We start from the raw sequence: 56,479 nt of genomic DNA, 5'->3' as shown, positions 1-56,479 counted from the left end.
TTCGGCCCCCGTTCAGCATTGAAATTATTGCAGGACGAAGACCGGGAATATGGTTATGTGATTGAACGTGGTAATAAGTTTGTCGGCATTGTCTCTATCGATTCGCTGAAATCCGCCCTGAGCGAAGGTCAGGGAATTGACGCGGCGTTACTCGAATCCCCGCTGGCGGTGGATGCGCAAACGTCGCTCAGCGACCTGCTCTCCCACGTAGGCCAGGCGCCGTGCGCGGTCCCGGTCGTGGATGAAGGGCACCAGTATATCGGCATCATTTCCAAAGGCATGTTGCTGAAGGCTTTAGATCGCGAGGGGGCAAACAATGGCTGATCAATCTAACCCGTGGGATACCGCACCGGCGGCGGATAGCGCCGCACAATCCGCCGACGCCTGGGGAAGCCCGGCATCGGCGCCCACCGATGGCGGCGGCGCAGACTGGCTGAACAGCGCGCCCGCGCCGCAGGCGGAACACTTCAACATTATGGATCCGTTCCATAAAACGCTGATCCCGCTCGACAGCTGGGTCACGCACGGCATCGACTGGATCGTCGTCCACTTCCGCCCGCTGTTCCAGGGGATCCGCGTGCCGGTGGACTACATCCTCAGCGCCTTCCAGCAGCTGCTACTCGGTATGCCTGCTCCGGTGGCTATCGTGCTGTTCGCCCTTATCGCCTGGCAAATCTCCAGCGTGGGGATGGGCGTTGCCACGCTGATTTCCCTCGTCGCTATCGGCGCCATCGGCGCCTGGTCGCAGGCGATGGTCACCCTGGCGCTGGTCCTGACCGCGCTGCTGTTCTGCATGCTGATCGGCCTGCCGCTGGGGATCTGGCTGGCGCGCAGCCCGCGAGCGGCCAAAATTATCCGCCCGCTGCTGGATGCCATGCAGACGACGCCGGCGTTCGTCTACCTGGTGCCGATTGTCATGCTGTTCGGTATCGGCAACGTTCCTGGCGTGGTGGTGACGATTATCTTCGCCCTGCCGCCTATCGTCCGTTTGACCATTCTCGGGATTAACCAGGTGCCGGCAGACCTGATTGAGGCTTCGCGCTCCTTCGGCGCCAGCCCGCGTCAGCTGCTGTTTAAGGTTCAGCTGCCGCTGGCGATGCCAACCATCATGGCCGGGGTTAACCAGACGCTGATGCTGGCCCTGTCGATGGTGGTTATCGCCTCGATGATCGCCGTCGGCGGTCTGGGTCAGATGGTGCTGCGGGGGATCGGTCGTCTCGATATGGGGCTGGCGAGCGTCGGCGGCGTCGGGATTGTGATTCTGGCGATAATTCTCGACCGCCTGACCCAGGCCGTAGGCCGCGACTCGCGCAGCCGCGGTAACCGTCGCTGGTACGCGAGCGGCCCGCTGGGACTGATTACCCGCCCGTTCTGTAAATAATCTTCTTATCGCCCGGCAGCAGTGCGCCTGCCGGGTCAGCAGTTTTCCCTTTTTATGTATAAGGAATAACGATGCGACATAACACCATTATTGCCACAGCGTTTGCCACCCTTCTCTCCACCGGCGTCGCCTGTGCGGCCGATCTGCCAGGCAAAGGCATCACCGTCAAACCGATCCAGAGCACCATTACTGAAGAGACCTTCCAGACCCTGCTGGTGAGCCGCGCGCTGGAAAAACTGGGCTATACCGTCGATAAGCCAAGCGAAGTGGACTACAACGTCGGCTACACCTCCCTCGCCTCCGGCGATGCGACCTTTACCGCCGTCAACTGGCAGCCGCTGCACGACGATATGTACGCCGCCGCCGGGGGCGACAAAAGCTTCTACCGCGAAGGCGTTTATGTGAACGGCGCGGCGCAGGGCTACCTGATTGATAAGAAAACCGCCGAGCAGTATCACATCAAGTCCATCGACCAGCTGAAAGATCCGAAAATCGCCAAACTGTTTGATACCAACGGCGACGGTAAAGCCGATCTCACCGGCTGTACGCCGGGCTGGGGCTGTGAAGCGGTGATTAACCACCAGATTGATGCCTATGGTCTGAGCAAGACCGTGGTGCACAACCAGGGGAATTATGCGGCGATGATGGCCGATACCATTGCCCGCTATAAAGAAGGCAAGCCGGTGATTTACTACACCTGGACGCCGTACTGGGTCAGCGACGTGCTGAAGCCGGGTAAAGATGTGGTCTGGCTGCAGGTTCCGTTCTCCTCCCTGCCGGGTGTGCAGAAGAATATCGATACCAAACTGGCTAACGGCGCGAACTACGGCTTCCCGGTCAGCACCATGCACATTGTCGCCAACAAAGCCTGGGCCGAGAAAAACCCGGCGGCGGCGAAGCTGTTCAGCCTGATGAAACTGCCGATTGCCGACATTAACGCCGAAAACGCGATGATGCATGAGGGCCACGCTTCGGAAGCGGATATTCAGGGCCACGTCGACGGCTGGATCAAAGCCCACCAGCAGCAGTTCGATGGCTGGGTACAGGAAGCGCTGGCTGCGCAGAAGTAACCTTCCCTGTGACCCGGATGGCGGTGCTTAGCCCCCGATCCGGGCGTTGAAGGCCACCACGCTATCGCCCCGCTGCGTATCACGCGGTCGGGGCGATTTTGCGAGCAGCCCATCAACGCGGTGCCATAATAAATCATCGAGGTGTAAAAGCACCCCGCTCTCTGCTAAGGTAAACCTACCCGTTCAATCATGTGATATTCACTTGAATTATCAATAAATAACGCAAAATGGAAAAACCTGGCGCATTGACGCAAACCTCTCCTGTCTGCGAATCCACGCTGTCCGAGGGTATCAAAGACAGCCTGCCGATTGTGATTAGCTATATTCCCGTGGCCTTCGCCTTTGGCCTTAACGCTACCCGGCTGGGTTTCACTCCGCTGGAGAGCCTGTTTTTTTCCTGCATTATCTACGCGGGCGCCAGCCAGTTCGTGATAACGGCGATGATCGCGGCGGGCAGTTCGCTGTGGGTCGCGGCGCTCACCGTAATGGCGATGGATGTGCGTCACGTTCTGTACGGCCCGTCGCTGCGTAGCCGTATTCCCCGTGCGCTTGATAAGCAAAAAACGGCGTTCTGGGCCTTTGGCCTGACCGATGAGGTCTTCGCGGCCGCCACCGCGAAACTGGTACGCGACAACCGCCGCTGGAGCGAAAACTGGATGCTCGGCATCGCCTTTACCTCCTGGATTTCATGGGTGTCCGGTACCCTGCTTGGCGCTTACTCCGGTAACGGCCTGCTGGCGGGTTTCCCGGCGGTGGAAGCGGCCCTGAGCTTTATGCTGCCGGCCTTGTTTATGAGCTTCCTGCTGGCGTCATTTCAACGCAAGCAGTCGCTCAGCGTGACGGCGGCGCTGGCCGGCGCGCTGGGCGGGATGATTCTCTTTTCTATTCCGGCGGCGATTATGGCGGGGATTGTCTGCGGCTGCCTGGCCGCCCTGATACAGGCCAGCATTCAGGGGATGCCCGATGAACAGTAATGTTCTTATTATCGGTATCGTGGTCGGCTGCGTGAATTACCTGTTTCGCTACCTGCCGCTGCGCCTGCGCGCGGACCATTCTCGCCCGGCCCGCCGCGGCCCGATTAGCGTGCTGCTTGATACCATCGGCATCGCCTCCATCTGCGCTCTGCTGATCGTTTCCAGCGTCCCGGAAATCCTCAGCGATTCCCGACGACTGCTGCCCACGCTGCTCGGATTCGCGGTGCTGGGTGTGGCATTCTGGAAGACGCGCAGCATTATTATCCCGACGCTGCTGAGCGCGCTGGCCTACGGCGTGGCATGGAAAATCGGCACTTTTTTATAGGCTTAAAGTATCAATTTTAGTCAATAATTGATTTGATTTATTTGTCACAATAGTTATTATATCGGCTGTAATTAATGAGGTCATACCCAAATGGATAGTTCGTTTACTCCCATTGAGCAAATGCTCAAATTCCGCGCCAGCCGCCATGAAGATTTCCCTTTCCAGGAGATTCTCCTCACTCGCCTCTGCATGCACATGCAAGGTAAGCTACTGGAAAATCGCAATAAGATGCTGAAAGCGCAGGGGATTAACGAGACATTATTTATGGCGCTGATCACGCTGGAGTCTCAGGAAAATCACAGCATTCAGCCTTCCGAGCTGAGCTGCGCGCTGGGCTCTTCCCGTACCAACGCCACGCGTATTGCCGATGAGCTGGAAAAACGCGGCTGGATCGAGCGTCGCGAAAGCGATAACGATCGTCGCTGCCTGCACCTGCAACTGACCGACAAGGGTCATCAGTTTTTGCGTGAAGTCTTACCGCCGCAGCATAACTGCCTGCATCAACTCTGGTCTTCTTTAAGCACCAGCGAGAAAGATCAGCTCGAGCACATCACCCGCAAGCTGCTTGGTCGCCTCGACCAGATGGAAGAGGATGGCGTGCTTGCGGAGTCTCTGCGCTAAGCGCGGAACCGCTCAAAACCTTTTCTGGATTGACAAGGAAAAACAGACAGGCCAGCAGATCTTCTGCTGGCCTTTCTGATAAACAGGTCGGCTCAGCCGATGTGAAATAATAAGATCGTGGAGAATAACATGAGCGCAAATGCGGAGATGCAAACCCCGCAGCAACCGGACAGCAAGAAAAGCAAGCGCAAAGGCGCCCTCTTGTTGCTGACATTGCTCTTTATTATTGTTGCCGTGGCATACGGAATTTATTGGTTTTTGGTACTGCGTCATTATGAAGAAACCGATGACGCTTACGTGGCAGGGAACCAGGTGCAAATCATGGCGCAGGTCTCCGGCAGCGTGACGAAAGTCTGGGCCGACAACACCGATTTCGTCCAGCAGGGCGATCCGCTGGTCACCCTCGACCAGACCGATGCCCAGCAGGCGTTTGAAAAAGCGCAAACCCAGCTGGCCACCAGCGTACGCCAGATGCGCCAGCAGATGATCAACAGCAAACAGCTGCAGGCGAACATCGACGTCAAGAAAACCGCGCTCGCTCAGGCGCAGACCGATCTCAACCGGCGCATCCCGCTGGGGGCGGCGAACCTGATCGGCCGTGAAGAGCTGCAGCATGCGCGCGATACCGTCGCCAGCGCCCAGGCTGAACTGGATGTCGCCGTTCAGCAATTCAACGCCAATCAGGCTATCGTGATGGGCACCCGTCTGGAACAGCAGCCTGCGGTTCTGCAGGCGGCAACCGAGGTTCGTAACGCCTGGCTTGCGCTGCAGCGTACGAAAATCGTCAGCCCGATTAGCGGCTACGTCTCCCGACGTTCCGTGCAGCCCGGCGCCCAGATTAGCCCAACCACGCCGCTGATGGCCGTGGTGCCGGCAACGAATCTGTGGATCGACGCAAACTTTAAAGAGACCCAGCTGGCGCATATGCGTATCGGCCAACCGGCTACCGTGGTCAGCGATATTTACGGTGATGACGTCAAATATACCGGCAAGGTCGTCGGGCTGGACATGGGCACCGGTAGCGCGTTCTCCCTGCTGCCGGCGCAGAACGCCACCGGCAACTGGATCAAGGTCGTCCAGCGTCTGCCGGTGCGTATCGAGCTGGATGCCAAACAGCTGGCGGAACACCCGCTGCGCATTGGTCTCTCCACCCTGGTCGAGGTGAACACCACCGATCGCAGCGGCGAGATGCTGGCCAACCAGACGCGTCAATCTCCGGTTTATGAAAGTAACGCTCGTGAAATCGGTCTTGAGCCGGTGAATAAACTGATCGACGGTATCATCCAGGCCAACGCGGGATAATTCGGAGTGAGCGTAATGCAACAGCAAAAACCGCTGGAAGGCGCGCAGCTGGTCATCATGACCATCGCGCTGTCGCTTGCGACCTTCATGCAGGTGCTGGACTCCACTATCGCCAACGTGGCTATTCCAACCATCGCCGGTAACCTTGGCTCATCCTTGAGCCAGGGGACCTGGGTCATCACCTCGTTCGGGGTGGCGAACGCGATTTCCATTCCGATCACCGGCTGGCTGGCAAAACGCGTCGGGGAAGTGAAGCTGTTCCTGTGGTCTACGGTAGCATTCGCCATCGCCTCCTGGGCCTGTGGCATGTCCAACAGCCTGACGATGCTGATTTTCTTCCGCGTGATTCAGGGGATCGTCGCCGGTCCGCTGATCCCGCTGTCGCAAAGTCTGCTCCTCAGCAACTATCCGCCGGCCAAACGCTCTATCGCGCTGGCGCTGTGGTCGATGACGGTGATCGTCGCGCCGATCTGCGGGCCGATTCTCGGCGGCTATATCAGCGATAACTACCACTGGGGCTGGATATTCTTTATCAACGTCCCGATTGGCGTCGCGGTGGTGGTGATGACACTGCAGACCCTGCGCAGTCGCGAAACCAGAACCGAACAGCGGCGGATCGACGGCGTCGGCCTGGCGCTGCTGGTTATCGGTATCGGTAGCCTGCAGGTCATGCTCGACCGCGGCAAGGAGCTGGACTGGTTCGCCTCGCAGGAGATTGTCATTCTGACAATTGTGGCGGTGGTAGCGATAAGCTTCCTTATCGTCTGGGAGCTGACCGATGACAACCCCATCGTCGACCTCTCGCTCTTTAAGTCGCGCAACTTCACCATCGGCTGTTTGTGCATCAGCCTCGCCTATATGCTCTACTTCGGCGCCATCGTGTTGCTGCCGCAGCTGCTGCAGGAGGTCTACGGCTATACCGCCACCTGGGCGGGTCTGGCCTCGGCGCCGGTCGGGGTGATCCCGGTAATCCTGTCGCCGATTATCGGCCGCTTTGCCCATAAGCTCGATATGCGTCGGCTGGTGACCTTCAGCTTTATTATGTACGCGGTCTGTTTCTACTGGCGCGCCTGGACCTTCGAACCCGGCATGGACTTCGGCGCATCGGCCTGGCCGCAGTTTATTCAGGGCTTCGCGGTGGCCTGCTTCTTTATGCCGCTGACCACCATCACCCTCTCCGGCCTGCCGGCGGAGCGGCTGGCGGCGGCGTCCAGCCTGTCGAACTTCACCCGTACGCTCGCCGGTTCTATCGGGACCTCGATAACCACCACCATGTGGAGCAACCGCGAGGCGCTGCACCATGCGCAGCTCACCGAATCGGTGACGCCGTATAACCCGAATGCCCAGCAGATGTACGATCAGCTACAGGGCATGGGGTTGACCCAGCAGCAGGCCTCCGGCTGGATAGCGCAGCAGATAACCAATCAGGGGCTGATTATCTCCGCCAACGAAATTTTCTGGCTATCGGCGGCGATATTCATCCTCCTGCTCGGTCTGGTGTGGTTTGCCAAACCGCCCTTCAGCGCGGGCGGCGGCGGCGGCGGCGCCCACTAGGTTGCATCAAAAGGGATCTGCGGATCCCTTTTTTATTGCCGGATAAACCGGCCCGGTTGTCCAGTTTGCGCTAGTTTCTGTCCACTTTGCTAAAGCAGCCCTCTCCTGACTTCTGCAGGATAAAGATCCGATATGAGGAGAGAATCATGCTGAAAAACCCTGGCGAAAAATATCGCCCCTGGCCGCCGATTGCCCTGCCCGACCGCCGCTGGCCGGACAACCCGATAACCCATGCGCCGCGCTGGCTCTCCACCGACCTGCGCGATGGCAACCAGGCGCTGGCCGAGCCGATGGACGGCGCGCGTAAACTGCAGTTCTGGAACCTGCTGCTGGAGTGCGGATTTAAAGAGATCGAAGTCGCATTCCCGTCGGCATCCCAGACCGACTTCAACTTTGTCCGCCAGCTGATTGAAACGCAGCGTATTCCGCAGGATGTCACCATCCAGGTGCTGACCCAGGCGCGTGAGGATTTAATCCTGCGCACCTTCGAATCCCTGCGCGATGCCCACAGCGCCACCGTGCACCTGTATAACGCCACCGCGCCGCTGTTTCGCCGGCTGGTTTTTGGCATGGAAAAAGCGCAGGTGATTGAGCTGGCCACCCGCGCCACCCGTCTGATTCGCCAGCAGTGCGAGCAGCAGCCGCAAACCCGCTGGCAGTATGAATATTCCCCGGAAACCTTCTGTTTTACCGAGCCGGAGTTTGCCCTTGAGATCTGTGAAGCGGTGGCGGAAATCTGGCAGCCCTGTGCGGAACGCCCGATGATTATTAACCTGCCCGCCACCGTTGAGGTTAACACGCCCAACGTTTACGCCGACCAGATTGAGTTTTTCTGCCGCCATTTCTCCCGCCGCGCCGATGTCTGCATCAGCGTTCATCCGCACAACGACCGGGGGACCGGCGTCGCCAGCGCCGAACTGGCGGTGATGGCGGGCGCCGATCGCGTGGAAGGTTGCCTGTTTGGTAACGGCGAGCGTACCGGTAACGTCTGTCTGGTCACCCTGGCGATGAACCTCTACAGCCAGGGCATTGACCCACGCCTCAGCTTCCCGGACATGAAACGGGTGGTGGAAGTGGTGGAGAACTGTAATCAGCTGCCGGTTCACCCGCGCCATCCGTGGGCCGGAAGCCTCGCCTACACCGCCTTTTCCGGTTCGCACCAGGATGCGATTAAGAAAGGGTTTGATGCCCGGCGGCCCGGCGATCGCTGGGAGATGCCCTATTTACCTGTCGATCCGCAGGATATCGGCTGCAGCTACGAGGCGGTGATTCGCGTCAACAGCCAGTCCGGCAAGAGCGGCAGCGCGTGGTTAATTGAACAGAATCATGGACTGAAGCTGCCCCGCGCGCTGCAGCAGGATTTCAGCCTGCACGTGCAACGTGAAACAGACAGCCACGGCAAGGAGATGACGCAAAATGCGCTGTGGCAGCTGTTTCGTGGCCGCTACGGCCTGGTCGCCGAGCCGCCGCTGGCGCTGCTGGACTATAAAAGCGATAGCCAGCAGGACGGCCAGCTCTCTTTACAGGCGACGCTGAGGGCCTATGGCGAGATCCGCCGGCTGCAGGGCCACGGCAACGGTCTGCTTTCCGCCGCCGCCAGCGGCCTCAGCGCGCTGCTCAGGCAAACGTTCGTGATTAAGGATTACCACGAGCATACCCTGGGCGAACGCAGCGACAGCCGTTCGGTGGCCTATATTCGCTGCATCTTCCCTGATGGCGGCAGCCGCTGGGGCGTCGGCATCGATAATGACGTGGCGCGCGCCTCATTACAGGCGCTGTGCAATGCCCTCGGCGCAGGCGAGCGCTACGGCGAACGGAAGTAATCGCTGGGCGCCACGCCGATGACCCGGCGAAACATGGCGCTGAAGGCGCTGTGGCTGCCGTAGCCCAGATCCAGCGCCACCCGCAGCACCGACTGCCCCTGCGCCAGGCGAACCAACGCCTCCATTAACTTCGCCCGGCGCACCCATTCACTCCAGGTCAGCGTGGTCTGCTGCTGAAAGCGACGGTTTAACGTCCGTTCGCTCATATTGCTCTCTGTCGCCGCCTGCTGGCTGCTCCAGGTTTCACCCGGCATTTCCCTCACCTTCTGGCATAAACGGCGCAGCGCCTCGCTCTGCGGCTCCATCAGGCCAAACGGCAGCACCGTCATGCCGCGAATCTCATCGAGGATCAATTCATAGACACGCTCATCGCGGCTGCCGGGTTCGTAACGCTCGGCCAGCGCCAGCGAAGTGACGATCAGCTCACGTAGCAACGGCGTGAGCTGGACTATCTGGCAGGATGAAGGGAGATCGGCGCGGGCCAGCGGATCGATGAACAGCGTCCGCGCCGCGACCTTACCGGTAATACGCAGCGCGTGGGGAGTGCCCGCGGGCAGCCAGACGCCACGCCCTGGCGGTACAACCCAGTAGCCCGCCGGGGTTTCCACCCGCACCACGCCGCTGAGGATGTGTAACAGCTGGGCGCAGTCGTGCTGATGCCACGGTTCACTCTCACCGTGAGCGTAATCGTGGGCAAAGGGCACCAGCGAGCGGTGCTGAAAAGAGAAGGTTACGGTCGTCGACATGCGGCGCAGGAATTTCGGCCCGACGGAGATCGCCGGACCGAGGCAGAAGAACTAGATATGCAGTTCTTGCAGGGTTTCTTTCGGCAGCGCCAGCTCATCGTTGCTGTTGATACGTACGTCGCGCTCGATGATATGGCGGGCAATCTCCTGAGCTTCTTCCAGCGAGTGCATGGTATAGGTGCCGCACTGGTAAACGTTCAGTTCAGGGATCTGCTTCTGATCTTTCACTTTCAGTACGTCAGCCATTGCCGCTTTCCAGGCATCCGCTACGCGCTGCTCGTCCGGCGTGCCGATCAGGCTCATATAGAAGCCCGTGCGGCAGCCCATCGGAGAGATGTCGATAATTTCCACACCATTGCCGTTCAGGTGATCGCGCATGAAGCCCGCGAACAGGTGCTCAAGAGTATGGATACCTCTTTCCGGCATCACTTCCTGGTTTGGCACGCAGAAACGCAGATCGAACACGGTGATTTCATCGCCGTGCGGCGTGTGCATTTTCTTCGCGACGCGCACCGCCGGTGCTTCCATGCGAGTATGGTCGACTGTGAAACTATCTAACAACGGCATTCTTCACCTCCGATAGTGATTTTTTTTAAAATAAAATGAACTCTTCTTACACCCGCGAGTCTGAGTAGATGAAAGACGCGCATTTATTATCATCATCATCCCTGAATCAGAGATGAAAGTTTGGCCACATTGATGTGGCCTTTTTCTTTTGTACTGCTTTTTACTACGCGTGTCTTGCCAACAGCGCTTCAAACGGCTCGCTATCTTCCGCTTCTATCTGCTGTTGACGCAGCGCCGACGCTTCGCGCTCGGTGATAAAATCCTCTTCACGCAAAATTTCCAGCGGTTCTTCGCGCAGCATCGTACGATAATGATCGGCCAGCTCTCTACCGGTGCCGCCAATCCCTTCTTCAAGCATAGAACGCAGAATGCGGGCTGAGAAAGTTAATTGCGGATCGTCGAAGCTGGCAACCAGTTCATCGCATACCTGCTGATACTCTTTACCACCGTGAATGCTATCTAAGGTTTGCGCCACGCGGCGCAAATCGCGGAACAGATCTTTACCCACCGTGGACAGCGGGAACTGCGCGCTTTCACAGCCAATGCCCAGCGTCAGCCCCGGTTTACGCCCTTCAAGAATCACCCGATTCCAGTTGGCGCGCGTACACAGGAGCTCATCGCTGCTCATTTCCGGCGCGTCGGCCAGCACGCACCAGACCATAAACAGGTCGAGGAAACGAACCTGCTGCTCGTCAACGCCAATCGGCGAGAACGGGTTAATATCCAGCGAACGCACTTCGATATATTCAATACCGCCGCGCAGCAGCGCGTCAGAAGGCGTTTCGCCGCTGCGGGTCACGCGTTTCGGACGGATAGGCGCGTAGAGTTCGTTCTCAATCTGCAGAATATTGCTGTTGATTTGCAGGTACTTACCGTCTTTCTCCAGGCCAATCTGCGCATACTCTTCCGACGGGGTTTTAATCGCCCGCTTCAATCCTGCCACATACTCATGCAGATCGTTAAACGTAATTCCGAGATTGCTTTGCGACTTATTGGTATAGCCAAGATCGCTCAGGCGCAGAGAAGTGGCGTAAGGCAGGTAGTACATGCCATTTTCCGCTTTCTCAAACGGCAGCGTCGTCGGTTTCCCTTGCAGGAACGACGCGCAGATAGCCGGAGAGGCGCCGAACAGATACGGGATCACCCAACCAAAGCGGTAGTAATTGCGGATCGAGCGGAAATAGCCGGCGGAAATCGCCTCTTTACCGCTTTCCGCATCGGCAACGCCGCATTTCGCCTGCCAGAATGCCATCGGCAGGGAGAAGTTATAATGCACGCCGGAGATGGTTTGCATCAGCGCGCCATAGCGATTCTTCAACCCTTCACGATATAGCGTTTTCAGGCGACCGATATTCGAGGTGCCGTACTGCGCCAGCTCGATATCCTGGCCAGGGGCAATATAGCAGGGCATGCTCAGCGGCCACATCCGTTCATCGCCCAGGTGACGCGCGGTATAGCGATGAACGTCGCGCATAATGGTCAGCATATGCTGAATATCGCCATCAACTGGCGTAATGAACTCCAGCAAAGCCTCGGCAAAATCGGTAGTAATCCATTTATGGGTCAGCGCCGAGCCCAGGGCCTGAGGGTGACCGGTTGTCGCCAGTGAACCATCGGCATTGACGCGCAGCGTTTCACGCTCAAGACCACGTTGGATACCCTGCAGGGCCTGTGGATTTTTTTCCAGCCAGGCCAGCGCCTGTGATACGTCCGGGATCAATTTGACCTCCCGCCTGTCGAAATCGTTTGAATAAGCATAATTGTAATGGTGACCATACAGGCTATTCCAGAAGATGTTATTGTTGCAGCCCGTTGAGACCTGTCCCACGTACGGTGCAGATGCATAACGGCCTGCCGGGATAGTCTTAGTTCCACAATTAGTGCCACCACGTCATGCCCTGAAGCGTTAGCGCCGCAATAACGATATAGCGTAACGCTTTGCCAAGGCATAAGAAAAAAAGTACTGGTCCCCAGGAAATGCGCATCCATCCCGCCAGTAAACACAGCAAATCGCCGATAACCGGCGCCCAGCTGAGTAATAATGTGACCGCGCCATAGCGCCGTAGCCAGCCGGACGCTTTATCCTGCCAGCGCGATGTTTTGCGCAGCGGAAACAAACGCCCCAGAATAACGTTAGTTACCCCCCCAAGGCTATTGCCGATTGTTGCTATTAATACCAGTAGCCACGGTTGGCTGACTCCCGTAAGTAGCATAGCGACCAGCACAACTTCCGAATTGCCGGGAAGTAAGGTGGCGCTCAGAAAACTGCTGGCAAGCAGCGAGATCAGCGACAGAGCGTCGCTCACAGCAAGCGCACGTCCACGGCGTCCATCCCCGCACGCTTCGCCGCCTGTAGCCCAAAATCGGCATCTTCAAAAACGACGCATTTTTCCGGCGCAACGCCCATGCGTTCTGCGCACAGCAGGAAAGTATCAGGGGCCGGCTTATGGTTCTGGACATGATCGGCCGCCACCACCGCCGCGAAATAGTGCCGCAGATCGAGATGGGCGAGCAGCGCCTCGGCAACCGCGCTTTCGCTACCGGTGCCAACCGACATTGGCCGACGGCCGTGCCACTCCTTGACCACCTCAATCAGCGGTAAGGGACGCACGCTATCCAGCAGCATCGCTTTCACCGCCGCGGTTTTTTCCTGCGCCAGCCGGTGCGGATCCAAATCAGCATGGTTCAGTTCGATAATCGCCTGGGCAATACGCCAGGTCGGAGAACCATTGAGCGCGACCATCGCCTGCTCGTCGAAATGCATACCGTAACGCCCTAAAACCTCATGCCACGCCTTACGATGCGTCGGCTCGGTATCAAGGATGGTGCCATCCATATCGAAGATCAGTCCTGCGTAACGTTCGTACATCGTGTTCTCACAAACCGGATAAGAAAACGTTACTTTATCGCAAATGGCACATATTGTCGCGGCCGCTGGAGAAGCAACAAAGGCGCCATCAGGCGCCTTTGTCATCGTAATGCGGTGGTTTATTTGATTTTTAAATCATTCTCAACCACGCGAACGCCCTGAACTCTGCGGGTCACTTCTACCGCGCGGCTGGCATCCTTAGCCGACGAGACAAAGCCACTCAGCTGCACGCGCCCTTTAAAGGTCTGCACGCTGATTTCAGTGGACTTAATATCCTTTTCGTTAAACAGCGCGGTTTTGACTTTGGTGGTGACGACGGTATCGTCGATATAGCCACCGGTGCTTTCTTTGGTGGACGATCCGGCACAACCGGCCAAAGATACGGCCACCAGAAGCGTCGCGCAAAACGCAGGTATTGCTTTGAACCATTTCATGGATTTCTCTCCTTGCACTCATCTCACCCGAATCAGGCCGAAATATACGGGTAAATTATAGTGGAAAGAATCACTTGCCAATAAAAAAGTTCAAAAGAGAAGTGCCGAACAGAGATGACTGAAGAGTTTTTTGCAAGAAAACGCAGATAGAAGGAAGGAAATTATTTTCGCGAGATAAGGATAATTCACAGAAAAGATGGTGCACCCGGGAGGATGACTCACTTCCCTCGCCCTGTGGGCCGTTGCTGATGCAACGTTATCCTCCCTGGCGCTGGCGATTATCTCGCAGACCATGCAACAACAGTCTTCCTGTTATCGCGGAGAAGATGGTGCATCCGGGAGGATTCGAACCTCCGACCGCTCGGTTCGTAGCCGAGTACTCTATCCAGCTGAGCTACGGATGCATCGGGGAACTGCTTTACGACTGATTTCAGCGTTACCGCTGTTAACCCAAAGAAGATAGTGCATCCGGGCGGATGACTCACTTCCCTCGCCCTGTGGGCCGTTGCTGACGCAACGTTATCCTCCCTGGCGCTGACGATTATCTCGCAGACCATGCAACAACAGTCTTCCTGTTATCGCGGAGAAGATGGTGCATCCGGGAGGATTCGAACCTCCGACCGCTCGGTTCGTAGCCGAGTACTCTATCCAGCTGAGCTACGGATGCATCGGGGAACTGCTTTACGACTGATTTCAGCGTTACCGCTGTTATCGCGGAGAAGATGGTGCATCCGGGAGGACGACTCACTTCCCTCACCCTGTGGCGCCGTTGCTTACACAACGTCATCCTCCCAGGTACTGGCGATTATCTCGCAGACCATGCAACAACAGTCGTACTGTTATCTCAGGAAAGATGGTGCATCCGGGAGGATTCGAACCTCCGACCGCTCGGTTCGTAGCCGAGTACTCTATCCAGCTGAGCTACGGATGCATCAGGGAGAACTTGCTTTACTACGCGTCAGTGCCACAACTAACACTTGCCACACTGAGTAAGATGGTGCATCCGGGAGGATGACTCGGCTTTCGCCTCGCCCTGTGGGCCGTTGCTTACGCAACGTTATCCTTCCTGGTGCCTGCGGTTATTACCGCTACCCCCACCACCTCTTCATTGCTGAAGAAATGGAAAATATGGTGCATCCGGGAGGATTCGAACCTCCGACCGCTCGGTTCGTAGCCGAGTACTCTATCCAGCTGAGCTACGGATGCAAAATGGCGGTGAGGCGGGGATTCGAACCCCGGATGCAGCTTTTGACCGCATACTCCCTTAGCAGGGGAGCGCCTTCAGCCTCTCGGCCACCTCACCACACGCCTCTTACGAGTGCTTCGAAGAACTTGTTTCCGCTCTTCGTCGCTGCGATGGCGCACATATTACTTTCTGGTACTTATAAGTCAAACAATTTTTCGAGACCTTTTTCCGTTTGCACACTTACCGCGCAATTAGCCTGCAAAAACGGCAAAAAGAGTGTTTTATCAACAGGAATTCAGCGGGTTCCGCTCGCGAAAGCCAAAAGATAAATGTCGCGGAGGGTAGGCAATAAACAAAAAAATAGAGGCTGCAGGAGAAGAAAAGTGAGAAAAACCGCTGGCTGTTGGGATGCGCCTCACGGAATCGCGAGGCGCGAAAACCTTAGTAACTGGACTGCTGGGATTTTTCAGCCTGGATACGCTGGTAGATCTCTTCACGATGCACGGAGACTTCTTTAGGGGCATTAACGCCAATACGAACCTGGTTACCCTTAACCCCTAAAACTGTCACAGTGACCTCATCTCCAATCATGAGGGTCTCACCAACTCGACGAGTCAGAATCAGCATTCTTTGCTCCTTGAAAGATTAAAAGAGTCGGGTCTCTCGTATCCCGGCATTATCCATCATATAACGCCAAAAAGTAAGCGATGACAAACACCTTACGGTGTAAGCAGTCACGGCATCACATTCTGTTAAACCTAAGTTTAGCCGATATACACAACTTCAACCCGACTTTATCGTTATCAGTGCTTCTCTCGCACGATACCGTAATCCGGGGATCACGGCATCTATGCATTTATAGTTATTACAGTTTTGCGCTGACCCAGCCTTTCACACTGGCTAACGCTGAAGGGAGTGCAGACGCATCGGTACCACCGGCCTGAGCCATATCCGGACGACCGCCTCCTTTGCCACCCACCTGCTGGGCGACCATTCCAACCAGCTCCCCCGCCTTCACGCGATCTGTCACATCCTTAGACACACCGGCAATCAGAGAAACCTTACCATCCGCTACCGTGGCTAACACGACAACCGTTGAACCCAGCTGGTTCTTCAGGTCATCAACCATGGTACGCAGCATTTTCGGCTCAACGCCGGTCAGCTCGCTGACCAGCAGCTTAACGCCATTAATCTCTTCCGCTTTGCTGGAGAGATTTGCGCTCTCCTGCGCCGCAGCCTGCTCTTTCAGCTGCTGCAGTTCTTTTTCCAGCAGACGCGTACGCTCCAGCGCGGCACGCACTTTATCGCCGAGGTTGTGGCTGTCGCCCTTCAGCAAGTGGGCGATGTCACCCAGCACATCGCTTTGCGCATGCAGGTTAGCGATCGCAACTTCACCGGTCACGGCTTCAATACGACGCACGCCCGCAGCGGTCCCGGATTCAGACGTAATGCGGAACAGGCCGATATCGCCGGTACGCGAGGCATGCGTACCGCCACACAGCTCGGTGGAGAAATCACCCATGCTCAGCACGCGAACGCGATCGTCATACTTCTCGCCGAACAGCGCCATCGCGCCGGACTCCCGCGCCGCATCGATATCCATAATGTTGGTTTCAACCGGCAGGTTGCGACGGATCTGCGCATTGACCAGATCTTCCACCGCCCGAATCTCTTCCGGCTTCATGGCTTCGAAGTGAGAAAAATCAAAGCGCAACGCTTTGTCATTCACCAGTGAGCCTTTCTGCGCCACGTGCGTACCCAGAACCTGGCGCAGCGCGGCATGCATCAGGTGAGTCGCAGAGTGGTTCAGGCGAATACGCTGGCGACGAGCCCGATCGACATCAGCCTGTACCGCGTCGCCCACTTTCAGCGCGCCGCTGGTCAGTTTACCAATATGGCCGATGGCCTGACCGTATTTCTGCGCATCGTTGACCACGAAGGAGAAGCCGGCGCCTTTCAGTTCGCCTTTATCGCCCACCTGACCGCCGGATTCCGCATAGAACGGCGTCTGGTCCAGAATCACCACCGCGTCCTGGCCGGCTGCGACGGTATCAACCGCTTTACCATCGATGAACAGCGCGGTCACTTTCGCATTCAGTTCCAGGTGGTCATAGCCTTTAAACTCGGATGCGCCGTCAACGCGAATCATCGCGTTGTAGTCGGCGCCGAAACCGCTGGACTCGCGCGCGCGGCGACGCTGCTCTTCCATCGCCGCTTCAAAGCCCGCTTCGTCGACTTTAATGTTGCGTTCGCGGCAGACGTCAGCGGTCAGGTCAACCGGGAAGCCGTAGGTATCGTACAGACGGAAAGCGGTTTCGCCATCCAGGGTGTCGCCTTGCAGTTTTGCCAGCTCTTCATCCAGCAGCGCCAGACCACGCTCCAGGGTACGGGCAAACTGTTCTTCTTCCGTTTTCAGCACCTGCTCAACCTGGGCCTGCTGCTGCTTCAGCTCTTCACCCGCGGAGCCCATCACCTCAATCAGCGGGGCAACCAGTTTCCAGAAGAAGGTCTCTTTCGCGCCCAGCATGTTGCCATGACGCACGGCACGACGAATGATGCGGCGCAGCACGTAGCCACGGTTTTCATTCGACGGGATCACGCCATCGGCAATCAGGAACGCGCAGGAACGAATATGGTCAGCGATAACGCGCAGCGACTTGTTGGTCAGATCGGTGGCGCCGGTGACTTTCGCCACGTTCGCGATCAGGTTGCGGAACAGGTCGATGTCATAGTTGGAGTTCACGTGCTGCAGAACGGCAGCGATACGCTCCAGACCCATACCGGTGTCGACGGACGGCTTCGGCAGCGGCTCCATGGTACCGTCAGCCTGACGGTTAAACTGCATGAAAACGATGTTCCAGATTTCGATGTAGCGATCGCCATCTTCTTCCGGGCTCCCCGGAGGACCGCCCCAGATGTGGTCGCCGTGGTCGAAGAAGATTTCGGTGCACGGGCCGCACGGGCCAGTATCGCCCATCTGCCAGAAGTTGTCAGAAGCGAATGCCGCGCCTTTATTGTCGCCAATGCGAATGATACGTTCCCGCGGAACGCCGACTTCATTAGCCCAGATATCAAAGGCTTCGTCATCGGTTTCGTAGACGGTTACCCACAGTTTATCTTTCGGCAGCGCAAACCAGTTTTCACCGGTCAGCAGTTCCCATGCGTACTTGATGGCATCCTGCTTGAAGTAATCGCCGAAGCTGAAGTTACCCAGCATTTCAAAGAAGGTATGGTGACGCGCGGTGTAACCGACGTTTTCCAGATCGTTGTGTTTACCGCCCGCACGCACGCAACGCTGCGCGGTCGTCGCGCGAGAATAATGACGTTTGTCGAGACCCAGGAAAACATCCTTGAACTGGTTCATCCCGGCGTTGGTAAACAGCAGGGTCGGGTCGTTGTGCGGCACCAGGGAGCTGCTTGCAACTACCTGATGTCCCTTGCTATGGAAAAAATCGAGAAACGCCTGACGGATCTCAGCGGTGCTCTTGCTCATAATTATCCTGAAATCAAGCTAACGAAATGTCGCAGGAAGCGACTGCCCGGTTTTGCAACCGGCAGGCTACCTCACGGAAATAAGTGGGGATAAGATAAGTTTTCTTTACGGGGAAGTAAAATACCCGATGGGTCAATCTGCAAAATTTCGCCAGATTTCCTGAATATCTTCCATCAAATAGCCGCGGTACAGTAAAAAGCGCTGGATTTTAACTTTTTCGGCAAATGCCGTTGGTAGCGGTTCGCCAAACTTGCGCTGCGCCTGCGCTTTCGCCAGCGCCACCCAGTCGATGTCGCACTCGCGCATGGCGCTTTCGCTGACGTCACGTGGAATACCTTTCTGGTTAAGCTCCTGACGAATGCGCGCCGGGCCATAGCCTTTGCGGCTGCGGCTGGCGATGAACTGACGGACGAAACGGCCGTCATCGAGGTAGCGGTTTTCGCGGCACCAGGCGATGACGGTATCCACCTCTTCCGGCGTCACGTCCAGCGTTTCAGGGCCATTTTTCCCCAGTACCGGGGCGGCAAGCTTACGCCGCAGCTCCTGTTCGCTATGGTCGCGCATGGCCAGAATACGAATCGCGCGGTCCAGCAGGCGGGCGTAGCCGGAACGGCGGGATGAAGGTTCAGTCACAGGCACCTCGGCAATCCAAAAGCAAAAGGGCTGCATCCGCAGCCCTTAGTCGTCTTTTCCGAAGATTATCAGAAATCTTCGTGGGTTTCTTCTGCACCCGCTCCGTTGCCGTCAACCGCGAAGTCCGGAGTGGCATCCTGGTTGTTCAGCAGCAGTTCACGAACTTTTTTCTCGATCTCTTTTGCCGCAGCCGGGTTCTCTTTCAGCCAGGAGATAGCGTTCGCTTTACCCTGACCAATTTTGTCGCCGTTGTAGCTGTACCATGCGCCAGCTTTCTCAATCAGCTTCTCTTTCACACCCAGGTCAACCAGCTCTCCGAAGAAGTTAATCCCCTCGCCGTAAAGAATCTGGAATTCGGCCTGTTTGAACGGCGCGGCAATTTTGTTTTTCACCACTTTCACGCGGGTTTCGCTACCCACGACGTTATCGCCCTCTTTCACCGCCCCGATACGGCGGATATCCAGACGCACGGAGGCGTAGAATTTCAGCGCGTTACCACCGGTGGTGGTTTCCGGGTTACCGAACATCACGCCAATTTTCATACGGATCTGGTTGATGAAGATCAGCAGGGTGTTGGACTGCTTCAGGTTACCCGCCAGCTTACGCATCGCCTGGCTCATCATGCGCGCCGCGAGGCCCATGTGAGAGTCGCCGATTTCGCCTTCGATTTCCGCTTTCGGCGTCAGTGCCGCCACGGAGTCGACGACGATAACGTCTACCGCGCCAGAGCGCGCCAGCGCATCACAGATTTCCAGCGCCTGCTCACCGGTGTCCGGCTGAGAGCACAGCAGATTGTCAATATCTACGCCCAGTTTGCGCGCATAAACAGGGTCCAGCGCGTGCTCCGCATCGATAAAGGCGCAGGTTTTGCCTTCGCGCTGCGCGGCGGCAATCACCTGCAGGGTCAACGTCGTTTTACCGGACGATTCTGGCCCGTAGATCTCGACGATACGGCCCATCGGCAGACCGCCGGCGCCGAGGGCGATATCCAGTGAAAGCGAGCCGGTGGAGATAGTTTCCACATCCATGGAACGGTCTTCACCCAGGCGCATGATGGAGCCTTTGCCGAACTGTTTTTCAATCTGGCCCAGTGCTGCCGCCAACGCTTTCTGTTTGTTTTCGTCGATAGCCATTTTTACTCCTGTCATGCCGGGTGGAACCGGGTGGTGAATTCTGTTCTGTTGAGGCAATTATACTGTATGGTCATACAGTATCAAGTGTTTTGTAGAAATTGTTGCCAGAGGAGTTTCAAGGCATACGCCGCGGCCTGGCGGCGCACCGCTTCCCGGTCACCGGCGAAACATTCACATCGGGTGACGCCCTGCCCGTTCGCGCAGGCGACGGCAAACCACACGGTTCCGACAGGCTTTTCCGCGCTGCCGCCGTCCGGGCCGGCGACGCCGCTCACCGAGATAGCATAGGTGGCGCGCGCAGCGCGCAGCGCGCCTACCGCCATCTCGACCACCACCGGCTCGCTCACCGCGCCGTGCTCGAGCAGCGTCACTTCGCTGACGCCGATCATCTGCGATTTAGCTTCGTTGCTGTAGGTCACGAACCCGCGTTCAAACCATGCTGAGCTGCCGGCAATATCGGTGAGCGCTTTCGCAATCCAGCCGCCGGTACAGGACTCCGCCGTCGTCACCGTCGCGGCGCGGGCTTTCAGCGCCAGCCCAACCTGTTCGCTCAGTTGCATTAATTCCGAATCTGTCATTATCGCCCCGTTTAAGCCAGATAAAGAGGCCATCAAAGATAGCACTTTCAGCACAGATATGGGGATGAGGTGATGAATTTACGAGGAGGCTTGCGAAAATGGGCGGCCCCGACACACGCGGGACCGCAAAAAGAGCCTGTTACTTCATGCTGGCCGCGATCAGTTCTACGTTGTGGCGCATCATTTTCACATAGCTATCCGCCACGCCGCCGGGTTTCGACAGCGCTTCCGGGTACAGCTCGCCGCCCGGCTGCGCCCCTGTCGCGTTCGCAATCTGTTTCACCAGCCGCGGGTCGAGCTGGTTCTCCATAAACCAGGTCCGCACGCCATCGGCCTTGATTTGTTTAATCAACGCCGCGACCTGCGCCGCGCTGGCTTCGCTTTCCGATGACAATCCCTGCGGCGCAAGGAAGGTCACGCCATAGGCCCGACCAAAGTAACCAAAGGCATCATGGCTGGTCAGAACCTTGCGTTTAGCCACCGGAATCGCGGTAAACTGGCTCTTCGCCCAGCCGTCGATCTCCTTCAGCTGGCTGATATAACGCTGTCCGGACGCTTCCAGCGCGGCTTGATCCTGCGGGTCGGCTTTCACCAGTCCGTTGAGGATATTCTGCGCGTAGAGCGCGCCGTTCGCGGCGCTGTTCCAGGCATGCGGATCGGTGACCGTTTTACCATCTTCATCCAGAGTGTGCGTTTTCACTCCGCTTGAGGCCACCACCAGCTCGCCTTTAAAGCCCGAAGCTTTAATTAATCTATCGACCCATCCTTCCAGACCGAGGCCGTTGACCACCACCACATCCGCCTTGCTGAGCAGCGCGCTGTCCTGCGGCGAAGGTTCAAAGGTATGCGGATCGCCGTCCGGGCCGACCAGCGTACTCACCTGCACATGCTCGCCGCCCACCTGCTGCACCATATCGCCAAGCACTGAAAAGCTACTGACCACGTTGAGCGTTTTCGCCATCGCCCCCTGCGTTGCCAGCCCTAATGCCAGCGCCAGGATGACTGCGGTACGTTTCATCATATTTCCTTACCCCATTAATTTGCGCCAGCTGACGACCAGTCGGCTGCGCGTGCCAAAAAACACCGAAATAAAAAAGATCCCGCTGGCGGTCAGCACAATCGACGGCCCGGCGGGTAAATTCGCCGTCCACGACAGGCTCAACCCCATCCAGGCGCAGAAGCCGCCAATCAGCGCCGCCAGCAGCAGGGTGCCCGGCAGCGTACGCGCCCAGCAGCACGCGGCGACCGCCGGCAGCATCATCACCCCCACCGCCATCAGCGTCCCCAGCACCTGGAACCCCGCCACCAGGTTCAGTACCAGCAGCGCCAGGAACAGACCGTGCAATAGCGCCGGCAATCGGGGGCTGTTCACCTGTAGCCAGGCGCTATCAAAGGCTTCACTCACCAGCCCCCGATAAAGCAGCGCAATGCAGATTAACGTCAGGCTGGCGACCCCGGAGACAAACAGCGCGGCGTCGTTATCGACCGCCAGAATCGAACCGAACAGCAAATGCAGCAGATCAACGCTGGAGCCGCGCAGCGAAACCAGGGTCACCCCCAGCGCCAGCGATCCCAGATAGAACCCGGCAAAGCTGGCATCCTCTTTCAGCGGCGTGCGCCGACTGACCCAGCCCGCCACCAGCGCCACCACAATGCCGGCGATAAAGCCGCCGATAGTCATCGCCAGCAGCGACATCCCGCTGACCAGGTAACCCACCGCCACGCCGGGTAAAATCGCGTGCGACAGCGCATCGCCCATCAGGCTCATCCGGCGCAGCAGTAAGAAGCCCCCCAGCATGGTGGTGCTCAGGGAGAGCGCCAGGCACACCAGCAACGCCCGGCGCATAAAGCCGAACTCGATAAAAGGCTGAAAAAAGGTATGCCAGATCATGCCAGCCTCGCAGAGCCGAAGGCGGGAAGGACCTCATCGGTATCGCCCCAGCGGGCGCGCTGCGGTTCCAGCAGCAGCGTTTCCGGGAAATGCTCCGCGACACGGTGGTTATCATGCAGCACCGCCAGCACCGTCTGCCCCTGCTGGTGCATCTCGAGGATCAGCGTCATCAGCTCACGGCTGGTTGATTCATCAATCCCGGTAAAGGGCTCATCAAGCATCACCAGCGGCGCCTGCTGCACCATCACCCTGGCAAACAGCATGCGCTGGAACTGGCCACCGGAAAGCGCTTCGATCGGCGTTGTCGCCATGGATGCCAGCCCCACCCGCTCCAGCGCCGCGCCGATGCGCCGGCGGAAGTCTTTGCCTATTCCGCGTAGCAACGAGACGTGCGGCCAGGCGCCCTGGCTCACCACATCCCGTACCGTCAGAGGAAACTGCGATTCCAGAGCGTGGCGCTGCGCCAGCCAGCCAATGACCGGGCGCGACCTTGTCCAGCGCAGCCTGCCGCTCACCGGAGGAATAAAACCGGCCAGCGTTTTCAGTAGCGTCGATTTACCGCAGCCGTTCAGCCCGACAATAGCCGTCAAGCTACCCGCAGCTATCACCCCATTCAGCGCCGGCGTAATCGCCAGCTCTTCGTAACCCGCAACCAGATGATCCAGTTCAATCATGGCAGGGCTACCGCCCACCAGCTTGCCAACCACAGCACCGCCAGTAACGCGCAGGCGATACCCACACGTACCGCCGCGGAAGTCATAAAAAGAGAAGTCACCTTTCCTGCCCCAGTAAATATGTTATAACATAACATTATTGGATCGACAGAAAAATGTAAATCAGCGGCAACGAAAGGAAATGCTGCAAAATGTAACAGGCTCCCCTCATGGCAGAGGGGAGCGACAAGGCAGGAGGACTATCCGCGGGCCTGCGAAACGGCCAGACCCAGCTGCCAGACGGCCATCGCGTAGTGGGTGCTGTGGTTATAGCGGGTGATGGTGTAGAAGTTCGGCAGCCCGTACCAGTATTGATAGCCGGTACCGACATCCAGCCGCAGCAGGCTGGCCTGCCGGTGGTTCCCCAGCGGTTGCGTCGGCGTCAGGCCCGCCGCCGTGAGCTGGGAAATGCTGTATTGCGTTTTGAAGCCATTATCCAGGCCCGGCGCCTGGCCCAGCGCCTGCACCGCGACCGGATCGCCGCTCACCCAGCCGTGCTGTTTGAAGTAGTTGGCCACGCTCCCGATAGCGTCCACCGGATCCCACAGGTTAATGTGCCCGTCGCCGTTGAAATCCACCGCATACTGCCGGTATGAAGACGGCATAAACTGGCCGTAACCCATCGCGCCAGCGAAAGAACCTTTCAGATCCAGCGGGTCATCCTGTTCGTTGCGCGCCATCAGCAGGAAGGTTTCCAGCTCGCTGGAAAAATACTCAGCGCGGCGCGGGTAGTTAAAGGAAAGGGTCGCCAGCGCATCAAGGATGCGGGTTTTACCCATCACCCGTCCCCAGCGGGTTTCCACGCCAATGATCCCGACGATAATTTCCGGCGGTACGCCGTAAACCTGCCAGGCGCGGTTCAGCGCGTCCTGATACTGATCCCAGAACACCACGCCGTTCTGCACGTTATCCGGGGTGATGAACTGTTTTTTGTAGCGTAGCCAGGCGCCGTTCGGCCCGGTGGGCGGCAGCCCGCTCGGCGCCTGGCGATCCATCAGGCGCAGAACATAATCCAGACGTTTGGCCTGGGAGAGGATTTCATGGAGCTGCTGCCTGTCGAAGCCGTGTTTGCTCACCATCTTATCGATGAACTGCTCCGCCGCCGGGTTATTGGCGAAGTCGCCCCCCATTTGCATCACATTATGCTGCGGTTCGAGCAGAAAACCGCCGCCTCCTGTCGTCTCCGCTTGCGCGGTGGCTTTAGGTTTACTGCTACAGGCAGCGAGGAGAACACACAAGGGGAATAAAGCCAGATAGCGACGCTTCAGCATGGGACATCCATTTAACAAATTCGGCAAAGGATAATTATGGTAAAACATGCGCCCGTAAACAAGGAAGCGGCAAGCGATTTGCCGACGAAATTGTCCCCTCGCCCTTCCCTTCTGCGGTTTATCCCTATCGCTACCTTCCCCCTTTGTGGCGGTGAAAATCGGTCCTCTTCGCTCATAATCTTTCAAAATAAAATATTTATCTTTCATTTTGCGATCAAACTAACACTTTTAAATCTTTCAAAGTGATTAAAATCAACTGCCAGTTAGCAAGAAAAATAACACTCTGAAGGAGAGAACAATGATTGAAGTCATTACCCACGGCGCCGAATGGTTTATCGGCCTGTTTCAGAAGGGGGGCGAGGTGTTTACCGGTATGGTCACCGGGATCCTGCCTCTGCTGATCAGTCTGCTGGTGATCATGAACGCGCTGATCAACTTTATCGGTCAGCAGCGGATCGAAAAGCTGGCACAACGTTGCGCCGGTAACCCGATCTCCCGCTATCTGCTGCTACCCTGCATCGGCACCTTCGTATTCTGTAACCCGATGACCCTCAGCCTCGGGCGCTTTATGCCTGAGAAGTACAAGCCCAGCTACTATGCGGCGGCCTCTTACAGCTGCCATTCGATGAACGGTCTGTTCCCGCATATCAACCCCGGCGAGCTGTTTGTCTACCTCGGCGTCGCCAGCGGGCTGACCACCCTTGGCCTGCCGTTAGGGCCGCTGGCGGTGAGCTATTTACTGGTGGGGCTGGTCACCAACTTCTTCCGCGGCTGGGTCACCGATCTGACCACGTCGATCTTTGAGAAAAAAATGGCCATCCAACTTGAACAGAAAGTCCGTCTGTCCGGAGCAACATCATGATGCGTATTCGTATTGAAAAAGGCGCCAGCGGCTGGGGCGGCCCGCTTGAGCTGGAGGCCGTTGCCGGTAAAAAAATCGTCTACATTACCGCCGGAACTCGCCCGGCCATCGTCGACAAAATCGCGAAGCTGACCGGCTGGCAGGCCGTGGACGGTTTCAAAGAGGGCGAGCCGCCGGAAGAGGAGATTGGCGTCGCCATTATTGACTGCGGCGGTACGCTGCGCTGCGGACTCTATCCGAAGCGCCGCATCCCCACCGTGAATATCCACGCCACCGGCAAGTCCGGCCCGCTGGCGCAGTACATCGTCGAAGATATTTACGTCTCCGGCGTAAAAGAAGAGAACGTTCACGCGCTGGGCGACAGCGGCTCAGCGCAGCCCGAGGCAAAACCGGGCAAACCCGCGCCGCGCGATTACGACACCAGTAAAAAGATTACCGAACAAAGCGATGGCCTGCTGGCCAAGGTCGGCATGGGAATGGGTTCCGTGGTGGCGGTGCTATTTCAGTCCGGGCGCGACACCATCGACACGGTGCTGAAGACAATTCTGCCGTTTATGGCCTTCGTCTCGGCGCTGATCGGCATCATTATGGCCTCCGGCATCGGCGACTGGATTGCCCACGGCCTGGCGCCGCTGGCCAGCCATCCGTTGGGGCTGGTGACGCTGGCGCTGATCTGCTCCTTCCCGCTGCTGTCGCCGTTTCTCGGCCCTGGCGCGGTCATCGCCCAGGTCATTGGCGTGCTGATTGGCGTGCAGATTGGCCTCGGCAATATTCCTCCCCACCTTGCGCTACCGGCGCTGTTCGCCATCAACGCCCAGGCCGCCTGCGACTTTATCCCGGTAGGCCTGTCCCTTGCCGAGGCGCGTCAGGACACGGTGCGCGTCGGCGTGCCTTCGGTGCTGGTGAGTCGGTTCCTGACCGGTGCGCCAACGGTGCTGATCGCCTGGTTTGTTTCCGGATTTATTTACCAATAAGAGGTTCCTGAAGATGACCGTGATTTACCAGACCACCATAACGCGCATCGGCGCCAGCGCAACGCTGGCGCTGGATGAGGAGATGCTGATTACCTTTCGCGAAGGCGCCCCGGCGGATATCGAGGAATATTGCTTTATTCACAATCACGGCGAGCTGTCCGGCACGCTGACGCCGGGCGCAGAGCTCCAGCTTGGCGAGCGGCGCTATCCGGTCACCGCCGTTGGCGATGTCGCCGAACAGAATCTGCGGGAACTGGGCCATATCACGCTGCGCTTCGACGGCCATCGCGTGGCGGAATTTCCGGGGACGGTCCACGTGGCCGGCCCCGTGCCGGAAGCCATCGCTCCCGGCTGCATACTCAAATTTGTTGCTTAAGTGGTAAGGAGAATACTATGAGTCAGGTTGCTGTTGTCATTGGCGGTGGACAAACCTTAGGAGAGTTTCTGTGCCGGGGCCTTGCCGCCCAGGGGTACCGCGTGGCGGTTGTTGATATCCAAAGCGATAAAGCCACGCGCGTCGCGCAGGCCATCAACGCCGAATTCGGCGAAGGGATGGCATACGGCTTCAGCGCCGATGCGACCAGCGAGGCCAGCGTGACCGCCCTCGCCCGCGGCGTGGACGAGATTTTCGCCCGCGTGGATCTGCTGGTCTACAGCGCCGGGATCGCCAAAGCGGCCTTTATCAGCGATTTCGCCCTCGGCGACTTCGACCGGTCGCTGCAGGTGAATCTGGTGGGCTATTTCCTGTGCGCCCGCGAATTTTCACGCCTGATGATTCGCGACGGTATCCAGGGACGCATTATTCAGATCAACTCCAAATCCGGCAAAGTGGGCAGCAAGCATAACTCCGGCTACAGCGCGGCGAAATTCGGCGGCGTCGGATTAACGCAGTCGCTGGCGCTGGACCTGGCGGAGTATGGCATTACCGTCCATTCGCTGATGCTCGGCAACCTGCTGAAATCGCCGATGTTCCAGTCCCTGCTGCCGCAATATGCCAGCAAGCTGGGGATCGCCGAAGAGGAGGTTGAACAATATTACATCGACAAGGTGCCGCTGAAACGCGGCTGTGACTATCAGGATGTCCTGAACGTGCTGATGTTTTATGCCAGCCCGCAGGCCTCCTACTGCACCGGGCAGTCGATCAACGTCACCGGTGGCCAGGTGATGTTTTAACCCGTTGTCGCCCCGGCTCGCGCTGCGCCGGGGCAACAGGATTCCGCCCTCATCTCGCCTCCCGGGTTTACCGGGTACATATTCAGGAGAAGATTATGGTTAGCGCCCTGATCACCGTCGCCGCCATCGCCTGGCTGGCACAGCTGGCCCTCGGCGGCTGGCAGATTCGTCTGTTTAACCGCGCCTTCGATCGGCTCTGCCAGCAGGGCCGCGTCGGCGTGGGCCGTTCAACGGGCCACTTCAAACCGCGTGCCATCGTCGCCATCGCATTCGATGACCACGACCGCGTGAGCGATACCCTGCTGATGAAAGGCCTGACCGTCTTCGCTCGCCCGCGGAAAATCCCGGCGATCAGCGGAAAACTCCGCGAGGAATTGCGGCCAGATATGATCTTTCCCCAGGATCCTCTCTGTCAGAATGCACTATCATTAGCGCTTAAACCGAAACATGTATAATTTCGTTGTAAAAGTAAATATCTTGCGAAATTATCACTTCGAAACTTAACGCAGGATAGGATACCACCGCTATGAAACCACGTCAGCGCCAGGCAGCCATTGTTGAGCACCTGCAGTCGCAGGGTAAATGCTCGGTTGAAGAGCTGGCGCAACACTTCGGAACCACCGGCACCACCATCCGTAAGGATCTGGTGATCCTCGAAAATGCCGGCACCGTCATTCGAACCTATGGCGGAGTGGTTCTTAACAAAGACGAGCCCGACCCGCCTATCGATCACAAAACGCTCATCAATACCGACAAAAAAGCGCTGATCGCCGAAATGGCCGTACGCTATATCCACGACGGCGACTCGATCATCCTTGATGCCGGCAGCACGGTGCTGCAAATGGTGCCGCTGCTCAGCTGCTTCAATAACATCACGGTGATGACCAACAGCCTGCATATCGTCAACGCCCTCTCCGAACTGGATAATGAACAAACGATTCTGATGCCCGGCGGCACCTTTCGTAAAAAATCAGCCTCCTTTCACGGACAGCTGGCGGAAAACGCCTTCGAGCAGTTCAGCTTCGACAAACTGTTTATGGGCACCGACGGCATCGATCTGAACGCGGGCGTCACCACCTTCAACGAGGTCTATACCGTCAGTAAAGCGATGTGCAATGCCGCGAGGGAAGTGATTCTGATGGCCGATTCATCAAAGTTTGGTCGTAAAAGCCCGAATATCGTCTGCGGCCTTGAGCGCGTGGATAAGCTAATTACCGATGCCGGTATCGATCCGACATTCCAGCGGGCGCTGGAAGCGAAAGGCATTGAAGTGATTATTACTGGAGAAGATCATGAGTAACTTTCTGTTAGAAGCCGGACGCCAGACCCTGTTACTGGAGCTACAGGAGGCCAGCCGCCTGCCTGAACGCCTGGGCGACGACTTCATCCGTGCGGCGGAAACCATCATCCACTGCGAGGGAAAACTGATCGTTTCCGGCATCGGTAAATCAGGCCATATCGGTAAAAAGCTGGCGGCGACCTTCGCCAGTACCGGAACGCCCGCCTTTTTCGTCCACCCGGCGGAAGCGCTGCACGGCGACCTCGGGATGATCGATAGCCGCGATGTGATGCTGTTTATCTCCTACTCCGGCGGCGCCAAAGAGCTGGATTTAATCGTCCCGCGCCTGGAAGAGAAAGCCATTCCCCTGCTGGCAATGACCGGTAAACCCGCCTCCCCGCTGGCGCTGGCGGCGAAGGCGGTGCTGGATATCTCCGTGGAGCGCGAAGCCTGCCCGATGCATCTTGCCCCAACCTCCAGTACCGTCAACACCCTGATGCTCGGCGATGCGCTGGCGATGGCGGTGATGCAGGCGCGCGGTTTCAATGAAGAAGATTTCGCCCGTTCGCACCCTGCCGGCGCGCTTGGCGCGCGCCTGCTGAATAAAGTACACCATCTGATGCGCCGCGATGCCGATGTGCCGCGCGTCGATCTCGACACCCGGGTCATGGACGCGATGCTGGAGCTGAGCCGCACCGGGCTGGGGCTGGTCGCGGTTTGCGATGCGCAGAACCGCGTGCAGGGCGTTTTCACCGACGGCGACCTGCGTCGCTGGCTGGTGGGCGGCGGGACCCTGGATGATGTCGTCAACGCGGCCATGACCCGCAACGGCGTCACCTTACAGGCGCAGAGCCGTGCGGTGGAGGCCAAAGAGCGCCTGATGAAGCATAAAATCAGCGCCGCCCCGGTGGTCGATGAAAACGGTCACCTGGTGGGGGCGATTAACCTGCAGAACTTTTATCAGGCCGGGATTCTTTAAGCCCCAGACGCTTCGCCAGCCGGTGCAGGTTGGCGACGTCCAGTTCCAGGGCACGGGCCGCCGCCGCCCAGTTACGCTGGTTATCCGCCAGCGCCCTGGCAATCGCCTCACGCTGGAATGCCTCGGTCGCCGCACGGAGATTGAACGCCCGCAGCGGCGCGGCCGGCGTTGCGGCAGGCCGCTCAGGCACATCGCCGGCAAACTGAAAATGCGCCGGTTCCAGCCGTACGTCATTGCCGGCCTGCGTCGCCCTTGCCAGCACCACCGCACGGTGAATCGCATGTTCCAGCTCGCGCACGTTGCCGGGCCACGGCCACTCGCGCAGCTTCGCCCGCGTCGCGTCGCTTAACAGCACCTGCGCCAGCCCCATCCGCGAACGGCACTGTTCGCAGAAATAGCCCGCCAGCAGCACCGCGTCATCTTCCCGATCGCGTAGCGCCGGAACCGACAGCGGAAACACGCTCAGGCGGTGGTACAAATCGGCGCGAAAGCGCCCCGCAACCACCTCCTGGCGCAGATCGCGGTTGGTGGCCGCCAGCACCCGCACGTCAACCCGCAGGCTGCGATCGTCGCCGACGCGTTGGATATCGCCATACTGCAATACGCGCAGCAGCTTGGCCTGCAGCGCCAGCGACAGTTCGCCGATCTCATCGAGGAATAAGGTGCCGTTATCGGCCATTTCAAACTTGCCGCTGCGGTTGCTGATCGCCCCGGTAAAGGCCCCTTTCACATGCCCGAACAGCTCGCTCTCCGCCACGCTCTCCGGCAGCGCCGCGCAGTTGAGATAGACCAGCGGATTGGCGGCGCGCGGCGACCCCTGATGCACCGCTTTCGCCACCAGCTCTTTACCGGTGCCGGTTTCGCCGCTAATCAGCACGTTCAAATCCGACGCGGCGACAATATCGATCTCTTTTTTCAGCTGCCGCATCGGCGCCGACAGGCCGATAATCTCCTGACGTTCGGCAGGCGAATAGCTTACGTTCGCCTCCGGGAGCACGTTCTGATTCTCCAGGCGGGCGATAAGCAGCGCATTATTCAACGCCCCCGCCACCAGCGCCGCAATCAGGCGCAGCTCTTCATCACTGAAGCTGTCGAAACGGTCGGCATCCATCCCGTCGAGGGTCAGCGCGCCGATCAGCGTTTGCCCGGCGAACAGCGGCAGCCCCACGCAGGCGTGAACTTTCAGGCTCTCCTGGCCTGGAATCAGCCCGTCATAGGGATCGGGCAGATCGCTGTCCGCCGGGAAACGCACCACGTCGCCGGCGCGGGCAATGGCCTCCAGCCGCGGATGCCCTTCCAGCGCAAAACGCCGCCCCAGCACATCCTGAGCCAGCCCGTCGATGGCCAGCGGCACGAACTGACGCGCGTCATAGCGCAGCAGCGCCGAGGCATCGCAGCCCAGCGCCTGCCGCAGGGTGGCGATCAGTCGCGAAAAACGGTCGGCATGACCAATATCGCTTTGTAAATCAATGGCGATTTTCGCCAGCACGTCCACGGAAAAGCTCATCGTCGCCTCATTGTCTTTTTGACAGTGACCATTGTCATAACGACTATTTTAATCATTGTCATTTTGACAGCAACCTTTTTAACCAGAAACACAAAACACATTAACAATCAATAAATTAAAAAGTTGGCACGCAACTTGATATAAGCAAGACATCTTATTTGAACACGCTGAATTAATTGAGGTTGCTATGTCTATTCTGGTTAAAAATAACATTCATTGGGTTGGCCAACGTGACTGGGAAGTGCGTGATTTCCACGGGACGGAATATAAAACGCTGCGCGGCAGCAGCTATAACAGCTATCTCATCCGTGAAGAAAAAAATGTGCTGATCGATACCGTAGATCATAAATTCAGCCGCGAGTTCGTGCAGAACCTGCGTAGCGAAATCGATCTCGCCGATATCGACTACATCATCATTAACCATGCGGAAGAGGACCATGCCGGCGCGCTGACCGAACTGATGAACAGCATCCCGGACACCCCGATTTACTGCACCGCGAACGCCATCGACTCCATTACCGGCCACCACCATCACCCGGAATGGAATTTCAAGGTGGTAAAAACCGGCGACAGCCTCGACATCGGTAATGGCAAACAGCTGATCTTCGTCGAAACGCCGATGCTGCACTGGCCGGACAGCATGATGACCTACATGACCGGCGACGCGGTGCTGTTCAGCAACGACGCCTTCGGCCAGCACTACTGCGACGAACATCTGTTTAACGACGAAGTCGATCAGAGCGAGCTGTTCGAACAGTGCCAGCGCTACTACGCCAATATCCTGACGCCGTTCAGCCGGCTGGTGACGCCAAAAATTACCGAGATCCTCGGCTTCAATCTGCCGGTGGATATGATTGCCACCTCCCATGGCGTGGTGTGGCGCGACAACCCGACGCAGATCGTTGAGCTGTATCTGAAATGGGCCGCCGATTATCAGGAAGACCGGATTACCATTTTCTACGACACCATGTCGAACAACACTCGCATGATGGCCGACGCTATCGCCCAGGGGATTACCGACGTTGACCCACGGGTGGCGGTGAAAATCTTTAACGTTGCCCGCAGCGATAAAAACGACATTCTGACCAACGTATTCCGATCGAAAGGCGTGCTGGTGGGCACCTCCACCATGAACAACGTGATGATGCCGAAAATCGCCGGCCTGGTGGAAGAGATGACCGGCCTGCGTTTTCGCAACAAACGCGCCAGCGCCTTTGGTTCCCACGGCTGGAGCGGCGGTGCGGTAGACCGCCTGTCCACCCGTTTACAGGATGCCGGTTTTGAAATGTCCCTCAGCCTGAAAGCGAAATGGCGCCCGGATATGAACGCGCTGGAACTGTGTCGCGAACACGGGCGTGAAATCGCCCGCCAGTGGGCCCTCTCCCCGCTGCCGGTCGCTGAAACCATTCCCGCGCCGCAGCAGGAAGCCTGCGCCAGTGCAGCCGCCACCGCGGCCGACCTTGGCCCATCGATGCAGTGCAGCGTCTGCCAGTGGATTTACGATCCGGCGACAGGCGAACCGAACCAGGACGTGCAGCCGGGTACGCCGTGGAGCGAGGTCCCGGATAGCTTCCTGTGCCCGGAATGCTCTCTCGGCAAAGAGGTCTTTGATGTCCTGGCAACGGAGGCAAAATGAGTGATGGCATCGTGATCATCGGCTCGGGCTTCGCGGCCCGCCAGCTGGTGAAAAATATCCGCAAGCAGGATACGCAAATTCCGCTGACGCTGATCGCCGCCGATAGCATGGATGAGTACAACAAACCGGACCTCAGCCATGTGGTCAGCCGCGGGCAAAGCGCCGATGACCTGACCCTGCAAACGGCTGGCGCATTCGCCGAACAGTACAACCTGCGTCTGTTCCCCCATACCTGGGTCAGCGACATCGACGCCGGGGCGAAAGTGGTGAAAAGCCAGGATCGCGCATGGCGCTACGATAAGCTGGTGCTGGCGACGGGCGCGACGCCGTTTATTCCGCCGGTACCGGGGCGCGAGCTGATGTTGACCCTCAACAGCCAGCGCGAATATGGCGCGGCGCAAAGCCAGCTGCGCGACGCCGGTCGCGTACTGATCGTCGGCGGCGGGCTGATCGGCTGCGAGCTGGCGATGGATTTCTGTCGCGCCGGTAAAGCGGTGACGGTGGTCGACAATTCCGCCAGCGTGCTGTCAGCGCTGATGCCGCCGGAGGTCAGCAGCCGTCTGCAGCATCGCCTGACCGGGATGGGCGTGCATCTGATGCTGAAAACCCAGCTCGAAGGGCTGGAGCAGACTGCCGACGGTATCCGCGTCAGCGTCGACCGCCAGCGGGCTCTCACCGTGGATGCGGTGGTGGCCGCCGCCGGCCTGCGCCCTGACACCGCGCTGGCCCAGCGGGCAGGTCTTAACATCAATCGCGGCGTGGTGGTCGACAGTCACCTGTGCAGCAGCCATCCGGCGATTTACGCCCTCGGCGACTGCGCGGAAATTAACGGTATGGTGCTGCCCTTCCTGCAGCCGATTTTGCTCAGCGCGATGTGCCTCGCTAAAAATCTGCTGGCGCAGCCTGGCGAACTGACGCTGCCGCCGATGCTGGTGAAGGTCAAAACGCCAGATTTACCGCTGCACCTGGCAGGCGATACGCGGCGGGAGGATCTGACGTGGCATATTGTTGCCGCGAAAGAGGGGTTAGTCGCCAAAGGCGTTGCTGCCGACAACCAGCTGCACGCCTTTGTCGTCAGCGAAGACCGGATGAAAGAGGCCTTCGCCCTGCTCAAACAGCTGGCGCGTTAACCACCTAATCCGGGTCGCGGCGTCAACGCCTTGCCCGGGCTACCGAACGGCACAGAGCCGTAGCCTGGTAGCCGGGGTGGGCCCAGCGCGACCCGGGAATATTTCGTTCAATGCGCCAGATCATCGTACCCGTGCCAGCGGTAATTGAGCACCGACAGCCCCCAGCAGGTGACAAATAGCCCGATGACCACAAAACCGGCGTCGCCAAGGTTATCATTGAGCGCGCCAACCCAGCGCCAGACGCCGCCGCTGAGGGCAAACTTGTCCATCAGCAGCCCCAGCGCTTCCAGGCCGCCGATAAATAACGCCACCACCACCGAGGTACCGGTGATGGTCATATTGTAATAGAGCTTGCGCTGCGGCTTACTGAACGCCCAGCCGTAAGCGCCGACCATCAGCACATTATCGAGGGTATCCACCAGCGCCATGCCGCTGGCAAACAGCGCCGGAAAGACCATGATTGACCAGATAGCGATCCCGCTCGACGCGCCGGCGGCGGAAATGCCCAGCACGCCGATTTCAGTGGCGGTATCAAACCCGAGGCCGAACAGAAAGCCCACCAGATACATCTGCCAGCTACGGCTAATCAGGCGAAAGGTCTTGCCAAACAGCCAGCTCATCATCCCGCCGCTCGCCACGAGCTCATCGCTCACCTTGCCGCCTTGCTTGAAGACCTGAAAACTACGCCAGACGCCACGCAAAATCACCAGATTGATCAGCGCCATCAGCAATAAAAACAGCGCCGATACCGCGGTGCCGATCGCGCTGCCGGTATCATGAAACCAGCTCATATGCTGGCCGAAGGCGGTAGCGGTGGCGGCAATGGCCGCCGAGGCCAGCACCACGATCGACGAGTGGCCTAGCGAAAACCAGGCCCCGACGGCAAACGGCCTGCGTCCCTGCTGCATCATTTTGCGGGTCACGCTGTCAATCGCCGCAATATGATCGGCATCGACGGCGTGGCGCAGTCCGTATCCCCAGGCCAGCAGACTGGCGGCCATCAGCGCGCCGCTGTCGCCAAACGCCTGCCACGCCCAACCCCAGGCCAGCAGATTTGCCAGAATCAGTCCCACCACCAGCGCCGCGGCGCGCGGCTGCTGGCGTAAAATCGTCACTATCATGGTTATATCCTATGAGCCTGCCAGCGAGCGGCGGCGACAACCGCCTGACCGAATGCGGTTGCCCCATCTCCGGCAGGCAACCGCTGCGGAAATAGCAGAGTAAAATCCGCCAGATAAAACGTCAATCGGGAGACCAGCAGCCGGTTGTGCAGCACCCCGCCGCCGCTAAAGGCCAGGGTCGCGATCCCGCGCGCGGTGGCGCAATCGCGAGCCATCGCAGCCAGCCCGCAGCCAGATCCAGTTCTCTGTCGCGCCAGGGCAGGCGACCACGCAGGTTTTGCAACCGATGCATTTACTGGCGTCGGCGATAATGAAACGGTTCATCCATTTCTCCAGCAGTAAGAAGGTTACGCCGCGGAGGAGGCATAATACGTTCCATTTTTTATCACAATGATAATAAAGGAGATTAACCAGCTAAGTTCTGTCATCGTCACATCTGACGATGACAGATGACGATGTCAGGCGAAGGGGCCTGCGGCTATCGAGTCACGTTCAATCAGCTCGCCGGGGAAGGTTTGCTGGTATTTTAGATCGCCGCCGTCGAGCATAAAGATCAGCCGGTTAATGCTCTCTTTGATCATTTCCGTCACCGGTATTTTGACGCTGGAGAGCGCCGGGACCATATAGGGCGCCAGCACGATATCATCGAAGCCAATCACCGACACCTGCTCCGGCACCTTCACGCCGTGCTGATGCAGCTGCTTCATCGCGCCAATCGCCATGTCGTCGTTGCTCGCCACCAGCGCGCTGAAGCGGGCGTTACGCTGACGCAGGGTTTCAACCCCGGCGGCGCCGGTTTCCGGCGTCCATTTCCCTTCAACAATCAGCTCGTTATTGAGCGTAATCCCGTGCTGCGTCAGCGCATCTTTGTAGCCGGAGAGACGCTCAATGCCGGTGGGAGAATCCAGCGAGCCGGTAATAAACGCGATGTCGCGATGACCGTGAGTAATGAGTTTCTCCACCGCCGCAAAGGCCGAGGCTTTTTGATCGGACCAGACGCAGTGGCTGGCGTTGCGCCGCAGGCGCCGGTTAAGCACCATAATCGGCTGCGACTGATTCTCGACGATCGCGTCCATCTCATCGACGCTAAGAAAGCGCGGGTAGATGATAATCGCATCGCAGCGCAGATCGAGCAGGTACTGAATCGCCTCGCGCTCCTCCTGTGCGCTGTGCTTACCATCGGCCAGAATCAGCTGCCGCCCCCTGTCTTCGGTCATCCGCGCGACGTGAAACAGCAGCTCGCTAAAATAGACCCCGTGATAGAGGGTGTTCGTCACCACCAGTCCCAGGGTCTGGCTCTTTTTGGTGGCGAGGTTGCGGGCCAGCAGATTAGGCCGGTAGCCGCTTTCCGCCACCGCCTGGAACACGCGATCTTTCGTCTCCTGGCTGACATAGCCGTTGCCCGACAGCACCCGGGAAACGGTCGCCTTCGACACTCCCGCGCGCTTCGCCACCTCCAGCATCGTTGCCATGTTGTTCTTCCTGTTACTCAAGATGTTCGCAGTGTACTGCACGCCTCGCCGTTTTACAGCTTTCCGATGCGCGCCCCGTGGTTTCTTCTCCGGGCGACAAAGCGATCAAAATCACAAATTTGAAAACTGATTTTTTTAGATCTTGTATGAATCAATGAAACTCATCATGATTTTGTGGAACCGGTTTCCTACGTATGTACCCTGACACGCCGTTTTACGGTGCGATAACAAGCCAGTACCCTATTGATTAAACAGGATAAAACCGATGTCTAAAAATTATGCCGCCCTGGCAAAACAAATTCTGACGGCGATAGGCGGGGTTGATAACGTCACGGCGGTCACCCACTGCATGACCCGTCTGCGCTTTGTGGTCAAAGATCATGCGCAGGTGGATAGCGCCACGCTGAAAAGCCTGAAAGGCGTGCTTGGCGTGGTACGTAGCGATAACCAGTGCCAGGTGATCATCGGCAACACGGTATCGCAGGCGTTCAGCGAAGTGGTCAGCCTGCTGCCGGGGGACATGCGCCCGGAGGAACCGCAGGGCAAACCGCCGCTGACCTTAAGACGCATCGGCGCCGGGATCCTCGACGCGCTGATCGGCACCATGTCACCGCTGATCCCGGCCATTATCGGCGGATCGATGGTCAAACTGCTGGCGATGATCCTCGAGATGACCGGGGTGCTGCCTAAGGGCTCCCCCACTCTCACCATCCTGACCGTCATCGGCGACGGAGCCTTTTTCTTCCTGCCGCTGATGGTCGCCGCCTCCGCGGCGGTGAAGTTCAAAACTAATATGTCGCTGGCGATCGCGATTGCCGGGGTGCTGGTGCACCCGAGCTTTATCGAGCTGATGGCGAAAGCCGCCGAGGGCGAGCACGTCGAATTCGCCTTTATCCCGGTGACGGCGGTAAAATACACCTACACCGTTATTCCGGCGCTGGTGATGACCTGGTGCCTCTCCTGGATCGAACGTTGGGTCGATCGCATCACGCCGGCGGTCACCAAAAACTTCCTCAAACCGATGCTGATCGTGCTGATCGCCGCGCCGCTGGCCATCCTGTTGATTGGCCCGCTCGGGATCTGGATCGGCAGCGCCATCTCCGCGCTGGTATATACCATTCATAGCTATCTCGGCTGGCTGTCGGTGGCGATTATGGGCGCCCTGTGGCCGCTGCTGGTGATGACCGGGATGCACCGCGTCTTTACTCCGACGATTATTCAGACCATTGCCGAAACCGGTAAAGAAGGGATGGTTATGCCGTCGGAAATCGGCGCCAACCTGTCGCTGGGCGGCTCATCGCTGGCGGTGGCATGGAAGACCAAAAACCCGGAACTGCGCCAGACGGCGCTGGCGGCGGCGGCCTCGGCCATTCTGGCCGGGATCTCCGAACCGGCGCTGTATGGCGTGGCGGTCAGACTGAAACGTCCGCTGATCGCCAGCCTGATTAGCGGCTTTATCAGCGGCGCGGTGGCCGGTATTGCCGGGCTTGCCAGCCATTCCATGGCGGCGCCGGGCCTGTTCACCAGCGTCCAGTTCTTCGATCCGGCCAATCCGATGACTATCGTCTGGGTCTTCGGCGTGATGGCGCTGGCGGTGGTGCTCTCCTTCGTGCTCACCCTGCTGCTCGGCTTTGAAGATATTCCGCTCGAAGAGGCCGCCGCCGATGCCAGACAGCGCCAGATCGCCACCGAAGCATCACCCGTCTGAACACTATTGAATTGAAATTGAGGTAACGCATGTCGACTTTTCCACAGGGATTTTTATGGGGTGGCGCTATCGCCGCCAACCAGGCTGAAGGCGCCTGGCGGGAAGGCGGTAAAGGATTGACCACCGTTGATACGATCCCCCACGGCGCGAACCGGATGCCGGTTAAGCTGGGGCTGGAGAAGCGTTTTCAGCTGCGGGAAGATGAGTTTTACCCGAGCCACGAGGCGATCGATTTCTATCATCGTTATCAAGAAGATATTGCCCTGATGGCGGAGATGGGCTTTAGCGTGTTCCGCACCTCCATCGCCTGGAGCCGCCTGTACCCGAACGGCGACGAGCTGCAGCCCAACCCGGAAGGTATCGCCTTCTATCGGGCACTGTTCGCGGAGTGCAAAAAGCACGGCATCGAGCCGCTGGTCACCCTGTGCCACTTCGACGTCCCGATGCATCTGGTCACCGAATACGGCTCCTGGCGCAATCGTAAGATGGTAGAGTTCTTTACCCGCTACGCCCGTACCTGTTTTGAAGCCTTCGACGGGTTGGTGAAATACTGGCTGACCTTTAATGAAATCAACATCATGCTGCATAGTCCGTTCTCCGGCGCCGGGCTGGTGTTTGAAGAGGGTGAGAATCAGGAGCAGGTGAAATACCAGGCTGCGCACCACGAACTGGTGGCCAGCGCGCTGGCGACCAAAATCGCCCATGAGGTGAACCCGCAAAACCAGGTGGGCTGTATGCTGGCGGGCGGCAATTTCTACCCTTACTCCTGTAAGCCGGAGGATGTGTGGATGGCGCTGGAGAAAGATCGCGAAAACCTGTTCTTTATCGACGTCCAGGCGCGCGGCGCCTACCCGGTATGGGCGGCGCGGGTATTCCGCGAAAAAGGGGTCACCATTGCCAAAGCGCCGGGCGATGACGAGATCCTGAAAAATACCGTCGATTTCGTCTCTTTCAGCTATTACGCCTCGCGCTGCGCTTCGGCGGAGATGAACGCCAGCAATACCAACGCGGCTAATATCGTCAAATCGTTGAAGAACCCGCATATTCAGGCCAGCGAATGGGGCTGGGGCATTGATCCGCTCGGCCTGCGTATCACCATGAATATGATGTATGACCGCTATCAGAAGCCGCTGTTCCTCGTGGAAAACGGCCTCGGCGCCCGGGATGAGATCGACGCCAACGGCGAGATTAACGATGATTACCGCATTAGCTATCTGCGCGAGCATATTAAAGCGATGCGCGACGCCATCGAAGACGGTATTCCGGTGCTGGGCTACACCAGCTGGGGCTGCATCGATCTGGTTTCCGCCTCAACCGGCGAGATGAGCAAGCGCTACGGCTTTATCTACGTTGACCGCGACGATGCCGGCCGCGGCACCCTTGCGCGCAAACGTAAGAAGTCGTTCTGGTGGTACAAGAAGGTGATTGCCAGCAACGGCGAGGATCTGGCGTAAGGGCACCATCCCCGTAGCCCGGCTAAGCGTCAGCGCGGGCCGGGGAAACCCGTCTCCGCCGCCGCTTCCAGCGGCGCGAAGCCGCCCTGTTCCTGCCAGGCGCGCAACGCGCGGTAAACCTCTTCGACGGCCGCGTTAACCGGTTCGGTCAGCGGGTAATAAAAACACGATATCCGGCTGAATGCCTAAAAAAATCACCGCGCCCACGTCCTCTTTCAACTGATCGATCAGATAGTTAAGCGGCATATTGTGGGTAGTCAGCATAAACATCTCCGCAATATCGTCCGGGTCGATAAGGCGGATTTCGCCGGGGTTAAGTCCCATATCGGTGGCATCGACGATCGGCAGGCGCTCGGGACGCAGCTCGCGGATCGCCACGATATCGTTTTCCGGGGCGCTGCCGCCGTCAATCCCCCCCTCCTTTCCCGGATGAAACGTTTGGGTATTAACAAGAATGAGCTAGTATAAATTCGCGAGTCACTCAATCAGCCACACAAGGAGATATTATGGCGGTATCAGCACGTAACCAACTGACCGGCACGGTCAGCGCCGTCGCCACCGGCGCGGTCAACGATGAAGTTGAACTGACGCTGACCGGCGGCGCGAAGCTGGTGGCGATCGTCACCCACAGCAGCAAGGAAGCGCTGGGTCTGGTCACCGGTAAAGAAGCCATCGCGCTGATTAAAGCGCCGTGGGTGACCCTCGCCACCGAGGATTGTGGCCTGAAGTTCTCCGCCCGCAACCAGTTTGCCGGCAGCGTCACCCGTGTCACCGAAGGTGCCGTCAATGCGACGGTCCATATTCAGACCGACGCCGGTTTTGAGATTGTGGCCGTCGTCACCAATGAAAGCCAGGACGAGATGAAGCTGGCTCAGGGCAGCCGCGTGCTGGCGCTGATCAAAGCTTCCGCTATTCTGATTGCCACCCGCGCTTAACGGCGCGATGCCTCGTCCGGGCGACGGAACCGCAGCGGTTCGCGTGGCCCGGATAAGGCGCTAACGCCGCCATTTTCACCCTATCGTCCCTCTTTTCCCGGCCCCTGACTCACTTCCCGACCTTATCATTCGCCCCTATCTAAATAATAATCATTTTCATTTATAAATAGCCTATGCTATATAACATAGCACTGGCTATAACAGATGATTAATTCACCATACCGATGCGAGGGATCCTATGCTCCACCTGCCGGCTCTGAAACACCTGATTTTTACCGCTCTGCTGACGCTGCTGGCGATCGCCCCGGCGCAGGCCAACGAGAAATTTAAAGTGATCACCACCTTTACGGTGATTGCCGATATGGCGCAAAACGTCGCCGGCGAGGCGGCGCAGGTCAGCTCGATCACCAAACCCGGGGCCGAGATCCACGAATACCAGCCCACCCCGGGCGATATTAAGCGCGCCCAGGGGGCACAGCTGATCCTCACCAACGGCCTGAACCTTGAGCTATGGTTCGCCCGTTTTTATCAGCACCTGAACGGGGTGCCGGAAGTGGTGGTCAGCGCCGGCATTCAGCCGATGGGGATTAGCGAGGGGCCTTATAACGGTAAGCCTAATCCGCATGCGTGGATGTCGGCGGATAATGCCCTGATCTACGTCGACAATATTCGCGATGCGCTGGTGAAGTACGATCCGGCGAACGCCGCTACCTATCGCCAGAACGCAGCGGCCTACCAGGAGAAAATCCGCCAGACCATGGCGCCGCTGAAGGCGGAACTGGCAAAACTGCCGGAAGAAAAACGCTGGCTGGTGACCAGCGAAGGCGCGTTCTCCTATCTGGCGCGTGATAATGGACTGAAAGAGCGCTATCTGTGGCCAATCAACGCCGATCAGCAGGGCACGCCGCAGCAGGTGCGCCAGACCATCGACACCATGAAGAAGGAGCATATCCCGACCATCTTCAGCGAAAGCACCATCTCTGATAAACCCGCGCGCCAGGTGGCGCGGGAAGCGGGCGCCCACTACGGCGGCGTTTTATATGTTGACTCGTTGAGCGCCGCCGATGGCCCGGTGCCGACCTACCTGGATCTGCTGCGCGTCACCACGCAAACCATCGTCCAGGGGATCAACGACGGCCTGAGGAAACAGTCATGAGCGCAGAGCTAGCGGGTCTGGAGGTCAACCAGGTCAGCGTCACCTATCGCAACGGCCATACGGCGCTGCGCGATGCGACCTTCAGCGTGCCGCGCGGTTCGATTGCCGCGCTGGTGGGGGTCAACGGGTCGGGTAAATCCACCCTGTTTAAAGCGCTGATGGGTTTCGTCCGCGTGGCCCGCGGTGAGATTGCCATACTCGGCCAGCCGGTTAATCGCGCGCTGCGCCAGAACCTGGTGGCCTATGTCCCGCAGTCCGAGGATGTCGACTGGTCTTTCCCGGTGCTGGTGGAAGACGTCGTCATGATGGGCCGCTACGGGCACATGGGCTGGCTGCGGCGGGCCAAAGCCGACGATCGGGAGATTGTCGACGCGGCGCTGGCCCGCGTGGGCATGAGCGACTACCGCCACCGGCAAATCGGCGAACTGTCCGGCGGGCAGAAAAAACGGGTGTTTCTCGCTCGCGCCATCGCCCAGCAGGGCAAAGTGATTCTGCTGGACGAGCCGTTCACCGGCGTAGACGTGCAGACCGAGGCGCGAATCATCGCCCTGTTGCGCGAGCTGCGCGATGAAGGCTGCACGATGCTGGTCTCAACCCATAATCTCGGGTCGGTGAGCGAGTTTTGCGACTACACGGTGATGGTCAAAGGCACCGTGCTGGCCAGCGGCCCCACGGAGAGCACCTTTACCGCCGAGAACCTCGAACTCGCCTTTAGCGGCGTATTGCGCCACGTGGTGCTCAACGGCGGAGAAGAGCGGATTATCACCGATGATGAGCGGCCGTTTATCAGCCGTCGGGCGGCAGGAGGCAAAAGATGAGCTGGCTAATCGAGCCGTTCGGCTACCAGTATATGCTGAATGCGATGTGGGTCTCGGCGCTGGTGGGCGGCGTCTGCGCCTTTCTCTCCTGCTACCTGATGCTCAAAGGCTGGTCGCTGATTGGCGATGCCCTCTCCCACTCCATCGTTCCGGGAGTGGCGGGCGCCTATATGCTCGGCCTGCCCTTCGCCCTCGGGGCGTTTCTCTCCGGCGGGCTGGCGGCGGGCAGTATGCTGTTTCTCAATCAGCGCTCGAAGCTCAAAGAGGATGCCATTATCGGCCTGATTTTCTCGTCGTTCTTCGGCATCGGGCTGTTTATGGTCTCGCTCAACCCAACCTCGGTGAATATTCAGACCATTATCCTCGGTAATATTCTGGCTATTGCCCCGGAGGATATTATTCAGCTGGCGGCCATCGGGGTGATTTCCATGACTCTGCTGCTGCTGAAATGGAAAGATCTGATGGTGACCTTTTTCGATGAAAGTCATGCCCGCTCCATCGGTCTGAATACCGGCGCGCTCAAGCTGCTGTTCTTCACCCTGCTGGCGGCCTGTACCGTCGCGGCGCTGCAAACGGTGGGCGCCTTTCTGGTCATTTGCCTGGTGGTCACCCCCGGCGCGACGGCCTGGCTGTTGACCGACCGCTTCCCGCGTCTGCTGGCCATTGCGGTCGCCATCGGTAGCCTGACCAGCTTTTTCGGCGCCTGGCTCAGCTACTATCTCGACGGCGCGACCGGCGGTATTATCGTCGTGGCGCAGACCCTGCTGTTTTTAATCACCTTCGTTTTCGCGCCGAAGCATGGCCTGCTGGCCAGCCGCCGTCGCGCCAGGGAGGCCTCATGCTGCTGAACTCGCTTCTTGAACCCTTCCAGTTTTCATTTATGGTCAACGCCATGCTGGTGTCGGTTATCGTCGCCGTCCCCTGCGCGCTGCTGTCGGTGTTCCTGGTGTTGAAAGGCTGGGCGTTGATGGGCGATGCCATGAGTCACGCGGTGTTTCCCGGAGTGGTGGTGGCGTACATTATCGGTATTCCGTTCGCTATCGGCGCCTTTATCGCCGGGCTCTTCTGCGCCATCGCCACCGGTTATCTCGACGATAACAGCCGCATTAAGCGCGATACGATTATGGGGATTGTCTTTTCCGGGATGTTTGGCGCCGGTCTGGTGCTGTATGTCGCCATTCAGTCTGAAGTCCATCTCGACCATATTCTGTTCGGCGATATGCTGGGGATTTCCGCCAGCGATATCGGGCAAACATCGGCGATAGCGCTGCTTATTGCGGCGATTATTGGGCTGAAATGGCGCGACTTTCTGCTGCACGCCTTCGATCCGCATCAGGCGAAAGCCAGCGGATTGCGCTGCGGCGTACTGCACTATGGGCTGCTGTGCATGATCGCCCTGACCATCGTGGCGACGCTAAAATCGGTAGGGATTATCCTGTCGATCTCGCTGCTGATTGCCCCCGGCGCCATTGCCCTGCTGCTTACCCGGCGTTTCATCAGCGCGCTGCTGCTGGCGGTGGGCATCGCCGTCAGCTGTTCTTTTGCCGGCGTCTGGCTGTCGTTTTATCTCGACAGCGCCCCGGCGCCGACGATTGTGGTGCTGTTTACCGTGCTGTTTGTCATCACCTTTATTGCGACGTCAATACGTGACCATAAGACGGAGGCGTATTCGGGCGGCCTGTAGGCCGGGTAAACGCGATGGTAGCCCGGCCAAGCGCAGCGTCGGGTGACGAAGCGCAGAGTTCGCTCCCGCAGCGGCTACTTTTTCGGCCGGTATTTCTCCGGGAGTTCGGGAACCGGGCGTTTATCATCCAGCAGATGGCGCAAGGTGAGTATCGGGTGACGCCAGAGCATCCGCGGCCCCGCCCAGCGCATGATCTGCTTCATCTCTTCGCGTTTCGCCGGCTGGTAGCAGTGCACCGGGCACTGCTTACAGGCCGGTTTCTCTTCGCCAAAAATACATTTATCCAGTCGCTTATCGGCGTAGGCGTTGAGTGCCAGATAGTGCTCCACATCGGCCTGCGCCTGCGGGCAGCGCCGCTGATAGAGCGCGATCATGCGGCGAATAGTCTTTTTTTCACGATCGATACGTTTCCCCGCCATGGCCCCTCCTCACCATTAAAGATGCAGAAATAATACACCTTTAAAGGGCGTGACGCAGCCGTTTTTCCCGGCGGCTTATATCGGGTCAGCCGGCTTATCCACGTGGCCCAGCGATTTTTCCGGGAAGCAGACATCGCGCACCCGGCGCTTCAGCTCGGCGGCATCCGGGAAACCGTTATCCTGTTTGCGCTCCCAGACGGTCACCTCCCCTGCGGTAATGGTGAAGATCCCCCCGGTGCCGGGGACCAGCGTCACCGAGCCAATATCGGTACTGAAGGTGTGCAGCAGCTCCTGAGCCATCCAGCTGGCGCGCAGCATCCAGTTACATTGTGAGCAGTAGGTGATGGTAATGGCTTGCTTACTCATAGTGCTTTCTTACCCCGATTATCAGGATCGTTAATTTTTAAGCCGAATTGTAATCAAATTTATGAATAAAAAATGGAGATTTGATGATTTTGTTGCAAATAGAAATGGTTATCATTAGTATTCGCAAAAAAAGGAATGAGTCCATCCACGAAGGGAAATAACGGGGTGAATCGACAACTCTGGAAGTAACGCGTGAGCCGATACTAATAATGATCAAGGCGTGGCTACTATGTATAAATCCACTCAATCACCGGCCTGGTTTAAGAAAAGCCTGCTGGTGACTTCGTTGCTCGCAGCAATGTATCAGACCACCGCCGGGGCGGCTGATACCACCAGCACCACAGCTCCTACCAACGAGACTTTAGCCGATACCAGCGAACAGATGACGGTGACGGCGCCCGCTCCTGCGCTCAAAGCAGGCAGCGAGCATTCGGTAAGCGCTCAGGAGCTACAGGATAAAGGCGCCAAAGATTTTGGTTCCATCATGCGGTATGAACCCCTTATCAGCGCCACCGGCGCCAGCGGCGGCTCGGGTAATGGCAAAAGCGGCTTCGACCGCGGCGGCTATACCGGGTACAACATTCGCGGTATGGAAAGCAACCGCGTCGGCATCGACGTCGACGGCATCGCCCAGCCGGACGCTACCGGCCGTAGCTATGTGAGTCGCGCCGGCCTCAACACCTTCGGCATCGGCCGTGATTACATCGACCCATATATGTACGGCAGCGTCGATATTCAGTCCGGCGCCACCTCCACCGAAACCGCCAACAGTTCGATTGGCGGTAACGTCTCCTTCCGCCCCAAATCGGCGGATGATTATCTGCGTCCGGGCAAAACCAGCGCCTTTGGTTACCAGAGCGGCTACGATTCCGCGGACCGCAGCTGGCACAACGGCGTCACGGTGGCCGGCGGCGATGAGACCCTGCGCGGGATCTTCGTCTACAGCCGCCGCGACGGTCAGGAAACGGAAAATAACAGCGGCACGGTAGATGCTTACCCGGCCAACTGGCACTCCGATGCGTTTATGGCCTCCGGGATCTGGCAACCGAACGACGAACATAAGTTCACCAGCACCTTCGATTACTACCATAAAACTAACCATACTCATTACGACACCTGGGATAACAGCGGTAACAGCACGATTGGCGATGCCACCCAGACCAGCCAGACCCGCCGCTGGGGGCTGAGCCTGAAAGACGACTGGACGCCGCTGAATGACTATATCGACAGCGTCTCAACCAAAGTCTACTACCAGCATACCGAAGCCCACGACTGGACCTGGATGCCGGACAGCACCACCGGTTCGATGGAGACGGTCAATTCCAACTATGATACCGACACCTGGGGCTTCCAGACCGCGCTGGCGAAATCCGTGGGCCGCCACGACCTGAGCGCCGGTTTTAACGCCAGCACCACGAAAACCCAGCGCCCGTTCAGCCAGTCGCCGATCCCGAGCATCTACAGCGAAATCATGCAGCCGGAAGCGGACAGCCGCGGCTACACCGTCGCCGGCTTCGTACAGGATAAGATCAACTTCGATCTCGATAGCCACAACTTCGCCGTCATTCCCGGCGTGCGCGTGGTGCATCAGTCCACCAAACCGGAGAACCTCTCCGACCTGACCGCCAACAGCAGCGTCTTGAGCGAATCTTCGGTGGCTACTCTGTACGGCAAGAATTCCGACACCCAGGTTCTGCCCTCGTTGACCTTCCAGTACGACATCGCCCCACGCCTGATGACCTACCTGCAGTACCAGCGTGGCGCGCAGTTCCCGAACGCCAGCCAGCTGTACGGTTCCTGGAACCTTGGCTCCAGCTATGCCGGAAGTCAGCAGTATGCGCTGATCGGTAATACCGACCTGAAAACAGAAACCAGCGATAACTTCGAATGGGGCATGAAGGGCGAAGTCACGGAAGGCATTACTATGCGTACCGCGCTGTTCTACAACAGCTACAAGAACTTTATCGCCTATACCCGCTATACCCGCGCCAACAACCCGGCGGAGTTCGCCAACGTTCCATCGAACATCTACACCATCTATCAGGCGGAAAACCGCGACAAAGCCTATATCTACGGCGGCGAAATCAGCGCTAAATTCAACTTTGGCACCTGGTTTGAAGAGGTTAACGGTTTGAGCGCGACGCTGGCCTATGGCTATAGCGAAGGGAAATCGAAATCCAGCTACAGCGGCGACAAATATGTCGACCTCGATAGCGTCGCCCCGATGAAAGCGATCGCCGGCGTGGCATGGGATGACCCGGCGAAACGCTACGGTACCGCCCTGACCGCGACCTTTGTTAAAGGCAAGCGGGCGACCGCGACCAACCGGGAGAGCTATAACAATACCGGTTCCGCCATTACCGACTCCACCAGCGAATATATGCGTGTACCTGGCTACGGCATGCTGGACTGGACAGCCTGGTGGCAGGTGGCGAAAAACGTGCGGCTGAACGGCGGCGTTTACAACATCACCGATCGTAAATACTGGGATTATCTGAGCAGCCGCAACATTGAGACCGCCACCAATCAGGACGCTAACGACAAAGCGCTGGCGGTGATGCCTGGCCGGACCTGGCAGCTGGGGGTCAACGTCGATTTCTGATCGCGCTAATAAGAGAGCCAATAGCTTTCAGGATGCAGCCCCCCCTGCATTTTGCAAGAGATGGGCATAAACCTGCACCCCGGCCCCCGGCCGGGGAAACTCATCGTAGAGAAGGATGTGAATCATGCAAGACGTTCAACAGCCACACAACCCGCTATGGCAGCGCTATCTGACGACTAAAGCACAGTCTTCCGCGAAATACGCCCGCGATATCGCCGCCGCAATGGGGATTAGCGAAGCGGAATTAACCGCCGCCCGCGTGGGCCACGACGCCATACGCCTGCAGGACGACGTGCGGGCCATCATCGCCGCGCTGGAGAAGGTTGGCGAAACCAAATGCATCTGCCGGAATGAATATGCGGTACATGAGCAGGTGGGCCAGTTTACCCACCAGCACCTCAGCGGCCACGCCGGGCTGGTACTGAACCCGCGCGCGCTCGATCTGCGCCTGTTCCTCAGCCAGTGGGCCAGCGCCTTCCACCTGAGCGATAACGGCCGCCAGAGCATCCAGTTCTTTGACCCGCACGGCGACGCGCTGCTGAAAGTCTATGCCACCAGCCAAACCGATATGGCGGCGTGGGATACGCTGCTTGCCGAACATAGCCAAACCGAGCCGGCAGCGCTGACCATTCGACCGGCCGATGCCGCCCGCTATGCCGATACCGCCGATGGCGCGGCGCTGGAAAGCGAATGGCGCGCGATGACCGACGTCCATCAGTTCTTCGGCCTGTTGAGAAAATATAACCTCTCTCGTCAGCAGGCTTTCCGCCTGGTCGGCGACGACCTTGCCTGCCGGGTTGACAATGAGGCCCTGCCCCGCCTGCTGGAAACCATCCGCGAAGCGGGGAATGAAATCATGATCTTCGTCGGTAACCGCGGCTGCGTGCAAATTTTCACCGGCGCCCTCGAAAAACTGGTGCCGATGCGCGGCTGGCTCAATATTTTCAACCCCACCTTTACCCTGCATCTGCGCGAAGACAGCATTGACGAAATCTGGGTGACGCGGAAACCGACCGCGGATGGCCACGTGACCAGCGTTGAGCTGTTTGCCCAGGACGGGACGCAAATCGCCCAGCTGTACGGCCAGCGAAGCGAAGGTCATCCGGAGCAGGATCTGTGGCGCAGCCAGGTTGACCGCCTGACCACGGAAGGACAGATCGCATGAAACGCTGGTTGATGCTGATCGCCGCCTTTCCGCTGTTCGTTCACGCCGCCGCAGAACGCATCATCTCTCTCGGCGGCGACGTCACGGAAATTGTTTACGCCCTCGATGCCCAGCGGCAGCTGGTCGCCAAAGACAGCACCAGCACCTGGCCGGCCGCCGCGCAATCGCTGCCGGACGTCGGCTATCTACGCCAGCTGAATGCCGAAGGGATCCTCTCTTTGCGCCCGACGCTGGTGCTGGCAAGCGCTCAGGCCCAGCCCTCTCTGGTGCTGCAAAAGGTGCAGGAGAGTCGGGTGAAAGTGGTCAATATCCCGGGTGGTTACGACATGGCGGCAATTGATAAAAAAATCGCCGTGGTCGCCGATGCCCTGGGGAAAAAGGCGCAAGGCGACGCGTTACGCCACGCCGTAGATGAACAGATCGCCAGGCTGCCGTCGCAGCCGCTTAACAAACGAGTGCTGTTTATTCTCAGCCACGGTGGCATGAACACCCTGGTCGCCGGGAAACAGACCGCGGCGGACGGGGCCATTCAGGCTGCCGGTTTGCAAAATGCGATGCAGGACTTTGACCACTACCGCAGCATGTCTCAGGAAGGGGTCATTGCCAGTCTGCCGGACCTGGTGGTGATCTCCGCCGATGGCCTGAAAGGGATGGGTGGTGAAGCCGGACTGTGGAAACTGCCCGGGCTGGCGCAAACGCCTGCCGGTCGCCATAAGCAGGTGCTGGTCATTGACGATATGGCCCTGCTCGGCTTCGGGCCGCGGACCCCGCAGGCGGTGAGCCAGCTGAGGCAAAAAGCGGAGCAGCTCCCCTGATGCGCTCCGCCCCCTCTCGCTCTCTGTGGCTGATGGCGCTGTTGCTGCTGGCGCTGACGCTGTTCGCCACAACCCTCGGCGCGATGCGTCTACCGCTCGCCAGCCTGTGGCCCTCCGGGGATGAGGTTCTGCGCCATATCTGGCTGACCATCCGTCTGCCGCGCGTGCTGCTGGCCCTGCTGGTCGGGGCGGCGCTGGCGCTCTCGGGCTGCGTGATGCAGGGGCTATTTCGCAACCCGCTCGCCGACCCGGGGCTGCTAGGCATCAGCAGCGGCGCGGCGCTGGCGGTCGCCTGCTGGCTGGTGCTCCCGCTGTCGGTACCGGTGCTGGTGGCGCTGTATGCGCCGATGCTGGCCGCGTTTATCGGCAGCATGGCGGTGATGGTGGTGATTTTTATCCTGAGCAGAGCCCGCGATGGTTCGTTATCGCGCCTGCTGCTGGTCGGTATCGCCATTAACGCGCTGTGCGCCGCCCTGGTCGGGGTGCTGGCCTGGATCAGCAACGACACCCAGCTGCGTCAGATGTCACTGTGGGGCATGGGCAGCCTCGGCCAGGCGGAGTGGTCCACGCTGCTGGTGGCGGCAACCTTAATGATCCCGGCCTCGGCAGTGGTGTGGCTGATGGCCTCGCGTCTCAATCTGCTGCAGCTTGGCGATGAGGAAGCGCACTATCTTGGCATTAACGTCCGGGCATTGCAGCGGCTGCTTCTGCTGTGCAGCGCACTGCTGGTGGCGTCCTCGGTGGCGATTAGCGGAGTGATTGGCTTCATTGGCCTGGTGGTTCCGCACCTGATGCGGATGTGGCTGGGGCCGGACCACCGCGGCCTCGTGCCCGGTTCGCTGCTGGCCGGAGCGATATTATTACTGCTGGCCGATACCCTCGCCCGCACCGTCGCCGCGCCTGCCGAAATGCCGGTCGGTCTTTTGACCAGCCTGCTCGGCGCACCGTGGTTTTTGTGGCTTATTTTCCGCCAGCAGAGGGCGACCTATGGATAACCGTGATACCGCCTGTATCGCCCGTTCGCTCTCGCTGCGGCTCGGCAAACGTCTGGCGATCGATGATGTCTCCGTCGAGCTGCACGCCGGGGAGATGGTGGCGCTGATTGGCCCCAACGGGGCGGGAAAATCGACGCTACTGCGGCTGCTGACCGGCTTTTTAACCCCCGACCACGGCGAGCGCCACATCGAAGGCCGTCCGCTGGAAAGCTGGTCTTCGGAGGCGCTCTCCCGTCGCCGGGCGGTGATGCTGCAAAGTACGCAGCTCCACGCCGACTGGCTCGTCGAGACGGTCGTCGCCATGGGGCGCTCGCCGTGGGGCAAAACCCCGGACCCGCAGATGATCCAACAGGTGATGGTCGAAACCGGCTGCGACCATCTGGCGGGCAGACGCTACCCTTCGCTCTCCGGCGGCGAGCAGCAGCGGGTGCAGCTGGCCCGTAGCCTCGCCCAGCTGTGGCGGGAAGAGACGCCCCAGGGATGGCTCTTTCTCGACGAGCCGACGTCAGCGCTGGACCTGTATTATCAACAGCACCTGCTGCGTCTGCTAAAACGGCTGACCCGCGGCGGGCAGCTACACGTCTGCGTGGTGCTGCACGATCTGAACCTCGCCGCGCTGTGGGCTGACCGTATTCTGCTACTGCATCAGGGGAAACTGGTGGCGCAGGGCACGCCGCAGGAGGTTATCCGGCAGCCGGTGATCGCCCGCTGGTACGGTGCCGAGGTGCGGATGGGCCAACATCCGGATCTCGCCATCCCCCAGGTCTACCTCGCGCCATAATCCCGGCGGGACGAGTATCCATGCGGTGCTCGTCCCCTGTAGAGACGGAATGAGGATCGCAGCCGCGCATATCGTCACTTTCCCTGAAATACCTATCTCCGTTATGATGTCCCCTCAATGTGATAACAACGAAAACAAAAAGATCGCAATTCATTAAGAATCAGGGACCTGGATAATACCCTATGAGTACAATCGATAATCTCGACGCCCATACCCCGATGATGCAGCAGTACCTCAAGCTGAAAGCTCAGCACCCGGAGATCCTGCTGTTCTATCGCATGGGGGACTTTTACGAGCTGTTTTATGACGATGCCAAACGAGCCTCGCAGCTGCTCGATATCTCGCTGACCAAACGCGGCGCCTCGGCGGGCGAGCCGATCCCGATGGCCGGGATCCCCCATCATGCGGTGGAAAACTACCTCGCCCGTCTGGTAAACCAGGGCGAGTCGGTGGCCATTTGCGAACAAATTGGCGACCCGGCCACCACCAAGGGGCCGGTCGAACGTAAAGTGGTGCGCATCGTGACTCCCGGCACCATCAGCGACGAAGCGCTGTTGCAGGAACGTCAGGATAACCTGCTGGCCGCCATCTGGCAGGACAGCAAAGGCTTTGGCTATGCGACCCTCGATATCAGCTCCGGGCGTTTTCGCCTGAGCGAGCCGGCCGACCGCGAAACCATGGCGGCGGAGCTGCAGCGCACCAATCCGGCTGAGCTGCTGTACGCCGAAGATTTTGCCGAGTCCGCGCTGATCGAAGGCCGCCGCGGCCTGCGCCGTCGCCCGCTGTGGGAGTTTGAAATCGACACCGCGCGTCAGCAGCTGAATTTACAATTTGGTACCCGCGACCTGGTCGGTTTCGGCGTCGAAAACGCGCCGCGCGGCCTGTGCGCCGCGGGCTGCCTGCTGCAGTATGTCAAAGATACCCAGCGCACCTCGCTGCCGCATATTCGTTCCATCACCATGGAGCGCCAGCAGGACAGCATCATCATGGATGCCGCCACCCGGCGTAACCTGGAGATTAGCCAAAATCTGGCCGGCGGCTTCGATAATACGCTGGCTTCGGTGCTCGACTGCACCGTAACCCCGATGGGCAGTCGCATGCTCAAGCGCTGGCTGCATATGCCGGTGCGCGACACCGCCATCCTCGTCGAGCGTCAGCAAACGATCGGCGCGCTGCAGGAGCGCTATACCGAGCTGCAACCGGTACTGCGCCAGGTGGGCGATCTGGAACGTATTCTGGCGCGGCTGGCGCTGCGTACCGCCCGCCCGCGCGACCTCGCCCGCATGCGTCATGCCTTCCAGCAGTTGCCGGAGCTGCGCGGAATGCTGGCCGACATCAGTTGCGCGCCGGTGCAGCAGCTGCGCGAAAAAATGGGCGAGTTCAGCGAACTGCGTGACCTGCTGGAACGCGCGATTATCGAAGCGCCGCCGGTGCTGGTGCGCGACGGCGGGGTGATTGCCCCCGGTTACCATGCAGAGCTCGACGAATGGCGGGCGCTGGCGGATGGCGCCACGGACTATCTCGATAAGCTGGAAATTCGCGAACGCGAGCGTCTGGGGCTGGATACCCTGAAGGTCGGCTACAACGCCGTCCACGGTTACTACATTCAGATCAGTCGCGGGCAAAGCCAGCACGCGCCGATTCACTACGTCCGTCGCCAGACGCTGAAAAACGCCGAGCGCTATATTATTCCGGAACTGAAGGAGTATGAAGACAAGGTCCTGACCTCGAAAGGGAAAGCGCTGGCGCTGGAGAAACAGCTCTACGACCAGCTGTTCGATATGCTGCTGCCGCACCTTGCCGACCTGCAGCAAAGCGCCAGCGCGCTGGCGGAGCTGGATGTGCTGGTCAACCTCGCCGAACGGGCGGAGACCCTGAACTACTGCTGCCCGACCTTTAGCGATAAACCGGGCATCCGTATCAGCGAAGGCCGCCACCCGGTGGTTGAGCAGGTGCTGAAAGAGCCGTTTATCGCCAACCCGCTCAACCTGGCCCCGCAGCGCCGAATGTTGATCATTACCGGCCCGAATATGGGCGGTAAAAGTACCTATATGCGTCAGACCGCGCTGATCGCGCTGCTGGCCTATATCGGCAGCTACGTGCCGGCGGAAAAAGTGGAGATTGGCCCGATCGATCGCATCTTTACCCGCGTCGGGGCGGCGGATGACCTGGCCAGCGGTCGTTCAACCTTTATGGTGGAGATGACCGAAACCGCCAATATCCTGCATAACGCCACCGAACACAGCCTGGTGCTGATGGACGAAATCGGCCGCGGCACCTCTACCTACGACGGTCTGTCGCTAGCGTGGGCCTGCGCGGAAAGCCTGGCGAATAAGATCAAGGCCCTGACCCTGTTCGCCACCCACTACTTCGAGCTGACTCAGCTGCCGGAGAAAATGGAAGGGGTCGCCAACGTCCATCTGGATGCGCTGGAGCATGGCGACACCATCGCCTTTATGCACAGCGTTCAGGATGGCGCCGCCAGCAAGAGCTACGGTCTGGCGGTTGCCGCGCTGGCCGGCGTGCCCAAAGAGGTGATTAAGCGCGCGCGGCAGAAGCTGCGCGAGCTGGAGAGTATTTCCCCCAACGCGGCGGCCACCCAGGTGGACGGCACCCAGATGTCGCTGCTGTCGGCACCGGAGGAGACCTCCCCGGCCGTGGAAGCGCTGGAGCATCTCGACCCGGATTCGCTGACGCCGCGCCAGGCGCTGGAGTGGATTTACCGGCTGAAAAGCCTGGTGTAACGCCCCTCCTCTGCCCTTCATCCCCGGGCGCCGCCGCTGCGCTGCGCCCGGGAACCGAACGGCAAGCGCGGCGGACAGCCCCGACGCTTTAACCCACTCTCTCGCGTAAAAAATCGATAAATGTCCGCATCCGGGCGGGCATATACTGCTGATCGGCGTCACGCCGCAGAGCGCAGCCGGCACGTTGGTCATCGCCTTTTCCCTGATATGGGGGCTGGCGGCAGCTTGTGCAGCAGCGCAGCGTGCTGTGGAAATCGCACGGGGTTCTTTTCTGCGCCGCCGGTGTCACTCTCGTGCCCCTGCTGGATTGCTTACCGCTTAACAATCAGGCCATCGCGATGCGCCTGCAGCGAAAAAGGAAGAACCGATGAACCCATATCTACAAGAAGCAATCGACGCCCATGTGGTTATTGAAAACTGGTTAAACCTTGGGACGGGGAGCGTAAGTGCCCTGATGACGCGCTTTAGCTCTGATTTTACCATGATCGGCATCGGCGGAAACTACATGGACCATCAGGCGGTCAGCGCCTTTTTTGCCTCCGCGGGCGGCAGTCGCCCAGGGTTAAACATCACCCTCGATAGCCTGACAACGCTTAGCGAATGGCATGATGGCGCGGTAATCAGCTATCGGGAAACGCAGCGTTTGCCCGGACAGGATGAAACGGTGCGCTGGTCGACGGTCTTATTCAGGCAAGAAGCGGGGGCTATTTTGTGGCGTCATCTGCAGGAGACCAGACAGGCGTAGCGGCAAAGAAAAAGGCCCGATCGCGCGACCGGGCCTTTTTGAGAGAAAATATCTTATTCGCGGAATAGCGCTTCGATGTTCAGCCCCTGGCCTTGCAGGATCTCCCGCAGGCGGCGCAGGCCTTCAACCTGGATCTGACGGACGCGTTCGCGGGTCAGGCCAATTTCACGGCCAACATCTTCAAGCGTCGCGGCTTCGTAACCCAGCAGACCAAAACGACGGGCCAGGACTTCACGCTGCTTGGCGTTCAGCTCGAACAGCCATTTAACGATGCTTTGTTTCATATCATCGTCCTGCGTGGTGTCTTCCGGACCGTTGTCTTTCTCATCGGCCAGAATATCCAGCAGCGCTTTTTCCGAGTCACCGCCCAGCGGTGTATCCACTGAGGTAATGCGCTCGTTGAGACGTAGCATACGGCTAACGTCATCTACCGGCTTATCCAGCTGTTCGGCAATCTCTTCCGCACTCGGTTCGTGGTCCAGCTTATGGGACAACTCACGTGCGGTACGCAGATAGACGTTCAGCTCTTTAACAATATGGATAGGCAAACGGATGGTACGGGTTTGGTTCATGATCGCCCGTTCAATCGTCTGACGAATCCACCAGGTCGCGTAAGTTGAAAAACGGAACCCACGTTCCGGGTCAAACTTCTCAACCGCGCGGATCAGCCCCAGATTGCCCTCTTCAATCAGATCCAGCAGAGCCAGACCACGATTGCTATAACGACGAGCAATCTTCACGACCAGACGCAGGTTACTTTCTATCATCCGGCGGCGTGAAGCCACATCACCACGCAACGCGCGACGGGCGAAATAGACTTCTTCTTCGGCCGTCAGCAGTGGGGAATAACCAATCTCACCAAGATAGAGCTGCGTCGCATCAAGCACGCGCTGCGTAGCGCCTTGCGACAGAAGGTCTTCCTCAGCCAGATCGCTATCACTGGGTTCCTCTTCTACTAAGGCTTTCTCATCGAAAACCTCGACTCCGTTCTCATCAAATTCCGCGTCTTCATTTAAATCATGAACTTTCAGCGTATTCTGACTCATAAAGATGGCTCCTACCCGTGATCCCTGAGCAAAGCACCTTCGCTGTACATCCTTCAAACGACGCCCGGACGGAAACGCTTTGCATCTGCTAAGCAGCTGCGGTGTGACCATCCTGGCGCCGGTTAACGGATATGCCGCTTATCCGTACTTCGCCAAATTATCGCTGCGGTAAGTACTGCAGCGGGTTGACGGATTTCCCCTTGTAACGAATTTCAAAATGTAATCTTGTTGAGCTGGTACCGGTGCTACCCATGGTAGCGATTTTCTGCCCCGCTTTGACTGCCTGTTGCTCCCGGACCAGCATGGTATCCTTATGAGCGTAGGCACTCAGGTAATCATCGTTGTGTTT

At 58.6% G+C, this 56,479-nt stretch carries 54 protein-coding genes, 5 tRNA genes and 3 pseudogenes (1 of these 62 cut by a window edge); 32 read left to right on the top strand and 30 right to left on the bottom strand.

The annotated features are described in order from the left end of the window. The 9 genes from proV to leuA all read left to right on the top strand — a co-directional run. A protein-coding gene (gene proV / locus ACI2JR_RS14990; RefSeq protein ID WP_132730395.1) for a glycine betaine/L-proline ABC transporter ATP-binding protein ProV crosses the window boundary here: on the top strand, positions 1–324 show its 3' end. The gene continues 879 nt to the left of window position 1, outside the view; the window shows 324 of its 1,203 coding nt (coding positions 880–1,203); its start codon lies beyond the left edge, outside the window; it ends in the stop codon at positions 322–324. Beyond that, a complete protein-coding gene (proW, locus tag ACI2JR_RS14985) occupies positions 317–1,381 on the top strand; it encodes a glycine betaine/L-proline ABC transporter permease ProW (RefSeq protein WP_132730396.1) in 1,065 nt (354 codons plus the stop codon). The genes proV and proW overlap by 8 nt, the downstream gene beginning before the upstream one ends. A 71-nt stretch (positions 1,382–1,452) precedes the next feature. Continuing rightward, complete coding sequence (proX, locus tag ACI2JR_RS14980) at positions 1,453–2,451, top strand: glycine betaine/L-proline ABC transporter substrate-binding protein ProX (RefSeq protein WP_132730397.1); 999 nt, start codon at positions 1,453–1,455, stop codon at positions 2,449–2,451. 227 nt (positions 2,452–2,678) lie between these two features. Then, positions 2,679–3,425: an AzlC family ABC transporter permease gene (locus ACI2JR_RS14975; protein ID WP_462478876.1), complete on the top strand. Its 747-nt coding sequence runs from the start codon at positions 2,679–2,681 to the stop codon at positions 3,423–3,425. Beyond that, positions 3,415–3,750, top strand: a complete 336-nt coding sequence (gene ygaH / locus ACI2JR_RS14970; RefSeq protein ID WP_462478875.1) for an L-valine transporter subunit YgaH — start codon at positions 3,415–3,417, stop codon at positions 3,748–3,750. The genes ACI2JR_RS14975 and ygaH overlap by 11 nt, the downstream gene beginning before the upstream one ends. Positions 3,751–3,840: 90 nt before the next feature. Beyond that, the gene (gene mprA, locus ACI2JR_RS14965) at positions 3,841–4,371 is read left to right on the top strand and encodes a transcriptional repressor MprA (protein WP_041146855.1); all 531 of its coding nucleotides are present in this window, start codon (positions 3,841–3,843) and stop codon (positions 4,369–4,371) included. 129 nt (positions 4,372–4,500) lie between these two features. Then, on the top strand, positions 4,501–5,673 hold the full coding sequence (gene emrA, locus ACI2JR_RS14960) for a multidrug efflux MFS transporter periplasmic adaptor subunit EmrA (RefSeq protein ID WP_132730400.1): 1,173 nt from the start codon (positions 4,501–4,503) through the stop codon (positions 5,671–5,673). A 15-nt stretch (positions 5,674–5,688) separates the two neighbouring features. Then, positions 5,689–7,227 carry a multidrug efflux MFS transporter permease subunit EmrB gene (gene emrB, locus ACI2JR_RS14955; RefSeq protein ID WP_132730603.1) on the top strand — a complete coding sequence of 513 codons (1,539 nt, stop codon included), beginning with the start codon at positions 5,689–5,691 and terminating at the stop codon, positions 7,225–7,227. A gap of 146 nt (positions 7,228–7,373) precedes the next feature. Further along, a complete protein-coding gene (leuA, locus tag ACI2JR_RS14950; RefSeq protein ID WP_132730401.1) occupies positions 7,374–9,050 on the top strand; it encodes a 2-isopropylmalate synthase in 1,677 nt (558 codons plus the stop codon). Here the strand turns inward: leuA and ACI2JR_RS14945 are convergent. From ACI2JR_RS14945 to mltB, 20 genes are all read right to left on the bottom strand, one after another. Continuing rightward, complete coding sequence (locus ACI2JR_RS14945) at positions 9,032–9,796, bottom strand: AraC family transcriptional regulator (RefSeq protein WP_462478874.1); 765 nt, start codon at positions 9,794–9,796, stop codon at positions 9,032–9,034. The genes leuA and ACI2JR_RS14945 overlap by 19 nt on opposite strands. A gap of 51 nt (positions 9,797–9,847) precedes the next feature. Next, on the bottom strand, positions 9,848–10,363 hold the full coding sequence (gene luxS / locus ACI2JR_RS14940; protein WP_132730403.1) for an S-ribosylhomocysteine lyase: 516 nt from the start codon (positions 10,361–10,363) through the stop codon (positions 9,848–9,850). 163 nt (positions 10,364–10,526) lie between these two features. Beyond that, the gene (gene gshA, locus ACI2JR_RS14935) at positions 10,527–12,083 is read right to left on the bottom strand and encodes a glutamate--cysteine ligase (RefSeq protein WP_462478873.1); all 1,557 of its coding nucleotides are present in this window, start codon (positions 12,081–12,083) and stop codon (positions 10,527–10,529) included. Between the two features lie 157 nt (positions 12,084–12,240). Then, positions 12,241–12,669, bottom strand: coding sequence for a YqaA family protein (locus ACI2JR_RS14930; protein ID WP_132730405.1), 429 nt, complete (start codon positions 12,667–12,669; stop codon positions 12,241–12,243). Continuing rightward, complete coding sequence (gene yqaB / locus ACI2JR_RS14925; protein WP_132730406.1) at positions 12,666–13,232, bottom strand: fructose-1-phosphate/6-phosphogluconate phosphatase; 567 nt, start codon at positions 13,230–13,232, stop codon at positions 12,666–12,668. Before yqaB ends, ACI2JR_RS14930 begins: the two co-directional genes overlap by 4 nt. A gap of 119 nt (positions 13,233–13,351) precedes the next feature. Further along, positions 13,352–13,666, bottom strand: a complete 315-nt coding sequence (locus ACI2JR_RS14920; RefSeq protein WP_132730407.1) for a BON domain-containing protein — start codon at positions 13,664–13,666, stop codon at positions 13,352–13,354. A gap of 327 nt (positions 13,667–13,993) precedes the next feature. Then, positions 13,994–14,070, bottom strand: a tRNA-Arg gene (locus tag ACI2JR_RS14915). 186 nt (positions 14,071–14,256) lie between these two features. After that, positions 14,257–14,333 (bottom strand) — tRNA-Arg (locus ACI2JR_RS14910). Between the two features lie 187 nt (positions 14,334–14,520). After that, positions 14,521–14,597, bottom strand: a tRNA-Arg gene (locus ACI2JR_RS14905). Between the two features lie 198 nt (positions 14,598–14,795). After that, positions 14,796–14,872 (bottom strand) — tRNA-Arg (locus tag ACI2JR_RS14900). Positions 14,873–14,876: 4 nt separating this feature from the next. Continuing rightward, positions 14,877–14,969, bottom strand: a tRNA-Ser gene (locus ACI2JR_RS14895). Between the two features lie 324 nt (positions 14,970–15,293). Continuing rightward, positions 15,294–15,479 (bottom strand): carbon storage regulator CsrA, encoded by a 186-nt coding sequence (gene csrA, locus ACI2JR_RS14890; protein ID WP_000906486.1) that lies wholly within the window; start codon positions 15,477–15,479, stop codon positions 15,294–15,296. Positions 15,480–15,717: 238 nt separating this feature from the next. Continuing rightward, positions 15,718–18,345: an alanine--tRNA ligase gene (gene alaS, locus ACI2JR_RS14885; RefSeq protein ID WP_132730408.1), complete on the bottom strand. Its 2,628-nt coding sequence runs from the start codon at positions 18,343–18,345 to the stop codon at positions 15,718–15,720. Between the two features lie 132 nt (positions 18,346–18,477). Then, the gene (gene recX / locus ACI2JR_RS14880; protein WP_462478872.1) at positions 18,478–18,978 is read right to left on the bottom strand and encodes a recombination regulator RecX; all 501 of its coding nucleotides are present in this window, start codon (positions 18,976–18,978) and stop codon (positions 18,478–18,480) included. A gap of 68 nt (positions 18,979–19,046) precedes the next feature. Beyond that, positions 19,047–20,111 carry a recombinase RecA gene (gene recA / locus ACI2JR_RS14875; RefSeq protein ID WP_132730410.1) on the bottom strand — a complete coding sequence of 355 codons (1,065 nt, stop codon included), beginning with the start codon at positions 20,109–20,111 and terminating at the stop codon, positions 19,047–19,049. Between the two features lie 80 nt (positions 20,112–20,191). Next, positions 20,192–20,689 (bottom strand): nicotinamide-nucleotide amidase, encoded by a 498-nt coding sequence (gene pncC, locus ACI2JR_RS14870; RefSeq protein ID WP_462478871.1) that lies wholly within the window; start codon positions 20,687–20,689, stop codon positions 20,192–20,194. A gap of 139 nt (positions 20,690–20,828) precedes the next feature. Then, positions 20,829–21,707: a metal ABC transporter substrate-binding protein gene (locus tag ACI2JR_RS14865; protein WP_132730604.1), complete on the bottom strand. Its 879-nt coding sequence runs from the start codon at positions 21,705–21,707 to the stop codon at positions 20,829–20,831. Positions 21,708–21,716: 9 nt separating this feature from the next. Next, complete coding sequence (locus ACI2JR_RS14860) at positions 21,717–22,580, bottom strand: metal ABC transporter permease (protein WP_462478870.1); 864 nt, start codon at positions 22,578–22,580, stop codon at positions 21,717–21,719. Then, the gene (locus ACI2JR_RS14855) at positions 22,577–23,287 is read right to left on the bottom strand and encodes a metal ABC transporter ATP-binding protein (RefSeq protein ID WP_462478869.1); all 711 of its coding nucleotides are present in this window, start codon (positions 23,285–23,287) and stop codon (positions 22,577–22,579) included. The genes ACI2JR_RS14860 and ACI2JR_RS14855 overlap by 4 nt, the downstream gene beginning before the upstream one ends. 206 nt (positions 23,288–23,493) lie before the next feature. Continuing rightward, complete coding sequence (mltB, locus tag ACI2JR_RS14850; protein WP_165905741.1) at positions 23,494–24,564, bottom strand: lytic murein transglycosylase B; 1,071 nt, start codon at positions 24,562–24,564, stop codon at positions 23,494–23,496. A 298-nt stretch (positions 24,565–24,862) separates the two neighbouring features. Here mltB and srlA point away from each other — a divergent pair, with 298 nt between their 5' ends. From srlA to gutQ, 7 genes are all read left to right on the top strand, one after another. Beyond that, the gene (gene srlA / locus ACI2JR_RS14845; protein ID WP_132730416.1) at positions 24,863–25,426 is read left to right on the top strand and encodes a PTS glucitol/sorbitol transporter subunit IIC; all 564 of its coding nucleotides are present in this window, start codon (positions 24,863–24,865) and stop codon (positions 25,424–25,426) included. Next, positions 25,423–26,400 carry a PTS glucitol/sorbitol transporter subunit IIB gene (locus tag ACI2JR_RS14840; protein ID WP_462478868.1) on the top strand — a complete coding sequence of 326 codons (978 nt, stop codon included), beginning with the start codon at positions 25,423–25,425 and terminating at the stop codon, positions 26,398–26,400. Before srlA ends, ACI2JR_RS14840 begins: the two co-directional genes overlap by 4 nt. 13 nt (positions 26,401–26,413) lie before the next feature. Further along, positions 26,414–26,776 carry a PTS glucitol/sorbitol transporter subunit IIA gene (srlB, locus tag ACI2JR_RS14835; RefSeq protein ID WP_132730418.1) on the top strand — a complete coding sequence of 121 codons (363 nt, stop codon included), beginning with the start codon at positions 26,414–26,416 and terminating at the stop codon, positions 26,774–26,776. Between the two features lie 17 nt (positions 26,777–26,793). Then, positions 26,794–27,573 (top strand): sorbitol-6-phosphate dehydrogenase, encoded by a 780-nt coding sequence (gene srlD, locus ACI2JR_RS14830; protein WP_462478867.1) that lies wholly within the window; start codon positions 26,794–26,796, stop codon positions 27,571–27,573. Between the two features lie 95 nt (positions 27,574–27,668). Then, entirely contained in the window at positions 27,669–28,028 is a 360-nt protein-coding gene (gene gutM, locus ACI2JR_RS14825) for a transcriptional regulator GutM (protein ID WP_462478866.1), read from the top strand. 71 nt (positions 28,029–28,099) lie between these two features. After that, positions 28,100–28,873: a glucitol operon DNA-binding transcriptional repressor SrlR gene (locus ACI2JR_RS14820; RefSeq protein ID WP_132730421.1), complete on the top strand. Its 774-nt coding sequence runs from the start codon at positions 28,100–28,102 to the stop codon at positions 28,871–28,873. Next, positions 28,866–29,831 carry an arabinose-5-phosphate isomerase GutQ gene (gene gutQ, locus ACI2JR_RS14815; RefSeq protein ID WP_462478865.1) on the top strand — a complete coding sequence of 322 codons (966 nt, stop codon included), beginning with the start codon at positions 28,866–28,868 and terminating at the stop codon, positions 29,829–29,831. Before ACI2JR_RS14820 ends, gutQ begins: the two co-directional genes overlap by 8 nt. Here gutQ and norR read toward each other — a convergent pair. After that, positions 29,794–31,338 carry a nitric oxide reductase transcriptional regulator NorR gene (norR, locus tag ACI2JR_RS14810; RefSeq protein WP_132730423.1) on the bottom strand — a complete coding sequence of 515 codons (1,545 nt, stop codon included), beginning with the start codon at positions 31,336–31,338 and terminating at the stop codon, positions 29,794–29,796. The two genes, gutQ and norR, sit on opposite strands and share 38 nt — an antisense overlap. 187 nt (positions 31,339–31,525) lie before the next feature. Here norR and norV point away from each other — a divergent pair, with 187 nt between their 5' ends. Together norV and norW are read left to right on the top strand one after the other, a co-directional pair. Next, the gene (gene norV, locus ACI2JR_RS14805) at positions 31,526–32,974 is read left to right on the top strand and encodes an anaerobic nitric oxide reductase flavorubredoxin (RefSeq protein WP_462478864.1); all 1,449 of its coding nucleotides are present in this window, start codon (positions 31,526–31,528) and stop codon (positions 32,972–32,974) included. Further along, positions 32,971–34,104: an NADH:flavorubredoxin reductase NorW gene (norW, locus tag ACI2JR_RS14800; protein WP_132730425.1), complete on the top strand. Its 1,134-nt coding sequence runs from the start codon at positions 32,971–32,973 to the stop codon at positions 34,102–34,104. Before norV ends, norW begins: the two co-directional genes overlap by 4 nt. A 107-nt stretch (positions 34,105–34,211) precedes the next feature. On the opposite strand, the gene ACI2JR_RS14795 is transcribed toward norW, so the two are convergent. From ACI2JR_RS14795 to ACI2JR_RS14780, 4 genes and pseudogenes are all read right to left on the bottom strand, one after another. After that, entirely contained in the window at positions 34,212–35,225 is a 1,014-nt protein-coding gene (locus ACI2JR_RS14795) for a HoxN/HupN/NixA family nickel/cobalt transporter (protein ID WP_462478863.1), read from the bottom strand. A 2-nt stretch (positions 35,226–35,227) separates the two neighbouring features. Continuing rightward, a pseudogene (locus ACI2JR_RS14790) lies at positions 35,228–35,515 on the bottom strand (carbamoyltransferase HypF); the annotation flags it as partial. After that, positions 35,484–35,549: pseudogene (locus tag ACI2JR_RS14785) on the bottom strand (4Fe-4S binding protein); the annotation flags it as partial. The pseudogenes ACI2JR_RS14790 and ACI2JR_RS14785, both read right to left, overlap by 32 nt. Before the next feature lie 134 nt (positions 35,550–35,683). Next, entirely contained in the window at positions 35,684–36,697 is a 1,014-nt protein-coding gene (locus tag ACI2JR_RS14780; protein ID WP_462478862.1) for a LacI family DNA-binding transcriptional regulator, read from the bottom strand. Positions 36,698–36,962: 265 nt separating this feature from the next. Between ACI2JR_RS14780 and ascF the strand changes: the two genes are divergently transcribed. Together ascF and ACI2JR_RS14770 are read left to right on the top strand one after the other, a co-directional pair. Further along, complete coding sequence (gene ascF / locus ACI2JR_RS14775) at positions 36,963–38,405, top strand: PTS cellobiose/arbutin/salicin transporter subunit IIBC (protein WP_462478861.1); 1,443 nt, start codon at positions 36,963–36,965, stop codon at positions 38,403–38,405. A gap of 29 nt (positions 38,406–38,434) precedes the next feature. Next, positions 38,435–39,859, top strand: coding sequence for a 6-phospho-beta-glucosidase (locus tag ACI2JR_RS14770; RefSeq protein WP_132730429.1), 1,425 nt, complete (start codon positions 38,435–38,437; stop codon positions 39,857–39,859). A 29-nt stretch (positions 39,860–39,888) separates the two neighbouring features. Here ACI2JR_RS14770 and hycI read toward each other — a convergent pair. After that, positions 39,889–40,315 (bottom strand): annotated as a pseudogene (gene hycI, locus ACI2JR_RS14765) (hydrogenase maturation peptidase HycI). Positions 40,316–40,365: 50 nt separating this feature from the next. Between hycI and ACI2JR_RS14760 the strand changes: the two are divergent. The 5 genes from ACI2JR_RS14760 (at position 40,366) to sitD (ending at position 44,452) form a co-directional block, all read left to right on the top strand. Next, positions 40,366–40,794 (top strand): TOBE domain-containing protein, encoded by a 429-nt coding sequence (locus tag ACI2JR_RS14760; protein ID WP_132730430.1) that lies wholly within the window; start codon positions 40,366–40,368, stop codon positions 40,792–40,794. Positions 40,795–41,032: 238 nt separating this feature from the next. Next, a complete protein-coding gene (locus ACI2JR_RS14755) occupies positions 41,033–41,950 on the top strand; it encodes a metal ABC transporter substrate-binding protein (RefSeq protein ID WP_132730431.1) in 918 nt (305 codons plus the stop codon). Then, positions 41,947–42,768: a manganese/iron ABC transporter ATP-binding protein gene (locus ACI2JR_RS14750; RefSeq protein WP_462478860.1), complete on the top strand. Its 822-nt coding sequence runs from the start codon at positions 41,947–41,949 to the stop codon at positions 42,766–42,768. Before ACI2JR_RS14755 ends, ACI2JR_RS14750 begins: the two co-directional genes overlap by 4 nt. Then, positions 42,765–43,616, top strand: a complete 852-nt coding sequence (gene sitC, locus ACI2JR_RS14745) for an iron/manganese ABC transporter permease subunit SitC (RefSeq protein WP_132730433.1) — start codon at positions 42,765–42,767, stop codon at positions 43,614–43,616. Before ACI2JR_RS14750 ends, sitC begins: the two co-directional genes overlap by 4 nt. After that, on the top strand, positions 43,610–44,452 hold the full coding sequence (gene sitD, locus ACI2JR_RS14740; RefSeq protein ID WP_462478896.1) for an iron/manganese ABC transporter permease subunit SitD: 843 nt from the start codon (positions 43,610–43,612) through the stop codon (positions 44,450–44,452). Before sitC ends, sitD begins: the two co-directional genes overlap by 7 nt. Before the next feature lie 74 nt (positions 44,453–44,526). On the opposite strand, the gene ACI2JR_RS14735 is transcribed toward sitD, so the two are convergent. Both ACI2JR_RS14735 and ACI2JR_RS14730 read right to left on the bottom strand, forming a co-directional pair. Beyond that, on the bottom strand, positions 44,527–44,871 hold the full coding sequence (locus tag ACI2JR_RS14735) for a nitrous oxide-stimulated promoter family protein (protein WP_132730434.1): 345 nt from the start codon (positions 44,869–44,871) through the stop codon (positions 44,527–44,529). A 75-nt stretch (positions 44,872–44,946) separates the two neighbouring features. After that, the gene (locus ACI2JR_RS14730; RefSeq protein WP_462478859.1) at positions 44,947–45,237 is read right to left on the bottom strand and encodes a SelT/SelW/SelH family protein; all 291 of its coding nucleotides are present in this window, start codon (positions 45,235–45,237) and stop codon (positions 44,947–44,949) included. Positions 45,238–45,466: 229 nt separating this feature from the next. Between ACI2JR_RS14730 and ACI2JR_RS14725 the strand changes: the two genes are divergently transcribed. The 7 genes from ACI2JR_RS14725 (at position 45,467) to ACI2JR_RS14695 (ending at position 55,084) form a co-directional block, all read left to right on the top strand. Next, positions 45,467–47,839 (top strand): TonB-dependent receptor domain-containing protein, encoded by a 2,373-nt coding sequence (locus tag ACI2JR_RS14725; RefSeq protein ID WP_462478858.1) that lies wholly within the window; start codon positions 45,467–45,469, stop codon positions 47,837–47,839. A gap of 124 nt (positions 47,840–47,963) precedes the next feature. Continuing rightward, positions 47,964–49,004: a hemin-degrading factor gene (locus ACI2JR_RS14720; RefSeq protein ID WP_132730437.1), complete on the top strand. Its 1,041-nt coding sequence runs from the start codon at positions 47,964–47,966 to the stop codon at positions 49,002–49,004. Continuing rightward, a complete protein-coding gene (locus ACI2JR_RS14715) occupies positions 49,001–49,819 on the top strand; it encodes a hemin ABC transporter substrate-binding protein (RefSeq protein WP_462478857.1) in 819 nt (272 codons plus the stop codon). Before ACI2JR_RS14720 ends, ACI2JR_RS14715 begins: the two co-directional genes overlap by 4 nt. Then, a complete protein-coding gene (locus ACI2JR_RS14710; RefSeq protein ID WP_132730439.1) occupies positions 49,819–50,814 on the top strand; it encodes a FecCD family ABC transporter permease in 996 nt (331 codons plus the stop codon). Before ACI2JR_RS14715 ends, ACI2JR_RS14710 begins: the two co-directional genes overlap by 1 nt. Further along, the gene (locus tag ACI2JR_RS14705; protein WP_462478856.1) at positions 50,807–51,595 is read left to right on the top strand and encodes a heme ABC transporter ATP-binding protein; all 789 of its coding nucleotides are present in this window, start codon (positions 50,807–50,809) and stop codon (positions 51,593–51,595) included. The genes ACI2JR_RS14710 and ACI2JR_RS14705 overlap by 8 nt, the downstream gene beginning before the upstream one ends. A 182-nt stretch (positions 51,596–51,777) precedes the next feature. Continuing rightward, positions 51,778–54,339: a DNA mismatch repair protein MutS gene (gene mutS / locus ACI2JR_RS14700; RefSeq protein ID WP_132730441.1), complete on the top strand. Its 2,562-nt coding sequence runs from the start codon at positions 51,778–51,780 to the stop codon at positions 54,337–54,339. Between the two features lie 367 nt (positions 54,340–54,706). Further along, positions 54,707–55,084 (top strand): DUF4440 domain-containing protein, encoded by a 378-nt coding sequence (locus ACI2JR_RS14695; protein ID WP_462478855.1) that lies wholly within the window; start codon positions 54,707–54,709, stop codon positions 55,082–55,084. 53 nt (positions 55,085–55,137) lie between these two features. On the opposite strand, the gene rpoS is transcribed toward ACI2JR_RS14695, so the two are convergent. After that, the gene (rpoS, locus tag ACI2JR_RS14690; protein ID WP_004866938.1) at positions 55,138–56,130 is read right to left on the bottom strand and encodes an RNA polymerase sigma factor RpoS; all 993 of its coding nucleotides are present in this window, start codon (positions 56,128–56,130) and stop codon (positions 55,138–55,140) included. A 157-nt stretch (positions 56,131–56,287) separates the two neighbouring features. Further along, the coding region (locus ACI2JR_RS14685; protein ID WP_462478854.1) for a peptidoglycan DD-metalloendopeptidase family protein at positions 56,288–56,479 on the bottom strand (192 nt) is incomplete at its 5' end.

The sequence above is a fragment of the Klebsiella sp. NPDC088457 genome (assembly GCF_044900465.1).
In the GTDB taxonomy this organism is placed as follows: Bacteria; Pseudomonadota; Gammaproteobacteria; order Enterobacterales; family Enterobacteriaceae; genus Klebsiella.
The sequence above is the reverse complement of the archived record's forward strand: the minus strand, read 5'-3'. Positions and strand labels throughout refer to the sequence as shown.

Excerpts from the sequence above, each read along its gene's own strand:
- proW (WP_132730396.1), top strand. The coding sequence starts at position 317 with ATGGCTGATCAATCTAACCCGTGGGATACCGCACCGGCGGCGGATAGC.
- proX (WP_132730397.1), top strand. The coding sequence starts at position 1,453 with ATGCGACATAACACCATTATTGCCACAGCGTTTGCCACCCTTCTCTCC.
- ACI2JR_RS14975 (WP_462478876.1), top strand. The coding sequence starts at position 2,679 with ATGGAAAAACCTGGCGCATTGACGCAAACCTCTCCTGTCTGCGAATCC.
- ygaH (WP_462478875.1), top strand. The coding sequence starts at position 3,415 with ATGAACAGTAATGTTCTTATTATCGGTATCGTGGTCGGCTGCGTGAAT.
- mprA (WP_041146855.1), top strand. The coding sequence starts at position 3,841 with ATGGATAGTTCGTTTACTCCCATTGAGCAAATGCTCAAATTCCGCGCC.
- emrA (WP_132730400.1), top strand. The coding sequence starts at position 4,501 with ATGAGCGCAAATGCGGAGATGCAAACCCCGCAGCAACCGGACAGCAAG.
- emrB (WP_132730603.1), top strand. The coding sequence starts at position 5,689 with ATGCAACAGCAAAAACCGCTGGAAGGCGCGCAGCTGGTCATCATGACC.
- leuA (WP_132730401.1), top strand. The coding sequence starts at position 7,374 with ATGCTGAAAAACCCTGGCGAAAAATATCGCCCCTGGCCGCCGATTGCC.
- ACI2JR_RS14945 (WP_462478874.1), bottom strand. The coding sequence starts at position 9,796 with ATGTCGACGACCGTAACCTTCTCTTTTCAGCACCGCTCGCTGGTGCCC.
- luxS (WP_132730403.1), bottom strand. The coding sequence starts at position 10,363 with ATGCCGTTGTTAGATAGTTTCACAGTCGACCATACTCGCATGGAAGCA.
- yqaB (WP_132730406.1), bottom strand. The coding sequence starts at position 13,232 with ATGTACGAACGTTACGCAGGACTGATCTTCGATATGGATGGCACCATC.
- ACI2JR_RS14920 (WP_132730407.1), bottom strand. The coding sequence starts at position 13,666 with ATGAAATGGTTCAAAGCAATACCTGCGTTTTGCGCGACGCTTCTGGTG.
- csrA (WP_000906486.1), bottom strand. The coding sequence starts at position 15,479 with ATGCTGATTCTGACTCGTCGAGTTGGTGAGACCCTCATGATTGGAGAT.
- alaS (WP_132730408.1), bottom strand. The coding sequence starts at position 18,345 with ATGAGCAAGAGCACCGCTGAGATCCGTCAGGCGTTTCTCGATTTTTTC.
- recA (WP_132730410.1), bottom strand. The coding sequence starts at position 20,111 with ATGGCTATCGACGAAAACAAACAGAAAGCGTTGGCGGCAGCACTGGGC.
- pncC (WP_462478871.1), bottom strand. The coding sequence starts at position 20,689 with ATGACAGATTCGGAATTAATGCAACTGAGCGAACAGGTTGGGCTGGCG.
- ACI2JR_RS14865 (WP_132730604.1), bottom strand. The coding sequence starts at position 21,707 with ATGAAACGTACCGCAGTCATCCTGGCGCTGGCATTAGGGCTGGCAACG.
- ACI2JR_RS14860 (WP_462478870.1), bottom strand. The coding sequence starts at position 22,580 with ATGATCTGGCATACCTTTTTTCAGCCTTTTATCGAGTTCGGCTTTATG.
- mltB (WP_165905741.1), bottom strand. The coding sequence starts at position 24,564 with ATGCTGAAGCGTCGCTATCTGGCTTTATTCCCCTTGTGTGTTCTCCTC.
- srlA (WP_132730416.1), top strand. The coding sequence starts at position 24,863 with ATGATTGAAGTCATTACCCACGGCGCCGAATGGTTTATCGGCCTGTTT.
- ACI2JR_RS14840 (WP_462478868.1), top strand. The coding sequence starts at position 25,423 with ATGATGCGTATTCGTATTGAAAAAGGCGCCAGCGGCTGGGGCGGCCCG.
- srlB (WP_132730418.1), top strand. The coding sequence starts at position 26,414 with ATGACCGTGATTTACCAGACCACCATAACGCGCATCGGCGCCAGCGCA.
- srlD (WP_462478867.1), top strand. The coding sequence starts at position 26,794 with ATGAGTCAGGTTGCTGTTGTCATTGGCGGTGGACAAACCTTAGGAGAG.
- gutM (WP_462478866.1), top strand. The coding sequence starts at position 27,669 with ATGGTTAGCGCCCTGATCACCGTCGCCGCCATCGCCTGGCTGGCACAG.
- ACI2JR_RS14820 (WP_132730421.1), top strand. The coding sequence starts at position 28,100 with ATGAAACCACGTCAGCGCCAGGCAGCCATTGTTGAGCACCTGCAGTCG.
- gutQ (WP_462478865.1), top strand. The coding sequence starts at position 28,866 with ATGAGTAACTTTCTGTTAGAAGCCGGACGCCAGACCCTGTTACTGGAG.
- norR (WP_132730423.1), bottom strand. The coding sequence starts at position 31,338 with ATGAGCTTTTCCGTGGACGTGCTGGCGAAAATCGCCATTGATTTACAA.
- norV (WP_462478864.1), top strand. The coding sequence starts at position 31,526 with ATGTCTATTCTGGTTAAAAATAACATTCATTGGGTTGGCCAACGTGAC.
- norW (WP_132730425.1), top strand. The coding sequence starts at position 32,971 with ATGAGTGATGGCATCGTGATCATCGGCTCGGGCTTCGCGGCCCGCCAG.
- ACI2JR_RS14795 (WP_462478863.1), bottom strand. The coding sequence starts at position 35,225 with ATGATAGTGACGATTTTACGCCAGCAGCCGCGCGCCGCGGCGCTGGTG.
- ACI2JR_RS14780 (WP_462478862.1), bottom strand. The coding sequence starts at position 36,697 with ATGGCAACGATGCTGGAGGTGGCGAAGCGCGCGGGAGTGTCGAAGGCG.
- ascF (WP_462478861.1), top strand. The coding sequence starts at position 36,963 with ATGTCTAAAAATTATGCCGCCCTGGCAAAACAAATTCTGACGGCGATA.
- ACI2JR_RS14770 (WP_132730429.1), top strand. The coding sequence starts at position 38,435 with ATGTCGACTTTTCCACAGGGATTTTTATGGGGTGGCGCTATCGCCGCC.
- ACI2JR_RS14760 (WP_132730430.1), top strand. The coding sequence starts at position 40,366 with ATGGCGGTATCAGCACGTAACCAACTGACCGGCACGGTCAGCGCCGTC.
- ACI2JR_RS14755 (WP_132730431.1), top strand. The coding sequence starts at position 41,033 with ATGCTCCACCTGCCGGCTCTGAAACACCTGATTTTTACCGCTCTGCTG.
- ACI2JR_RS14750 (WP_462478860.1), top strand. The coding sequence starts at position 41,947 with ATGAGCGCAGAGCTAGCGGGTCTGGAGGTCAACCAGGTCAGCGTCACC.
- sitC (WP_132730433.1), top strand. The coding sequence starts at position 42,765 with ATGAGCTGGCTAATCGAGCCGTTCGGCTACCAGTATATGCTGAATGCG.
- ACI2JR_RS14735 (WP_132730434.1), bottom strand. The coding sequence starts at position 44,871 with ATGGCGGGGAAACGTATCGATCGTGAAAAAAAGACTATTCGCCGCATG.
- ACI2JR_RS14730 (WP_462478859.1), bottom strand. The coding sequence starts at position 45,237 with ATGAGTAAGCAAGCCATTACCATCACCTACTGCTCACAATGTAACTGG.
- ACI2JR_RS14725 (WP_462478858.1), top strand. The coding sequence starts at position 45,467 with ATGTATAAATCCACTCAATCACCGGCCTGGTTTAAGAAAAGCCTGCTG.
- ACI2JR_RS14720 (WP_132730437.1), top strand. The coding sequence starts at position 47,964 with ATGCAAGACGTTCAACAGCCACACAACCCGCTATGGCAGCGCTATCTG.
- ACI2JR_RS14715 (WP_462478857.1), top strand. The coding sequence starts at position 49,001 with ATGAAACGCTGGTTGATGCTGATCGCCGCCTTTCCGCTGTTCGTTCAC.
- ACI2JR_RS14710 (WP_132730439.1), top strand. The coding sequence starts at position 49,819 with ATGCGCTCCGCCCCCTCTCGCTCTCTGTGGCTGATGGCGCTGTTGCTG.
- ACI2JR_RS14705 (WP_462478856.1), top strand. The coding sequence starts at position 50,807 with ATGGATAACCGTGATACCGCCTGTATCGCCCGTTCGCTCTCGCTGCGG.
- mutS (WP_132730441.1), top strand. The coding sequence starts at position 51,778 with ATGAGTACAATCGATAATCTCGACGCCCATACCCCGATGATGCAGCAG.
- ACI2JR_RS14695 (WP_462478855.1), top strand. The coding sequence starts at position 54,707 with ATGAACCCATATCTACAAGAAGCAATCGACGCCCATGTGGTTATTGAA.
- rpoS (WP_004866938.1), bottom strand. The coding sequence starts at position 56,130 with ATGAGTCAGAATACGCTGAAAGTTCATGATTTAAATGAAGACGCGGAA.